Source organism: Luteimonas sp. RC10 (assembly GCF_014192745.1).
Classification (GTDB): domain Bacteria; phylum Pseudomonadota; class Gammaproteobacteria; order Xanthomonadales; family Xanthomonadaceae; genus Luteimonas.
This window is the reverse complement of the sequence record NZ_JACHYJ010000002.1, coordinates 110170-164988: the sequence shown is the minus strand read 5'-3', so window position 1 is coordinate 164988 and position 54819 is coordinate 110170. Positions and strand designations below refer to the sequence as shown.

Below are 54819 nucleotides of genomic sequence, written 5' to 3'. Positions count from 1 at the left end.
GACGGCGCAAATGATCGGCGTGGCGCTCGTCGCCTCCGTGGCCCTTGGTGGCTGCGCCACCTACAAGGAAGACTTCGCACGCATCGACTCGCGCCTGGATTCCCTCGACTCGCGCGTGCAGGGTGCGGCCCAGAGTGCGGAATCCGCCAACCAGTCCGCGATGCAGGCCAACCAGCGGCTGGATCAGATGGAGCGTCGCGTCCAGCAGCTCGAAACGGCGCCGCGCCGCACGCCGCGCGGTTGATCTGATCGGACCGGGACCTGCGGGCCGGCTGGCCACGGGTCCCGGTGTTTCACCCGTCTTATCGAGGAGTTGTCCCATGGCCCAGTCCACTCACGCTGCGAGGCGGGTCTTCCACGGTGCGCTGCTGCTTGCGTTGGTATCCGCGAACGCTGGCGTGGCCATGGCCAAAGACCCCGCGACGCCGCCTGCCGCTTCGGTCGACCAGCTTCCGCCCGGTCAAGAGGTATCCGACACCGTGATCGAGCTCGCGGGCTGGGTCATCGCGGCCAATGACAACCACGGGTATCCCTTCGCGGTGATCGACAAGGCGGCGGCGCAGGTCCTGGTATTCGGCGGCGACGGCCGGCTGCGCGGCGCAGCCCCCGGGTTGTTCGGGTCTGCGATCGGCGACCATGCGGCGCCCGGCATCGCTGGCCTTGCGCTGCGCGAGATTCCGGGCCGCGATCGCACCACGCCTGCCGGTCGCTTCGTGGGCGGCTATGGTCCGTCGATCGACGCCGGGCGCGTGCTCTGGGTGGATTACGATTCGGCGGTCTCGCTGCACCCGACCGCGAGCGGCACCCCGGCCGAGCGACGCGCCGAACGCTTGGCATCGCCGTCACCGGATGACAATCGCGTCACCCACGGGTGCATCAACGTCTCCTCGGACTTCTACGAGCAGGTCGTGCGCTCGACGTTCGAGAAGGGCGGCGTGTTCTATATCCTGCCGGACAAGGATTCGATTGCGGAGACCTTTCCGGAGTTCGCGGCAAGCCGCGCGGCGAAGGGCGCCGACTGATTCGAATCGCCGTGCCGAGGCGCGCGAGCCTGGCTCCCGTCGAGGGCGCGAGTCGGCTACGTGCGCTCGATGACGAACGCATACAGCTCCGCCAGTTGTCCGTCGCGCAGATGCCACGCGTCGCTGTAATCGGACGTGGTGCGCGTGCCGTCGGCAGAGATGATGGTGATCGTGCCGATCGCTACCACATGGTCGGCATCAGCGATCAACTGGTCCACCACCACCTCCGGCGGATTGACGTAGGTCTCGTCCATGAATCGCCGGATTGCTTCTTTGCCGGTGATCGTGCGATCTCCGACGAAGTGCCAGACCACGTCGTCGGTGCAATGGGCAAGGAAGCCGGCATGGTCACCGCGCGAGACGGCTGCATTGGCTTCGGTCAGCACGGCAGCGGGATCAATGGACATGGTGCGTCTCCTGTCAGGTTGTCCGGACCTTAGCGCTGAAAACGGTAAGCCTGCGTGACCTGGATGGAAAGGTCGGTATGGACGCCGCGGACTGCGCCAAACAGGCAGTCGGATCGCAGTCGTCCAGACACGATCGAGCGTCGATCCGCGAACGCGCGCCCGGATGTCCGGTTTGCACCTCCAAGTGTTCGATACCTCAAGCTCGCTGCTTTGGCAGGGCGTTCGCGGACCGTGAACCTGGTGCTGTCACGCGGCGCTAGACTCTGCCCATGCCGACACCCGATCCGTCCAAGCTCGACCGTATCGTCGCCGAGGCTCGCCGCAGCGCCGAGCAGCGCAACAATGGCTATCGCGAGCGGGCGTTGAAGCTGTATCCGTGGATCTGCGGCCGCTGCGCGCGTGAGTTCACGCGCGCCAACCTGCGTGAGTTGACGGTGCACCACCGCAACCACAACCACGACGACAATCCGGCCGATGGCAGCAACTGGGAGTTGCTGTGCGTGTACTGCCACGACAACGAGCACGCCCGCCAACTCGACCACACGGGCGTGAGCGCGCGCAATGCGGAGGACGTGCCCGCCGCAGCCACCTCCAATCCGTTTGCGAATCTGAAGGCGCGGCTCGAGAAGGCGCGGTCCTGAGTGGCATCGCCTAGCTGGACGCCAAATGCCCGGTGCTGGACGGGCGGAGACGTCGGCGCGTCCCTGCTACACGGCCTCAATCGGGGCCAACTCCAGTGGCGAGCGCACCGAGAACCTTATAGAGCCTCACCGTCTTTATAAGCTTTATAGATCTTCCTTATAGTATGATCCGGGCTTCATAAGGTTTCGCGCGGGGGAGAGACCGGCATGCGTCGGGATCAGATCGCCTTGGAGCGGCATCCGTACCTGGTCCCGGTGGCCGGGCATCCGCACGTCCACGCGCTGGTGGCGCCGCCGACGCCTCGCCGCGTGCCGGACGGTGCCCGCAATCACGCGGAGTTCGCCCAGGCGCACGCCGCGTTGGGGCGATTGCAGGGCGTGATGGCGCATCTGCCGAATGCGGATATGGTGACCCGCACACTGGCCCGGCGAGAGGCCGTGGTGAGTTCGCAGATCGAGGGAACGAAGGCGAATCTCTCCCAATTGCTGACCTACGAGGCGACCCAGGGCGCGACGGGCATGCCTGCGGACGTGAAAGTGACCGAGCGTTACGTGGGCGCGCTGCAGCATGGCCTGACGCGCATCCGCCAGACGGGGCGCCGTGCGCTGGATCTTCGGCTCATCCACGAACTGCATGCGGAGCTGATGCAGGACGAGGCGGGTGTGTTCCCCGTGGGCGCGTATAGGACGGAGCAGGTCTGGATCGGCTCCAGTCGCCGGATCGAAGACGCGACCTTCGTGCCGGCGCCGGCCGCACGTGTCCAAGGCTGCATGGAGGAAATGGCCGCCAGCATTCTGCAGTACGCGCCACGGGATGATGAGCAGGGCGCCCTGTCATTGGTGGCGCAGTTGGCGATCGCCCATGCCCAGTTCGAGACCATCCACCCCTACCACGATGGCAATGGCCGCACCGGCCGGTTGCTGATGCCGTTACTGCTAGCGGCGGAAGGCTATCCGCCGCTGTACTTGTCCGGCGCGCTGCTGCGTGCCAAGGCGGCGTACTACGCGGCTCTGGCCGACGTGCAGTTGCAGGGCAATTGGCGGCCATGGATCGAACTGCTGACCGTAAGCGTCGTGGAGGCGTGCGATGAGTCGATCGCCATCGGACAGGATCTGGTCGCGCTTGCCGAGCGGTGGGAACAGCAGCTCGGACGCTACCGCGCGCATTCGGCAACGCGCCGGCTGCCTCGCTTTCTGCTGGGTCATCCCGTGCTGTCGGTACAGCAAGCCGTCGAAGGCCTCGGCGTTTCGCAGCCTGCGGCGAATGCGGCGCTCAACAACCTGCTCGCTGAAGGCATCGTCAGTCTGGTCAACGAGCGGCAATGGGGACGCGTGTTCCAGGCGACCGAGATCATGGCGCGGCTGGATCGACCGCCTCGAGGGGCCGGAGCGGGTTGAACTTGCTGTCATAACTTCTTAGCAACCGCGACCCGCGCCGTGATTACCGGTGCGTCCTGACCTCCAGCAACTCCACCTCGAACACCAGCGACGCGCCCGGCGGAATCACCCGGCCGGCGCCGTTGCTGCCGTAGCCAAGCCAGGCAGGAATGTGCAGCTCCCGCCTGCCGCCGGGCCGCATGCCGGCGACGCCTTCGTCCCAGCCCCGGATCACGCGGCCGGCGCCCAGTTCGAACACGAAGGGCTGGCCGCGATCGCGCGAACTGTCGAACTTGGCGCCGCGCTTGTCGGGTGCGTTCTCGTCGTAGAGCCAGCCGGTGTAGTGCACGGCTACTTCGTCGCCGGCCGCCGCGGGTGCACCGTCACCGATGGTCATGTCGACGCGCTGCAGTTCGGCCACATCGCCACCGGTGTAGGGCGCCGGGCCGCCGCACGCAGCGAGCAGCACAGAGAGCAGGGCGGCATGGCGAACTGCGCGGTTGGACATGACGTGTGGCCGTGCGGGCGAGTTGGAAAGCATAGCGCCAAGCGCCGCTCACCGCGTCGGGTTCACAGCGGCCGTGGCGAACTGTGACCAAGCGCCTGGGGTTGTCCAGTGCGCATCTGGAGAAGAGGACGCATGCGTCGCCAGTTGCTGCCGCGTGATCTCGGCTTCGAGATCAAACCCCATGACGAGTCGGCCCTGTTCAAGTGGTTCCTGGCCAGCTTCCTGTTCGGTAACCGCATCTCGCAGAGCATTGCAGCCGAGACGTGGCGGGTGATCGTGGAGGTGCACGGCCGGGACACGCCCGGCAAGCTCTGCGCCTGCAGCCATGCGCAACTGGTGCGGATACTCGGCGAAGGCGGTTATCGCCGCTACGACGAATCCACCGCGACCCGCCTCGCGCTGCTGTGCCGAACGCTGGTCGACGACTATGACGGACGCATCCTCGGCATCGCCGAGGCCGCCGGCAGCCGCGAAGACTTCGAGCGTCGTCTGCTCGCGTTCAAGGGCGTGGGGCCGGTGACGCTGGGGATCTTCATGCGGGAAGCGGGGGTGGCGGTGTTTGGGGAGGGATAACGCGGCGCTTCGACCAGGTTGGATGATGATTGGCCGCCCGCTGCTACCTTATGAAGTGCCCGACACCGCCACAACCTGCTGCGTGTTGGTCCAATGAGATGGCAACCTCCGCGAGATCTTCAGAACGCTGGCCGATTCCTATCTGCGGGCCACTACTAATCTCGACTTGGCCATTACGATCGGATGAGTGACATGCACAAGAGCGAACGCGATACCGGTCCAGCCGGTTTTACGTTCGAAGACGCCGAGCGAGCCCAGTTGCGGGATTGGATTGGACTAAGCACCGCCGCAAAGATCGATTTCTTTGAGGAGATGGTCCTGCTCGCTTATCGAAGTGGCGCGCTATCGCCCGAGCGCCTCGCGCTTCGCGACTGAGATTCGCCGAGGAATCCAGCGTCGTGAGTTCGTCGCTCAGCGGGTGACGCGACAGCTGCGATCTAACGTGCGGGCTCATGCGCCCATCGGAAGCGGCCGGTGAGCGACGATGTCGGTTGCATCGATCACTGCGGCGCGGTGCTTTCGTGCCTGGCATGCGAAGATGCGCGGTCAAGTCGGGGGGGTGCGAATGCTTGGTTGGCTGTTCGGCAAGAGGAAGGCGCGTGCGCCCGTAGCAGCGGACGTCCACAAGGCGAAACCGAGATTGTCGGTTCACATGATCTGGCGCGATGACGCATCGCTGCCAGTGCCGGACTGGGCCGCTATGCACTCGGAGGCGCCGGTCAGCACCGACGACGCGGGTCTGTTCGCCTATTACGACGCTGCGGCGATGACGTGGCTCGACGCGCTCGCCGAAGCGCTGCCTTCGGACTATCGGACATCTGGTACCGAGAATTTCCTGCTGTTGTCGGCGCAGCCGCCGCGCGAATCGGCACTGGTGTTGCGCACCTGCGAGCAAGCATTGCAGGCCATCAAGGGACGCCTTGGGGCACTCGCCAACGATGAAGGCTATGGCCGTTACATCGTGCTGGTGTTTGCCAGCCTGGACGAGTATGAGGCGTATGTGTCGCAGTATCAGGGCGACACCGATGAAGCGCCGATGTCCAGCGGCGTCTTCATCGATGCGGGTTATGGACACTTCGCGAGCTGGCATGACGGCCTGGACGAGTTGGAAGCGGTCGTAGTGCACGAGCTCACACATGCGCTGTTGGCGCACCTTCCCATGCCGCACTGGCTGCATGAGGGGTTCGCAGTGAACGTGGAGCGGACGCTGTTGCCGCGGCTCGCCGACCCGCGCTTGGCCTTGTATCGGCCCGATGAAATGGCCGCACGGCATGCCGCTTGGTGGAACGCGACCACGATCCAGACCTTCTGGTCGGGCGCGGCCTTTCACACCGCGAACGACGGGGTGGATCTGGCTTACGACCTTGCACGCACGATCACCGCGCTGGCTGCTCGCGACGATGAGGCTGCGTTCCGCGCGTTCGTCACCGCGGCCACGGGCGACGATGGCGGTGCGCGAGCGGCGGGCCATGCCCTGGGTTACCCCCTCGAACACCTGGTCGAGGCTGTACTGGGCGAGGGAGACTGGGCGCCGCGTCCGGCCGAATGGACAGTTGTCGACGCGAGCTGATCTGCCGGTCGTCTCAGTGCCGCCTACTGGGGCGGTTCGCGCTTGCGGTCCGGCGGTTCGCCATCTCCAGCGCCCGCCGCGCTCGCCACCCGCCGCACTCGCGCCCGGTAGTCGCGCAGGTTGTCGCCGCGGATGCGGGTCGCCTGCGTGCCTTTCACCGTGCCGATCTTGGTGTCGCTGCCGGTGACGGGCGCGGCCTCGACGGTGGTCTCGCGCTCGTATGCGTGTGACTTGTCGGTGTTGCGATAGAACCGGTACAGGCCCCAATACAGCGCGGTCGCGCCCAGGGGGCCGGCAGCCAGCAGCCAGAGTCCATTTTCGTCGCTCATACGGTGCTCACCAGAAATGCGATGACGGCCGATTCGATGATCGTGCCGGTGACCAGCGCGGCCAGCAGCAGCTTCCAGTGCTGCACGGGCACGCTGCCCATGGTCTCGCCGGTGCGGCCGTTGACGGCGATGTAGTGCAGCAGGCCGCCGTTTTTGCCGGGCTGGTGGTAGGAGTACAGCCAGACGGGCAGGTACATCGAGACCCAGCGCGTGCCGTGGACCTCGAGCTGTTCCTGCTCCCAGCGCACGCCGCGGTCGTAGCGCCGCGCCGAGCCTTCGACCTGGGCGCGGGCGATCGACAGCAACTGGTCTTCCAGCCGCGGGCGCAGGTGCTCGACGTTGCGGTTGCGCTTCTCGGAAGTGAACCCGCTCAGGTAGGAGGCGTTCCAGCGCACGGCATTCTTGGTGTCGAACGGCAGGATGGTGTTGATGATGTTGTTGGTGTTGGCCTGGATATCCAGGTTGCCGCGCTCGGCCGAGGACTCCAGCGGCAGGTCGTCGACGGTGAAGTCCACTTGTCGTTCGACGCGGTAGACGTCGGCGTCGTAGTAGGTCTTCTTGTTGTTGTCGGTGCCGCGGGTGTAGCGGCGTGTCTCGACCTCGCCTTCGCCAGCCACTGCGGCGCTGGCCCGGGCATCGACGATCATGTAGGGCAGGTACACGCCGACGACGTTCTCGGGCGTGAACTGGTCCTTGAATGCCTTGAGCGCGAGCAGCCGGCGCTTGTCGACGAACTGGCGGATGCGTGCGACCGCGTCGTCTTTCTTGATGTGGAACGGCAGCACGGCGTCGGGCACGGCCCCGTTGGGCACCTGCTCGTTGATGCCGAAGACGTGGCGGCACCAGTGGCACCGCGCGGTCATCGCGTTTTCGGTGTTAACGGTGACCTCGGCGCCGCAGCCGCTGCACTTGAAGCTCATCAGCGCCGCGGCGTCGGCGGCGATGTCGCGGGCGCCGGAGGCGACGACGGTGCCGGTCAGCGTGTCCAGCCCCGCGCCGAAGCCGAAGACCTCCTCCACGCGCTCGCCATGCCATTCGTTGCGGCAGTACTGGCAGACGAGCAGGTCGGTGCCGGGCTTGTGGCGGATATCGGTCGAGCCGCACTTGGGGCAACGGTTGAGGCCGTCGCGCAATTCGGCCGACGCGGTGTCGATGGCGACGGGGTCGGGCGCCTCGAGTTCGTCGCGGATCGCGCCCGGCAGCGTGGCCGGGTCGATCGGATGCGTCCCGGGCAGCGGCGGGACATCGCGTGGCGAGCCCGGGCCGTCGACCGGCCGGGCCGGCAACGGCGGGGGCAGCTTGGAGTCGGACATGGGCGCGGCGCCGGTGGTCTTACAGACCCAGTGCCTTGGCCTTGAGCGCGTCGTAGTCGGCCTGGGTGATCAGGCCGAGGTCGAGCATCTCCTTGGCTTTCGTGAGCTTGGCGACCGGGTCGTCGGACGCGGGCGCCGCAGCTGTGGGCGGTGTGGCGGGTTGCTGCAGGCTGCCGAGCCCACCCGCCATCCCCGAAGCCATGCCCAGGCCCACCAGGCCCGCGGCGCCGCCATTCTCGCCGGCCGACTGCATGCCCTGGGCGACGCTGGCCTGCAGATTGGAATTGCCACGCGATCCGGCCAGCGCATCGGCGCGCTGCACGGTCTTGAGCAGTTCGCGGGTGTTGGCGTCGTACTCGATCGAGACGATCGCGGTCTTGACGATCGCAAGCCCGCGGTCGGACTTCCACTGGTAGCCCTGTTCGACGGCGGCCGACAGGCTCTGGGCAAAGCCCAGCGAATCCTGCTGGAGCTTGGTGATGCGATTGCCCTTGGCCGGATCGTTGGTGTACAGGCTGAAGGCCGGGGCGAGCGAGCCGACGACCTCGTTGAACAACTGGCTGGCCGCGGCGTTGTCGATGTCGGTGAAGTCGAACACCTGGCCCGGCTGCAGGTAGCTGGCGGGCACGAAGTTCTTCACGAACAGGATCGGGTCGACGATCTTGAGCGTGTAGGAGCCGCGCGTGATCGCGCCGACCTGGGTGCCGAGGAAGCCGTCGTCCCAGTAGATCTCCGACTGGGTGCCGAAGCGGTTGTCGGGCAGTTCCTTGAGCGAGACGAAGAACGCCGCCTGCTGGGCGCCGGGCTGGCCGCCGAACTTGAAGCGCTCCCAGCTCTGGCGGATCAGCGGGCTGACGATGCCGTCGCCAGCGAAGATCGACTGCGAGTTGATGTCGTCCGAGCGCCACTCATAGCCGCCGGGTTCGGCGACGAAGCCGGTGATCGCGCCGTCCTGCATCAGCAGCAGGCCATAGCCTTCGGGCACGACGATCTTCGAGCCGTTGCTGATGATGTGGGTCGAGCCGCGGGTGTTGGACCCGCGCCCGGCGTTGGTGCCCTGGGGCACGGCGGCGAACAGGGCGGCGGTCGGGGGCAGGCCCGCCGGCACCGTGAGGAAGTCCTTCCACTGGTCCGCGAACACGCCGCCGACCGCGCCTTTCACTGCCTGCACAAGACCCATGGACACTCCTGCGTTCGATCGGCGGGCACTGCGCCCGCCGTGTCGCCGGACTATACCCGCGCGCGGGGCTGTGGCGCGTCGGGGGCATCCCCAGGTCAGCGTGTCCACAGGTTGGGGTGGCGGGGCGGCCCCGCCGACGGCCTCAGGACTGGCCCGCTCGCCACTGCGTACGGTTTGCGGCGTCATGGAAGGTCCAGGCCACGAAGCGGCTCTGCTTGTTGCCCTGGGCCATGGCGACTTCGCGCACCTCGGCGGCCTCGGCCTGGCGCAGTTGCCGGCGCAGGCCCGACAGGTGCTCGGCGCGCGCGACGAGGCTGGTGAACCACAGCACCTGCCGGCCGATGGCGGCGCTTTCGCGGACCATCTTGCGCAGGAACTCGGCTTCGCCGCCCGGGCACCACAGTTCGTGGTCGTGGCCGCCGAAGTTGGGGGCCAGGGACGAGGCGCGCCCGGCGGGCGACGCCTTGCCGAGTTGGCGGCGCTTGCGCTGGTGCGCACCGGCGGCCTCGGCGGCGGAGGCATGGAACGGGGGATTGCACAGGGTGAGGTCGAACCGCTCGTCCGTGCGCACGACGGTCTGGAAGATGCGGTTGCGTGCCGGCTGGTGGCGCAGCGCGATGACCTTGTCGAGGCGATTGGCGTGGACGATCGCGGTGGCCACCTGCAGCGAGGTCGCGTCCACGTCGCTGCCGACGAAGCGCCAGCCGTATTCGGCGTGGCCGAGCAGCGGGTAGATGCAACTGGCGCCGACGCCGACATCGAGCACGCGCACCGAGGCGCCGCGCGGGATCGTGCCATCGGCGGAGGCGGCGAGCAGGTCGGCCAGGCCATGCAGGTAGTCGGCGCGGCCGGGGATCGGTGGACACAGTGCGCCGTCGGGCAGGTCCCAATGCGCGATGCCGTAGTCGCTGCGCAGAATCGCGCGGTTGAGCGCACGCACCGCGGCGGGGTCGTCGAAGGCGATGCTGGTTTCGCCGCGCGGGGTGGTCAGCAGGTGGGCGGCCAACTCGGGGCTGGCGTTGACCAGTCGCGGGAAATCGTAGCGGCCCTGATGGCGGTTGCGCGGATGCAGGGCGGGCACGCCGCGTGCAGTGGCGCGGGCGGAGCCGGGAGAAGCGGGCATGCGGACACTCGGTGGGACGGACGGCGGGCGTCAGTATGGCGGGCTTGGGGCGCGGACAAAGAAAACCCCGCCGGGGCGGGGTGCTGTCGGGCGGCGCGAGCCTACGGCAGCTCGCACTGCATCTTGGCGTCGATGTAGTAGGGCTTGGGCACGTCGGGGTTCTCGCTGGTGCGCTCGAACACCACTTCGAACGAGTCGGCATTCGGCGTGCCCTTGCGCTCGGTGCAGGCGGCCTGGAGCTTGTCCTTGACGGCGGCGATGCCGGCGTCGCGGTCGGCGCCTTCGGCGCTGTTGGTCAGGTTGACGACCTCGGCAGAAGCCTGGGCGCTGACGGCCAGCAGGCCGGCGAACAGGATGGCGGGCAGGGGCTTCATGGGATCTCCTGGTCATGGTGGCGGTGATGGGGACAGCGCGGCAGCGGTGCGAAGCCGTTGGCGCTGCGGGCCGTCAGCGTAGGGCGGCGAGGTTAAGGCGGCGTGCGCGTGCCCGATGAAAGCCCAGATGCGTCTTCCAGTGCAGCCGTGCGGCCGAAAGCCGCAGACGGCGCATCGTCAGGCCGCGGCGCCATGCGCGGCACGTCGGCGACTGGCGGTGACGAAGAAGGTGCCACAATCGAGGCGTCGACCACTTCGTCACGGAGAATCCGGCCATGCGCCTCGTATCCCTTGCGCCGCTGCTGTTTGCGATCGCCGTACCGTCGGCGGCCCACGCCCAGTCGCAGCCTGCCCCAGGAGATGCCCCCATGTCCCACGCTTCCCAACCGAGTTCGACTGCCGCGATCGAAGGCACGTGGCGGTTGGTGTCCTACGAGGTGGAGGTCAAGGCGACCGGCGAGCTGTTCCCGCCGATGGGCGAGAAGCCCTCGGGCTATACGATCTTCGCGCCCGAGGGGCGGGTGTGGTTCATGCTCACCGCGCAGGGCCGCGAGCCGGGCGAGAGCGAGCGCGAGAAGGCGCGCCTGCTGGAAACGGTGATCGCCTACACCGGCCGGTACCGGATCGAGGGCGATGCCTGGATCACCGCGGTGGACGTGGCCTGGAACCCGGCCTGGGTCGGCACCGAGCAGCGCCGGCAGTTCAAGCTCGAGGGCGACCGGCTGCAGGTGCTCACGCCGTGGCGGGTGATGCCCAACTGGGCCGACAAGGGCGAGACGCGCAGCATCATCACCTTCGAGCGCGCGCACGAAACGCGCTGAGCGAGGGGGCGGCGATATCGCGACTGCGGCACGCCGGTACGCCGGCGTGCCGCCTTGCACGCGCGCGTCAGTTCGTGACCAGGGTGACGCCGTAGGTGCTGAGCATCGGGGTCAGCCGCTGGTACCAGCTGCGGCGCTGGTTCTGCGCGATGCCGCAGTTGGTGCCATCGCTGCCGAGTGCACCCCCCGAGGTGACGCCCTGGGCATGGCCTGCCGAGGAGATCCACGAGCCGCCCGAATCGCCCTGGCCGGCACAGGCGTTGGACTCGCGTAACCCGTTCACGGTGCCCTGGGCGTAGTTCACGCTGACATTGGTGCGGGTGATCGTGCCGCAGCGCCAGCCGGTGCGATAGCCAGAGCGGCACACGGCCGAGCCGACGGCGGCCTCCGCGCTGCCGACGACCGGCGTCGTGCTGCTGCCGCTGTACTGCCACACACGGCCGAACAGCGTGTCCTGCTGGCGCACGGTGGCCCATGCGGCGTCGGAGCCGGGGAACGTGCTGGACTGGAAGCTGCCGACCGTCGTGCCGCCGATGCGGACGGTCGTGCCGGCGCTGCCGCAATGGCCAGCGGTCACGAAGCCCTTGGTGCTGCCGCGGGTCACCGGGAAGCCGATCGAGCAACCGTTGTACTGGATGCCGCCGTAGATGTTGATCAGCGTGGACGGGATCTGCTCGGACACTTCGAAGTGCAGGGCGCCGGTGTCGACATCGCTGCGCGCCAGGAAGTCCATCACCGCTTCGGTGCGGCCGGCGCCGGGCGACAAGGTGACGACGACACGGTTGTTGGGCAGGTCGACGCCCCAGGATTGCACGCCGTCGAGGCGACGCATGATGCGCGAGGTGGCCGACTGGTCGAGCGCGTGCACCGCCTGCTCGAGCTCGTACAGGCTGTAGCGCACCTGGCGCACGTCGGCACCTTCGACCGCCGGCAGTCGCTGGCGGCCCTGGACCGCGGTGCCGACCACCAGGCGCGGATGTCCGTCGGCGTCGTGTTCGATCCAGGTGCCCGCGTAGCTCTCGCCATAGAGTTGGCGCGCCGTGGCTTCGGCCACAGGGACTTGGCGCTCGACATCCACGGTCACACGGTACTGGTCCTGGGTCATGCCCAGGTCGCGTTCCAGCGCGGCGACCATGCCGGGGTCCAGGCTCGGCATGCCGGGTTGCGCGGCCAGAGCACTGCCGCCCGCGGCGGCAGCCGAGAGCAGGGCGAGGGCGAGGGTGCGGCGGACCGCTGCGTGCAGGGTGTGCATGGGTGCTTCCTCCTTGTGCATTCGAAGTGGGCCGTCCCAGCGGTCCGCCTCGGGTCCGACGTCGAGGGCAATGCAGTGCGGTCGTCGGCCGCCTCGTCCATCCGTCGACGCCACAGGACATGATCGTGGTGCGGCATGTGCCTGGTACGACCGCACGGGTCGACATCGACGACCCGGTGGCGACAAAAACGAGGGACTTGGACCACTGCGATTGCCGTCCGGCATCCTGATCCGGAACGAGCTTGCTGACACGACGCGCCGCGATCGCAAGGCCTCTGCCGCGTGTTCCCGGCGCATTCCGACCCTAGGGCGGCCAAGCGATTGCGGTCAAGCGCGAATGCGCTGACTGAATGCCAACCAGCGCTCCTTTTCCGACATTGAGGCGATGCCGATGCACGGGGCGGCGGGAAACTGTGCACTCGGTCCGCAATGAGGTGTCGAGGCGGTCGCGATGCCACGCACGTTGTCATGCGCGCGACACCCGCATTCAATCTCCTGGTCTTGCAGCGCGTGCATGATGCGGGCTCCCCCAAGCGAATGGAGACCAGGATGAAGACGCGGACAATCACCGGGGTTCTGCTGCTGGCGGCCCTGTCGAGCACGGCGGCGTTCGCCGCACGCCATCATTACGACGTCGTCGGCGAAGGCTATGGCCGGACCCAGCAGGAGGCGCTCGAGTATGCCGAGCGCGCGGCTTACGAGCAGTGCTACAACAACTGGGGCCAGGCCGGCCAGGAGCTCACCGTGCTGGCCGAGTGGGTCGATCCGGCCACCGGCTACATCCACATGCGCGTGTCGCTGGGCTGCACCGTCGACGACTGATCGCGGCGCTGCCTCATCGATGCGGGAATCGCCGGCTCGCAGGGGCCGGCGATTCCGTCGCGACGCGGTCGCGAGCGGCGCGCTGTCTTTGAAGCAATGGCGCGCGTCGTCTCCGCTGACGCGCAGGGCGCATGGCCGAAGGCAGATGCGCGGATACGGCCGGCCGCTGCCGGCAGGGGTGCGTTCCTTTACCCTGTGCGCCCCTTCCGGTCCGCAAGTGGTCCACATGAAGCTGCAGCTGTCCCTCGAGTGGTTCCTCAATCCCGACCACCTGCCGTTGATCGCAGGCATCGAACTGGGCTGGTATCGCGATGCCGGGCTCGACCTCGCACTGCAGGTGCCGGACGACCATTACGACGGCTTGGCTGCGGTGGCGGCCGGTGAGATCGCGTTCGCCTGCAACGAGCCGCTGCACATGATCGATGCCGATCGGCCCGGTCTGCGCGCGTTGGGCTGCTTCTTCGAGACCGATGGCGGCATCGTGCTGCAGCGCGCCGCGGGTCGGCGGCTGCTCGAAGGCGGCGAGGTGCGCTTGGCCTCGCCGGTCGCCGGTGGTGTGACCGATGCGATCGCGGTGGAGATCCTGGCGCGCTGGTGCGCGGCCCGGGGCGCCGCATTCGAGCCTGCGCAGGTGCGGATCGAGAGTGCCGGATTCGAGCATCTGGCCAACCTGCGCGCCGGCTTCGACGGGGCCTGGCTGTGCTTCGCCAACTTCGAAGGCGTCGAGGCACGGCAGGCCGGGCTGGACACCGACTTCATCACCACCGATGACGTGGGACTTGCGAACTTCTCGGCGCTGGAACTGTTCACCTCGCAGGGCTTTCTCACCGAACACCCCGAGGTGGTCGCGACCGTGACTCGGCTGATCGGGCAGGGCGCGCGGCTGTGCCGCGACGATCCCGGTCAAGCGGCCGCGCTGTGGTACGCCTACAGCGGCACCACGCCGTCGCCGCTGATGGACGCGATCATTGCCGACACCTGCCCACGACTGATCGACCCGGTGGTCCGCGACGCGACGCGCTGGCACGCCATGTGGGCACAGTTCGACCGCCTGGGCCTGAGCCAGGTCGATCGTGACGGCTACGCAGCGCTGTACGCCTGACACCGCCTCGCGCGCCGTGTCCTGCGCCGCGTCGCGTCGATGAAGCGCTTGCGCGGGCAGGCGTCAATGAAGCCGCGCGCGCGGCGCCGATGAATCCTCCCCGCGCGCAGGGCAGGTCGACGTGCGCCGGCACTTCTAGAGCCGGGCGGGTGCAAACCTCCCCCGCGCGCGGGGGAGGTCGGCACGCTGCGCGTGCCGGGTGAGGGCGCGCTTCGGCTCTGGGTCGTCGAGCCATATGTCCGCATACGCGAGCATCGGCCGCTGACGGCATCGAGCGCCCGGCACGCCGCAGCGTGACCAGGTGTGTACCTCGTCGCAGCTGATGCGCGGTCTACAGCCGGTCGATGGAGCGCGTCGCCAAGTGGGTCCATAGGGGACGGCCACGGGACGCTATACCTCTTTCAATGTATCTTTTGATGATACAAATAAGCGTCCTCCTGAGCCCGTTCCCCCACTGGATGCCCATGGCGCCCGATCGCAAGCTCCACCGCCCGGTACACCAAACATGACACGCGTCGACGCCTCCCCATTCGACGATCCCACGGCCGTCGCGTCTTACGCCGCGACGACGCCGGCCAAGGTGCCGGGCCTGGCCGACCTGCATCGCATGACCACGCTGCTGCTGGCCGAGGGCACGACGGCGAAGGCGCAGGTGCTGGTCGTCGGCGCCGGCGGTGGGCTGGAACTGGCGGCCATGGCCGAGGCGCAACCAGGCTGGCATTTCACCGGCGTCGATCCCTCGCGTCCGATGCTGGATCTCGCACAGCGGGCTGTCGTGCCGTTCGCCGATCGCGTGATGCTGCTGGCAGGCACGGTCGAGCAGGCGCCCGCAGGACCGTTCGATGCCGCGACCTGTCTGTTGACCTTGCATTTTCTCGACCGGGCGTCGCGGTTGCGGACGCTGCGTCAGATCCGTGGCCGCTTGCGGCCCGGCGCGCGACTGGTAGTGGCCCATCATGCGCCGCCGTCCGATGATGCGGCGCGTTGGCTGGCGCGGTCGGCCGCGTTTGCCGACCGTGCAGGCAGGGCGCCTGAGACCACGATCGCGACAGGGCGCACGATGGCGGCGCGTCTGCCGTGGCTGGCGCCTGAGGATGAAGAGGCGTTGCTGCGCGAAGCCGGCTTCGACGCTGTCGCGCTGTTCTACGCAGCGTTCTCGTTTCGCGGCTGGGTCGCCACCGCCTGAGCTCAGTGGGCGCGTCGAGGGGCACGTTTGGCGACGCGACGGGGTCGTGGCTCGGCTGTCACCGGCGGGTCGCCGTACAGCCGCTGGCAGGTGTCGCACCAGAAGGCGCGCCGTTGCGCGGCACCCAGATGCTTGCGGTACTGCAGTGGTGTGCCATCGCGCGGGCAGCTGCGCTTGGTGTGCACCTGGTAGTGCTTGCGCAGTTCGAAGGCCTGCTTCCAGCGGTAGAAGTCAAAGCTGTAGGTGCGCGCTTGGGTTACCAGTTCCGACAGCTTGCGCGCCGGCAGGGCGCCGATCCGGCTTTCGGGGTGCACGCGGATCCGGTGCAGGACTTCGTTCTTGATGATGTTGCCGACGCCTGCGAACACGTCCTGATCGAGCAGCACGTCGGCCGCCAGCGCTTGCGGCCTTGCGCGCAACTTGCGGCGCGCCGCGGCTGCGTCCCAGGCATCGCTCATGACGTCGGCGCTCCAGTCGTACACGGCGTCGAGGTCGTCTTCGATGAAGCGCACCGAGCAGGCATAGAAGTTCAGGCATTGGCCCTTGCTGAAGCCCAGGCCCAGCCTGACCGGTGCGTGCTTGCGGTCGTCGATGCGGTAGCTGCCGAACAGCAGGAAATGGATGCGCACGCTGAAGCCCTGGAATTGCAGCAGCAGTTGCTTGCCCCAGCTGCGCACGGCGATCAGTGTGCGGTTGCGCAGTCGCTGGATGTCCTGTGTGCTGTTGCCTGTCACGTGCAGCACCTTGCGACCGGCGAATTGGGCGGCCGCTTCGCGAAGGATGACGATCGATGGACCCTCGGGCATGCGGCGAGTATCACCTTGCGCCGTGAGTGCCGGGTCAGACGGCCGGGCGGGGGCGTGCAAAATTCGCTGCCCCCCACCCGGCGCGCGGTGCGCGCCGACCTCCCCCGCGATGCGGGGAGGTGTGCAAAGGCGGGCGTTCCGGAGCCGGCCGGCGGCGCCACGATCACCGTGCGTCGGCCCGGAACACGCTAATCTGGCCGCCAATCGACAAGGTGCAAGCCGATGGGGCCCGTTCCGTTTCCGATTCCGTCCGACGAAGCGCTGCGGGCCAGCACGCTGGCGGAGTACCACGTGCTCGAGTCGCCCCCCGAACTGGAGTTCGACCGGCTGGTGCAATTGGCCTCGCGGCTGTTCTCGGTGCCGATTGCACTGATCTCGCTGGTGGCCAGCGACCGCCAGGTGTTCAAGGCGCGCGTCGGCCTGGATGTGTGCGAGACCGATCGCGATGTGTCGTTCTGTGCGCATGCGATCCTCAGCGATGAGGTGATGGTCGTTCCCGATGCACTGGAGGACCCGCGCTTTGCCGCCAACCCCTTGGTGCTCGGGCCGCCGTTCATCCGTTTCTATGCCGGCAAGCCGCTGGTCACGCCCGGGGGGCAGCGCCTGGGGACGGTGTGCCTGATCGACACGCAGCCGCGTGCGACGTTCAGTCAATCGGAACGGGACAACCTGTCCGACCTCGCCGAGTTGGTGATGGATCGCATGGAACTGTTGCGATTGGCGCATGTGCGGACGGTCGGCCAGGCGCGGTTCGAAAACATCGCAGTCACTTCGCCCGATGCCATCATCTGCACGACCGACGTCGGCGCGATCACGTTCTGGAATCATGCCGCCGAGCGGCTGTTCGGCTACACGGCCGAGGAGGTGACCGGCCGCTGCGGCAGTCTGGTCGTGCCCGACAGCTGGCGCGCTGCGTACTTTGAGGATCTTGCCCGGCTGCGCGAGGGTGCGGCGATGTCGGCCGCTGGTCAGACGATCGTGCGTTCGGGCCTGCGCCGGGACGGCAGCGAGTTTCCGGCCGAGATCTCGCTGTCGTCCTGGCGGGAAGGGCGCGCGACGAGCGTGGGCGCGATCGTGCGCGACATCACCGAGCGGCGCCGTAACGAGGATCGGCTCTATCGGCTGGCCTCGCTCGATGCGTTGACCGAGTTACCCAATCGAGCCGCCTGGCGCGCCTGCATCCAGGACACGCTTGAGCAGGGCACGCCGGTGTCGGTGCTGCTGCTGGACCTGGACGGCTTCAAGGAGGTCAACGACACCTTGGGCCATTCGGCCGGCGACCAGGTGCTCAAGATGGTCGCTGCGCGCTTGAAGGCCGAATGCCCGGATGCACGGATGATCGCGCGGCTGGGTGGCGACGAGTTCGTGCTGCTGCTGACCGGCGATGACCGCCGTGGCGCGAGTGCCGTCGCCGGTGCGCTGGTACGTGCATTGTCGCGCCCCTACGACCTGCCGGGGCATGCGTTCGAGATCGGCGCCAGCGTCGGGATCGCACTGTATCCGGCGCATGGTGCCCGCGCCGAGGATCTGCTGGGCGCCGCGGACCTGGCGTTGTATCGGGCCAAGGCCGCAGGCAAGGGGCGTTATGTGGTATTCGAGCGGGCCTTTCGCGAGGTCGCGGTGGCGCGACGCGAATTCGAGCGCGAGTTGCGGCGTGCGTTCGAGCAGGACCAGTTCGCGCTGCTCTATCAACCGCAGATCGATCTGCGCGACGGGCGGATCCGCGGCGCCGAGGCGCTGCTGCGCTGGCAGCATCCCACGCGTGGCCTGCTGTCGCCGGTCTCGTTCATCGACGTGCTGGCGCAGAAGCCGATCGCGCCTGCGGTCGGCGAGTGGATCATGCGCACCGCCTGCGCCCAGGCGCGCGGTTGGCGCGAGCGGGTGCCGGGCTTCCGGATCGGCGTGAATCTGTTCGAGGCGCAGGTGCGATCCGCGCAGTTGCGCAACGTCGTCGAGCGCGTGCTGGGCGAGACCGGCTTGCCGCCTGAGGGGCTGGAGCTGGAACTGCTGGAGAACACGATGATTCGCCACGACAGCGCCTTGCTGCAGGTACTGCAGGCGCTGCGTGCGATGGGGGTGGGCCTGGCGTTCGACGACTACGGCACCGGCTTCGCCTCGCTGAGCCTGCTCAAGCGGTTCCCGGTGAGCAGGCTGAAGATCGACCGCTCGTTCATCCGCGACGTCATCAGCGATCCCGAGGACGCGGCCATTGTCCGCGCAGTGATTTATCTCGGCCGCAGTTTCGGGCTGGAGGTCATCGCCGAGGGCGTGGAGACGAAGGCGCAACTCGATTTTCTCGCCGCCAACCAGTGCACGCAGGCCCAAGGCTATCTGTTCGGGCGGCCGATGACCGCGCAGGCGTTCACGTCGGAGCTGGCGCGCGCGGCGGTCCTGCCCTGAGCGATCGTCGGGGATTGGTGTCGAGCGCCGCGGTTGCTAGTCTGCGGCGACCCCCGAGCGACAGGCGCGACATGCACCGGCGACAGTTCCTCTCCCATGCCGCACTGGCGGCGCTGGCGTCCACGCTGCCGCTGGGCGCGCTCGCCCAGGCGCAGGCCGCCTCGCCCGGCGCGCTGCTTGCCCCGGCGCTGCGGCCCGGCGACACCGTCGGGCTGATCAGTCCATCGTCGCCGGTGGATGAGCCGTTCGATCTCGAACTGGCGCAGGAGGTGATGCGCGCGCTGGGCTTCCAGGTCAAGACCGGTGCGCATTTCGCTGGCCGACGCGGCCATCTGGCCGGCGCCGATGCCGAGCGGGCAGGGGACCTCAACGCGATGTTCGCCGACCCCCAGGTGCGGGCGGTCATCTGTGTGCGGGGCGGTTCGGGCGCCGCGCGGCTGCTGCCGCTGCTCGACTACGACACGATCGCGCGCAACCCCAAGGTGCTGCTGGGCTATTCGGACATCACCGCGCTGCACAGCGCGATCCATGCCCGCACCGGGCTGGTGACCTTCCACGGCCCCAACGGCACGGGCAGTTGGAACCGCTTCAATGCCGACCAGTTCCGCCGGCTGTTCTTCGCGCGCGAGGCGATGGTCTACCGCAATGCGGTGGACGACGCCGACGAACTGGTGCCGCGCCGCAATCGCACCACGACCATCACCGGCGGGCGGGCCCAGGGCGTGCTGGTGGGCGGCAATCTGACCGTGCTCAGCGCGCTCGCCGGCTCGCCGTATCTGCCCGACTTCGACGGCAAGATCCTGTTCCTGGAAGACGTAGAGGAAGCGCCGTACCGGATCGACCGCATGCTCAGCACGCTCAAGCTGATGGGCGCGCTCGGCCGGATCGCGGGCCTGATCTTCGGCCAGTGCACCGACTGCGACCCAGGGCCGGGCTACGGCTCGCTAACGCTGGCGCAGATCCTCGAGGACCATGTCCGGCCGCTGGGCATCCCGGCCTATCGCGGGGCGATGATCGGCCACGTGCGCGAGCAGTTCATCGTGCCGGTGGGCGGCCGGGTCGAGTTGGATGCCGACGAAGGCGTGTTCCGTCTGCTGGGCCCGGTGCTGGCCTGAGCAAGACGCCGGCGCCGCGCGCCGGCACGAACGTCCTGGGGGTTCGGCCCTGCGGATCGGCAGCGCAGGCGTCTACGGTCATCGTCGCGTCGGCCCGATGTTTCGTTGTTCGCTCAATGGCGAAATTTAACGAAAAGGGGCATACTCCGCCGCATTGTGAGAACGTCCATGACAGGAAGCCGGGATACCAGCCAGCGCAGGTTGCGGATCAGCGAACTGGTGCGTCAGCACGGCAGTGTGCAGGTCGCCTCGCTCGCCGAGTTGTTCGGGGTCAGCGTGCAGACGGTCCGCAAGGATCTGCGCTACCTCGCCGAACGCGGGGTCATGGCGCGGGCCTACGGTGGCGCGATCGACAGCAGCGTGGTCGGCGGCCCGGCGGCCGAGCCGGCCTACGAGGTCAAGCGAAGCGAACGTCTGGACGCCAAGCGCCGCATCGGTCGGCTGGCCGCCACGCTGATCAAGGCCGGCGACACGATCGCGATCGACTCTGGCACCACTGCCATCCAGTTGGCCGAAGCGCTGCCCAACATCCAGGTGACCGTGGTCACCAACGACTTTGGCGTGCTGACGGCGTTGACGCCCAAGAACAACGTCGACATCGTCATGCTCGGCGGCGAACTGCGCCGCAAGAACATGGCCTTCTATGGCGGCATGACGGTCGATGCGATCGACGCCCTGCACGTGGATGTGGTGTTCCTTGGGGTCGACGGGTTCGACCTGGAACGCGGGATCACGACCCACTACGAGCCCGAGGCGATGCTCAATCGCAAGATGATCGAGGCCGCGCGCAAGGTGGTGGCGATCACCGACAGTTCGAAGTTCGGGCGCATCTGCCTGCACCGGATCATGCCGGTCGCGGACCTGCACACGCTGATCACCGATTCGGGCGCGCCCGAGGACGTGCGCGAGGCCAGCCGGCAACTCGGCTTCGAGCTGCTGCTGGCCTGACCCGCGCCCCGCGGCTCAGCGCCGGTGCGGGGCGAACACGCGCATCGCGTTGGCGTAGTACACCTTGTCGATCACCTCGCGCGGCAGCGCCAGTCCGCGCACGTCGGCGCGGATGGTCTCGATGCGCTGGGACTGCGCGGTCGCCAGGAACATCCAGTCCGAGCGCCAGGTCGCATGCGCGGCCTGCCGGAACGCGTCGGGGTCGGTGCCCGGCTCCTGGGTGAGATCGGTGCCGTAGAGCAGGCGGTCCTGGTAGGCGATGAAGAACGCGCGCACCTTGTCGTGGTCGCGCACGGCCTGGTACTGCACCTGGGCCATGCGTGCGGCGAGATCGACCGTGGCTTTGGGATAGCGGTCGAGGAAGGCGGCGAGGCGGTCGACATCCCATTCCAGGCTGGCCATGTGCGCGCCGACGAAGCGCAACTGCGGGTGCGCATCCAGGAAGCGGTCGCGGACCGCCATGTGGGTCTCGTAGCCGGGCTGATCGGGATGCAGATACATGTGGTACTCGGGATGGTTGCCGAAGTACTCGCGGTCGTTGTCGGTGGTCATCTGCTCGAGCGGCAGCCAGCAGTTGTGCGGTTCGCCCTGGTGGCCGATCAGCGGAATGTCGAGCGCGCGGATGCGTTCGGCGATCAGCGACAGCGCGGGATGGTCGAGCATGATCGGCCGGCCCTGCGCGTCGGTCTCGACCATGCCGACGTTCTTCCAGATCTTGACCGCGAGCGCGCCGCGCGCGACCTCGGCCGCCAACGCATCGCCGACCGACTCCGACCAACCGGGGGTGTCGAAGCCGGTCATGCGGAAGGTCGCCGCCCAGTGGAACCGCGCGGGATCGGTGGCGGCCTGCTTGAGCGCAATCGCGTGCTGGGTCTCCACCGGCGGGAAGGCGGGATAGTCGACATTGATCGACAGCAGTTCGAAGCCGTCGGCGCGCGCCTGCTCGAGGAACGCCGTCGAGTCGGCATTGGCATGCACATGGGCATCGAACTTGCGGACGGCGGCGAAGTCGTCCATCGCATAGACGGGCGCGGTGGAGGCGGTGTCGGGACGGGGCGCGGCGCAGGCGCCGAGGACGCAGGCGGCGACGAGCGCCGCAAGCCGGGACGGGAAGGGCATGCCGATCTCCAGTTCGATAGCGAAACTTTTTTATCACATAACGAAACAAATGTGTTGCGGTCTTCGGCCGCTTTGACGCAGACTCGGCGACACCGAACGAAAGGGGAGAACCCGGCACATGCTGCCCGTCCGACGTCGTACCGTGCTCAAGCTCGTCTCCGGCACCGCGGCCTATGCCGCGGCATTGCCGTTGGTCCAGGCCGCTTCACCGGCCACCGCCGCCCAGGTCCGCGCACTCGCGCACGACAGCCTGCTGTCGCTCGAATTCGATGCGGCCTTGCGCAGTCGAGTGCTGGCGCGTGGCGAGCCGATCACCGGCTTCGACGCCAGCGAGGCCTTGTTGCTGGCCAATGGCCGCACGATCGAACAGTTCGGATTCGTCGACGAGCGGGTGGAGCGGGTCCGCAGTGGACGTCATGGCCCGGGGCGCCGGCATGTCGTGCGCGGCCGCTCGGCAGAAGGCATCGACAAGACCGTGGAACTGACCTTCCACGAGCGTCATCCGGGGCTGGCGGTGCTGCGCACGCGCTACCGCAATGGCGGCCAGACGCCGCTGGAGATCGCCGGGTGGCGCAACGCGGCCCATGCGATGGCCGACGCCGGCGACGGCTTCTGGAGTTTCTCGGGGGCCACGCATACCGACCGCCGCGACTGGGTGCAGCCGCTGACCGAGGGCTTCGCGCAGCGCAATACGCTGGCGATGGATTCCTCCGACTACGGCGGCGGCACGCCGGTCGCCAACATCTGGCGCCGGGACATCGGCCTGGCCGTGGGCCATGTCGAGCCCAAGCCGCGGCTGCTCGACCTGCCGGTGGCGCGCGAGGCCGACGGCGGCGCGCGCATCGCGATCGAAAGCACGCGCGCCGCCACGCTGGCACCGGGCGAGACGCTGGAGAGCGACCGCTGCTTTGTGGCCGTCCATACCGGCGATTACTTCGGCGTGCTGCAGCACTACAGTCGTTGGATGGCCGACGAGGGCATCGCGGCGCCGGAAGTCCCGGCCTCGGCATTCGCGCCGATCTGGTGCGCCTGGGGCTACGAGCGCGACTTCACCACCGAACAAGTGCTGGGCACCTTGCCGAAGGTGAAAGAGCTGGGCCTGGAGTGGGTGGTGCTCGACGACGGCTGGCAGACCAACGAGGGCGACTGGCAGATCGACACGCGCAAGTTCCCGCGCGGTGAGGCGGACATGATCGCCTTCGTGCAGGCGATCAAGGCCCAGGGCCTGCGTCCGCGGCTGTGGCTGGCGCCGCTGGCCGCCGACCCGGGCAGCGAAGTCCTTTACCGCCACACCGACATGCTGTTGCTCGACCGCGATGGCGCCAGCCAGAACGTGACCTGGTGGAACGCCTTCACCCAGTGCCCGGGCTATCAGCCGACGGTGGATTTCTACGTGGCGCTGGTCACCAAGATCATCGGCGAATGGGGCTTCGAGGGCCTCAAGCTCGACGGCCAGCATCTCAATGCGGTCGCGCCTTGCTACAACCCCGCGCACCACCACGCCGACCCGATGGAATCGTGCGAAGCGGTCGCGACATTCTGGCAGGCGATCTACGACGCCGCGCACGCGGCCAACCCCGATGCCGTGGTCGAGCTGTGCCCCTGCGGCACCGCGTTCGCGTTCCACAACCTGCCGGCGACCGACCAGTACCCCTCGTCCGATCCGCTGTCGTCGTGGCAGGTGCGCCACAAGGGCAAAACGATCAAGGCATTGATCGGCAAGCGCGGCAGCTACGCCGGCGATCACGTCGAACTGGCCGACGGCGGCGCGGATTTCGCGTCCAGCGTCGGCATCGGTGCGGTGATCTCGACCAAGTTCACATGGCCGGCGGACATCCCCGAGCCGAAGCTGGACATGCCGCCGGGTGGGCTGGTGCTGGGCGCCGAGAAGGAAGCCTTGTGGCGCAAGTGGATCGACCTGTATCGCGCGCACATGCTGCCCAAGGGCGACTATCTGGGCACGCTGTACGACATCGGCTTCGACCGGCCGGAGACCCACGTCATCGGCAAGGACGGCGCGCTGTACTACGCGTTCTACACCGAGCGCTGGGACGGTCCGCTGCAACTGCGTGGGCTCGGCCGTGGCCGCTACCGGGTGCGCAACCTGTTCGACGGGACTGACCTTGGCACGGTCGATGCACGCAGCGACACGCTGGCCTCGGTGTCGTTCGAGACCTTCGCGCTGCTGCAGGCCACGCCGGACGGCGCGGCATGAGCGCGGTCGCCGCAGCGGTGCCCGGTGGCCGCGCCTGGCTGGGCTTTGCGATGGCCACGGTGGTGCTGTGGGGCGTGTGGGGCGCGCTGTCGGGCCTGACCGCCAGCCCCGCCTTTCCCGAAACGCTGGTCTACTGCGTGTGGGCGCTGACGATGGTGCCGCCGGCGCTGTTCGTGCTGTGGCGCAACGGCTGGCGCGTGGACCGCAGTCCGCGAGCGATCGTCTACGGGCTGCTGATCGGCCTGCTCGGTGCCGGGGGCCAGATGCTGCTGTTCAAGGCGCTGGCCGGCGGACCGGCGTACTTCATCTTCCCGATCATCTCGCTGTCGCCGGTGATCACGATCGCGCTGTCGTTCACGCTGCTGCGCGAGCGCACCACGCGGGTCGGTGCGGTCGGCGTGGTGCTCGCGCTGTTGGCGCTGCCGCTGCTGGATCTGTCGCTGGGCAGCGCGGAAGGCGAGGGCGTGGGCTGGTTCGTGCTGTCGCTGTTGATCATGCTCGCCTGGGGCGTGCAGGCCTACTTCATGAAGCGCGCCAACACCGTCGTGCGCGCGGAGAGCATCTTCTTCTACATGATGATCGGCGCTCTGGCGCTGGTGCCGGTGGCCTGGCGGATGACCGACTTCGGCCAGCCGATCGCCACCGGCCTGCAGGGGCCGTGGCTGGTCGCCGCGATCCAGGTGCTCAATGCGATCGGCGCGCTGTGTCTGGTCTATGCGTTCCGCTACGGCAAGGCGATCGTCGTCGCGCCGTTGACCAATGCCGGCGGCCCTTTGATCACCGCCGCGCTCTCGCTGCTGCTGGCCGGTGTGGTGCCCGGACCGTTGAAGCTGGTCGGGTTGGCGATGGCGCTGGTCGCCTCGGTGCTGCTGGCGCTCGAGCCCGAACGCCCGACCCCGGCCGACTGACGCCCTCTTTTCAAGACACGACGAGGACCGCGATGCACGCCCTGCTCGAGCTGGTTGCCCGCCATCGGCGTGGCGACGCCGTCGGCATCACCTCCATCTGCTGTGCCCATCCCCTGGTGCTGGAGGCCGCGCTGCGCCATGCCCAGCGTCACGCCCTGCCGCTGGTGCTGGTCGAGGCGACCTGCAACCAGGTCAACCAGGACGGCGGCTACACCGGCATGACCCCGGCCGACTTCGTCGCCTTCGTTGGCGGTATCGCCGAGCGGGTCGGCATGGACCCGGCGCGCATCGCGCTTGGCGGCGATCACCTCGGCCCCAATCCCTGGACCGCGCTCGACGCCGAGGCGGCGATGGCCAAGGCCGAGACGATGGTCGCCGCCTACGTCGCCGCGGGCTTCCGCAAGCTCCACCTCGATTGCTCGATGGCCTGCGCGGACGATCCGGTGCCGCTGCCCGAGGCGACGATCGTCCAACGCGCGGTGCGGCTGTGCCGCGCGGCCGAGGCCGCCCATGCCCAGGCGGGTGGCGAGCCGCCGGTCTATGTGATCGGCACCGAGGTGCCGGTGCCCGGCGGCGCGACCGAGGCCATCGAGGGCCTGGCGGTGACCGCGCCCGAGGCCGCGCTGGCGACGATCGAGGCCCACCGGGATGCATTCGCGGCCGCCGGCCTGCAAGCGGCGTGGACGCGGGTGATCGCCTCGGTGGTGCAGCCGGGTGTGGAGTTCGACCACCATCAGGTCATCGACTATGTGCCGGCGGCCGCACGCGCGCTCAGCGCCGCGATCGAGCAGGTCCCGGGCCTGGTGTTCGAGGCGCATTCGACCGACTACCAGACCCCCGATGCACTGGCCGCGCTGGTGCGCGACCACTTCGCGATCCTCAAGGTCGGCCCCGGCCTGACCTTCGCGCTGCGCGAGGCGCTGTGGGCGCTGGATGCGATCGAACGCGAGTGGATCGCGCCGGACCGGCGTGCGCAGCTGCGCGAGACCGCAGTGGCCCGGATGCGCGCGCAGCCCGGTCACTGGCAGCGCTACTACCACGCCCAGGGCGATGCACTGACCATCGACCTGCAGTACAGCCTCAGCGATCGCATCCGCTACTACTGGCCGGATCCCGCGATCGAGGCGGCCTGCCAGCAGTTGTTCGCCAACCTGCGCCAGAGCCCGCCGCCGATGCCGCTGGTCAGCCAATACCTGCCGCAGGCGCTACGTGCGCTGCGTGCCGACCGCGCCCCGCTCGATCCCGCCGCCCTCGTGATGGCCCACATCGCCATCGCCCTCGACGACTACCGCCATGCCTGCGTCCCCGATGCCCAGCCCTGAACTTCTCGGCCTGCCCGAATCCGACCTGGCCGCCAGCGGCGCGCTGTGGACCGCGCGCGAAATCGAGCAGCAGCCACGCGTGCTCCTGCGCACCCATGCCCTGGTCGCCGAGATGGCCGAATCGCTCGCCGCCTTCATCGCGCCGGTGTCGGGCGACCCGACGGCGCGGGTGATCCTGACCGGCGCCGGCACTTCGGCCTACATTGGCGAATGCCTGGCGCCATGGCTCGACCGCCAGCTCGCTGCGCGCGTCGATGCAGTGCCCACGACCGACCTGGTCAGCGCGCCGCAGCTGTATCTCGATCCGGCTCGCCCCTTGCTGCTGGTCTCGTTCGGGCGCTCGGGCAACAGCCCCGAGAGCGTCGCGGCGGTGGAACTGGCCGAGGCGCTGGTTGGCGACGTGCGCCACCTGGTGGTGACCTGCAATGCCGACGGGGCGCTCGGCCGGGTCGCGGTGCGGCAGTCGATGACGCTGCTGCTGCCGCCCGAAACCCACGATGTCAGCTTCGCGATGACCTCGAGCTTCAGTTGCATGATGCTGGCGACGCTGGCCGCACTGTGCGGACCGCACACCCCGGAGACGCGCGTGCACGCGATCGCCGCCGCCACCGCCACGGTGCTGCAGCAGGCGCGCGGGCTGACCCAGGAATTGGCGCTGTGCGGGTTCGAGCGTGTGGTGTATCTCGGCAGCGCACTGTTCAAGGGCCTGGCGCGCGAGGCCGCGCTCAAGCTGGGTGAGCTGAGCAATGGCGCCATCGCGACCTGCTTCGAATCGCCGATGGGCTTCCGCCACGGCCCCAAGACCTTCGTCACTGCGCGCACGCTGGTGGTGGTGTTCGTGTCCAACGACCCGCTGACCCGGCGCTACGATCTCGACCTGCTCGACGAGTTGCGCGGCGACGGCGTGGCCGCGCGCGTGATCGAAGTCACCGCCGCCGCGCCGCATGGTCCAGTGCGCGATGCGGTGCGCGTGACCGGGCTCGAACGCGCCCACGATCTCGACCTGCTGTGGCCTTACGTCGCCATGGCGCAGCTGTTCGCCTTCCACGCCTCGCGGGCGCTGGGCGTGCGGCCCGACAGCCCGAATGCACAGGGCACGGTGAACCGGGTCGTGCAGGGCGTGCGCCTGTACCCGCTGGTGCCATGAGCGGTGCGTCCTATTACCTGGGCGTCGATGGCGGCGGCACCAAGACCCGCTTCGTGCTGCTCGATGGCGAAGGCGGCGTGCGCGCCGAGGTCCAGCGCGGCACCGCCTATCACCCGCAGATCGGGCTCGACGGCGTGCGTGCATTGCTGGCCGACGGCATCGACGCGGTCACCCGGCAGGCGCAGGCGACACCGGACGGGATCGCCTATGCCTTCTTCGGTCTGCCGGCGCATGGCGAGGACGCCGTGGCCACGCCGCAGCTCGATGCGATGCCCGAGGCACTGCTTGGTCATCGGCGCTATCGCTGCGACAACGACATGGTCTGCGGCTGGGCGGGATCCTTGGCCTGCGCGGACGGCATCAACATCGTCGCGGGCACCGGCTCGATCGCCTACGGCCAGCGGCAGGGGCGCCAGGCGCGGGCCGGCGGCTGGGGTGAGGTGTTCTCCGACGAGGGCTCGGCGTACTGGATCGCGATCCAGGGCCTCAACGCGTTCTCGCGGATGAGCGACGGCCGACTGCCGCGCGGGCCCTTGCATGCAGCCCTGCGTGCGCATTTCGATCTCGCCGACGACCTCGATCTGTGCGCGCGGGTGTACGGCGCGCAGGCGTTGACGCGCGACCGGATCGCGCAGCTGTCGCTGCAGGTCGCCCAAGCGGCTGAGGCGGGCGACGATGCGGCGCGCGCGATCTTCGAGCGGGCGGGGCAAGAACTGGCGGCGATCGTCGATGCGGTGCGCCGCGCGCTCGAATTCGGCGATGACGCCCAGGTGCCCGTGACCTGCTCAGGCGGTGCCTTCGGTGCGGGGGCGCTGCTGCAGGCGCCGCTGGCGGCGGCCTTGCAGGCGACCGGTGTCGGCTTCGAGCTGCGGGCACCGCGCTACGCGCCGCATCACGGTGCGGCGCTGTACGCGATGCGGCTGGCCGGGCATCCGCTGCCCGGCACGATCGCGGCCGCCTGAGGCCGGCGGCCGCGCCGGTCAGCCGCGCAGGCGCAGCAACTGCGCCTGCAGTGTCTCGACCTGGGCGCGCAGTTGCGCGTTCTCGCGTTCGAGCACGTCGACGCGCCGCTGCAATGCGCGCGCGTCGGGGGCGGTGTCGCCCTCGGCGGTCTCGCCGTCCTCACCTTCGCGCGGCGCGCGCGGGCGCTTCTTCGCATCGCGGGCACGCTTGGCGGCCTGCTTGAGTTCGGCCTTGCCGGCCTGCGCCGCACTGCGTTGCTCGTCCTCGGGCAGGCTGGCGACCGCGGCGGCGGCGCTGATCGAGATCTCGCCGGCCTTCAGCGCTTCGACCACCTCGGGTGTCGCCTGGGCGTGGATGCGCTCGATCATCATGACCTGGTTGGCGCTGAGCCTGGCTTCGCGCGCCAGATCGGCGCGGGTGGCGGGCACGGGCGCGTCGTCCCACGGCGGGCGGTCGTCGTCTTCGGGCGCGGCGGTGGCCGCCTCGTCGTTTGCAGATGGCGGCGCTTCGAGCCTGGCCTGCTGGCGCGCCTCCAGGATCGTGCGCTTGCGCAGCGCGAGCACGCCGCGCTGGTAGTCCGACACGCTGCGCCGGCCCAGGTGCTGCTCGATCATCCACAGATGGACATCGTCCATCGACTTGAAACGGGTGTTCTGCACGGTCTCGAAGGGAATGCCGTGCTTCTGGCAGATGCCGTAACGGTTGTGACCGTCGACGAGCACGTTGCCCCACAGCACCAGCGCATCGCGGCAGCCCTCGGCGAGCAGACTGCGCTCGAGCGCCTCGTGCTCGTCGGGCGTCAGCGGATCGATGTAGGCCTTCAGGGCGTCGACGACGACGATGTTCATGCGGCTCCGGGGGCGACGGGGGGCGCGCATTGTAGGCGGCGTGGCCGGCGCCCGGCAGCGGCTGCCTTCGCGCGGGCGGTGCGGGGCCGGCATGACGCACCGCGCCGCGGTGCCTGGGTATGCTCGTGGGCGTGCCGAGCCCAGGATCTGCGCCGCCAATGCCGCCGTCTTCCCGCGACCCGTACCCCGACGCGCTGCGCGCTGGCGCCTTGCTGCTGGTCGTGTTCGGGCACTGGATCGCGACCTTGCCGCGCATGGCCGACGGCATGCTGGTCGACACCGACCACCTGCTCGCGGCCTGGGACGCGGCCGGCTGGCTGACCTGGATCGTGCAGGTCGTGCCGCTGTTCGTGTTCGTCTCGGCGGCGGTCAGTGCCGACAGCGTGGCCCGGCGGGCGGCCCAGGGCGCGCAGGTGCAATGGTGGGCGGGCCGGGCGCTGGGACTGGCGCGGCCGACGCTGACCTACCTGGCGGTGCTCGCCGCGATCGCGGTGCTCGCCTGGCTGTCGGGCGGTCACCTGCTGGCAGTGTTCGACCGCTCGCTGACGATCCACCTGTGGTTCCTGCTGATGCTGCTCAGCGTGCAGGCGCTGCTGCCGTGGTGCCTGCGCCTGGATGCGCGCCTGGGCCTGGGCGCGGTCGCCGGGCTGGTCGTGGTGGCCGGCGTGCTGGATTGGGTGCGCGCAGGCGCCACATCGCTCGAGACTTGGCGCCACCTCGGGCAATGGGCGACCGAGCGGCCGGCCGGCATCGCCTGGCTCAACATGCTGGTGGTGTGGTTGATTCCGCAGCAGCTGGGGATCGCGTGGAAGCGCGGGCGCTTCCGCGGCCCGGCGACCGGCGCCGGCCTGCTGTTGCTCGGCGCGGTCTGGCTGGCGCTGGCGATCGCCGCCGGCTACCCGGTCGCGATGGTCGGCGTGACGCTGGCCGGCAACAACATGCTGCCGCCCACGCTGGCGCTGATCGGGGTGATGTGGCTGCAGGTGGGCCTGGTGCTGCTGTGCGAGCCGCTGGCGCGGCGGGTGCTCAGCGGCCGTGCGCCGGCCAGGGCGATCGCGGTGCTCGGCGCACTCGGCATGCCGCTGTACCTGTGGCACAAGCTCGCCGAACTGCCGGCCGCCTGGCTGGGCGAGCGATTGGGATTGCCGATCGATGCCGGACTGCCCGGCGAGGCGGGCTTCTGGCTCGGACGTGCAGGCTGGATCGCGCTGTGCCTGGCGATGGTCGCACCGCTGATCGCGCTGGTCCTGCGTTTCGAACTGCGGCGCGACCGTGATGTGGCAGCGACTGATCGGCGCGTCGATGTGTTGCTCGGAGGCGTGGCGCTGTACGTCGGTCTGGGCGCTGCGCTGGCATTGGGCGCGTGGCCGGGTGCCGCGATCGGGGCGGTCGCGGTGGCGCTGGCGTCGTGGCGCCTGCGCGCATTGAGGTGACGTGTACTGAGCCGTGCTGCCGGCTTGCCTCCGGGGTTGGAGCACGAGACGCGCGGCATACGGCGAGCGCGTTCCAGTGACGTCCATTGTGCGCCGGTCCCCGCACGCGTCATGGCGCGGTGGCCAGCATGTGAGCGTCGATGGAGGTGGGATCACGATGCGTGCATGCGTGACGCAGCGACACGGTCGAGCGGGTCGGCTTGGGGGGGTGTCGGCATCGCCGACCCTGCAGTTGTTGCGCCGGATCGCGGTAGGCACGCGTGTCGCGTACGCGGCCAGGATCGTCGCGCGACCAGGGTGGGCACCGACCCATCGAAGCGGCGCCGCCGCAGGAGACCCTGATGTTCATGCACAACAAGCGCCTGCAGTACACGGTCCGCGTCGAGCGCGGCGATCCCGTCCTGGCCACGCTCATGCTCGAGCAGTTCGGCGGTCCGCAGGGCGAGCTCGCAGCGGCCATGCGCTACTTCACCCAGGCGCTGGCCGAGGACGATCCGGGGCGCAAGGACATGCTCTACGACATCGCCACCGAGGAACTCAGCCATCTGGAGATCATCGGCTCGATCATCGCCATGCTCAACAAGGGCGCCAAGGGCGAACTGGCCGAAGGCATGGAGGAAATGGCCGAGATGCGCGTGCTCAGCGGCAACAGCACCAGCCAGACGGAGGCGATCCTGTACGGGAACGGTCCGGCGCTGGTCAACTCGAGCGGCGTGCCGTGGACGGCGGCCTACATCGACACCATCGGCGATCCGACCGCCGACCTGCGCTCCAACATCGCGGCCGAGTCGCGCGCCAAACTGGTCTACGAGCGGCTGATCAACGTCACCCAGGATCCGGGTATCAAGGACGCACTGATCTTCCTGATGACGCGCGAGGTGGCGCACCAGAAGAGCTTCGAAAAAGCGCTGTATGCGATCAGCCCGAACTTCCCGCCGGGCAAGCTGCCCGGGCATCCTGCTTTCACGGATGTCTATTACGACATGTCGCAGGGCCCGGGCGATCAGACGGGGCCGTGGAACAGCGGCCCGGCCTGGGACCGCGTCGAGGATCGGCAAGCGCAGGCGGCCGTCGACGGTGGCGATGGCAGTGCATCGGTCGTGCTGAGCGAATCCCAGCAGGCTGCACTGGAGGCGCTCGCCGTGCGCACGCAGTCCGACCCCGCCATCGATCCGCTGACAGGTGGCGAGCTCGGCGCCGGGCCCGGTGCTGGCAAGGTCGGGCAGGGCGACGTGGACGACGCTGCCCCTTGAGTGATGCCGTGGTCCGTGTGTCCGGACACGCCGGTTCAGCCTGCTGCAGGCACCGACGTGGCCGGCGCGCGGTGCGCGGCCAGGCACGTGACCACGCTCAGCGCCACCAGCAAGAACGCGACGGCCTCCAGCAGCGTGGGCAGGCGGCGTTCCCAGACAAAGCCGTAGAGCAGGGCGAACAGCGTCTCGAACAGGATCATCTGACCGACCAAGGTCAGCGGCAGCAGCCGGCTCATGCGGTTCCATAGTGCGTTGCCGACCATCGACGCCAGCAAGGCGACGCCGGCTGATACGCCGATCAGCAAGGCCCAGGCCGAGGGCGGGTGCGGCACGCGGGGCAGGGCCCAGGCCAGTGGCAGCAGTAACGCAGTCAAGCCGCAGGTGACCACGCCGGTGAGCAGGTTCCACTCGTGGACGCTGACGTGCTGCAGCCGCGCCAGCCAGCGCGCATTGTTCACCGCAAAGCACGTCCAGGCGGCCAGCGCGCCCACGCCGCACGCCAGCCCCAGCAACTGCCGACCGACGGTGTCCGCCGCCGGCATCGCCAGCGCCTGCCAGCCGATGCACAGCACGCCGGCCGCAGCCAGCAACAGCGACGGCGCAAGCCGGCGCAATGGTACGGCGCCCCGGTCGCGGCTGCCGACCAGGGTGACTGCGACCGGCAGGAAGCCGATGACCAACGAGGTCATCGCAATGCCACCCAACTGCACTGCGCTTGCCAGTAGCAGGTAGTAGAGGACGTTGCCGGTGAATGCCAGCCAGACAAGACCGCGCCATTCCTTGCGGCCGAGCAGGCCCACCAGCCGCGTCCAGTGCGGTGCGATCAGCAGGATCGAGAACAGGCCATAGAACAGGTAGCGGCCGATGGTCAGGTCCAGCGGCCGGAAGTCGCGTACCAGTGCCGGGGCCAGGAAGACCAGGCCCCACAGCGCGCCTGCGCCGATGCCGCAGGCGACGCCGGCGAGGGTGTCATGTCGGGGACGGGAGTGCGGTGTGTGCATGCGCCGCACGATAGGCGCGACCGGCAACGCCGTCTTGACCGGGTCTCGCGCCGTTTTGGGCCGGGACTCGCGTCTTTCAGCCGCGCGTCTGGCGGCGCAGTTGCGCGGGCGTTTGACCGTCCGCGCGCCGCATCGCGCGGGTCAGCGCGCTCTGGTCGGCGTAACCGCAGCAGTAGGCGACCTCGGCGATCGGCAGCGCGGTGCGCACGAGCAGGTCGCGGGCCCGCCCGAGCCGCAGGGCCGACAGCCAGGCACGTGGCGTGGTGCCCAGTTCCTGCTGGAACAGCGCATGCACACGACTGGCGCTCACGCCGAGCTGGGCGGACATCGTCTGGGCGGTCCAGGCACGCGCCGGCTGTGCCTCGACTCTCGCCAGCAATGGCGCAAGCCGGGCGCGCGGCCGCGGTGGCTCGCCGATCAGGGTGTCGAGCAGCAGTGGGATCCACAGCCGGAGACGATGCGCGGATACGCCGCCGCGCAGGGTCAGCGCTTCCATGTAGGCGACGAGGCTGCGCGCTTCGGGGGCCAGCGCGACATAGGGCCGACGCGCCAGACAATCGGCGATCCGCGGGTCGAGGTCGCCGGCGTGCAGGTCGAGAATGATCGAGCGGTTCGCGGCGTCGCTGATCTGGTCGTGCCGAGTGCCGGCCTCGACGAAGGCGCCGAGACTGCGATCGAGCCGGGCCCCGGCCCCGGCGATGTCCATGTGCAGTTGACCGTCGAGCGGCAGCACCACCTGCGCGAAATCGTGGCGATCGACCTGACTGTCCGCGCCGTAGGAGCGGATGGCGATCGGCAGGGTGGGAGCGGGGAGGGCCATGCGGATGCGGAAGGCGGGACGGGCCGATGCTAGCGCAGGGGCCCGGCACGATGCAGGCTGGACGGCACGCGGGTTCGTGACCCTGCGGGGCGTGACAGGGACCTGTGCACGGCGCGATCGTCGTCCTTGCGGTACGACATGAACGGGGCAGAGGACGGCGGGTGCGCAGAAAGTGCCGTGGCGCCGGCGCGCGGCTTCACCGCCTGCGGCGGGCATGACGCCCAGCATCGCGTTTCCTGTCCTGCTATGGAGTGCGACCATGAATCTTCGTCCGACCCTGCTGGTGGCTTCGCTCGCGTTCGCGCTGTCGGCATGCGGCGACCGCGCCGCCGATGATCACCAGGCTGCCGCCACACCGGGCACCCCGCCTGCTGCCGGGCCGACCACCGACGACAGCGCGGCCATGGGCACCGGCCCGGCCGACACGATGGCCCCAGGCGATGCCCAGACTGGGACCGGTGCCGCGACTGCATTGGCACCGGCGGATCGCAAGGCGCTGCTGGCAGTGATCGAGGTCGATCGGCACGAGATCGCAGCCGCGCAGGATGCGCTGAAGAAGGGCGTCGGCGAGCGCGCGCGTGCGTACGCCGAGCAATTGCGCACCGACCACGAGCGCAGCATGCAGACCACCCAGGCGATGCTCGACGGCAAAAGCGAGAGCGCAAGCGCATCCCCGCAGCCGGCGGCATCCGACGACCCGGCGCTGACCGCCGAGCGTCGTCAGCACGACACCGAGCGCCAGCGTCTGGAGGGACTCGATGGCGAGGCCTTCGAGACTGCGTGGATCGACGCGATGGTCAAGGGCCACCAGGCCGCGCTGGACAAGCTCGATCGCGAGCTGATCCCGCAGGCCAGTGCCGGCGATGTGCGCAGCCACCTGGAGAGCACGCGCAAGACGATCGCCGGCCACCTCGAGCAGGCCCAGGCGCTGCAGAAGCCCGCGTCCTGAGCCGGATTCACAGAGGCGAGTTTGGGTGCGATGCGTGCGTCGCCCCCGCGCTAACCCTCCCCATCTAGGGCGCAATGCCTCTTGGGCGGGGAGGGCGCTTGCGAACACGTCGCTATAGCGCCGATTGCGGGGATAAGGACTGGCAAGCACGGGGATGACCTCCCCCGCCTGCGGGGGAGGTCGGCGCGCCTGGCGCGCCGGGTGGGGGCGAGGCTTTAAGCCTCTGGCGCGAACAAGTCATCTTGCGGCGGTGCAGGCGCGCTGTAGTCCAGTCGTCCGTCGACGATGCGCGCAGCCGCGGTCCAGGGATGCGGCTGCGATTTGCCCGGTCCCATCAGATGCACCACCTCCCAACCGCGGGCCTTGAAGTCGTCGGCGATCAGGCTGCGATGGCAACTCCACCACATCGCCTCGGCGCACATGCAGGCGGTGCGCTGCGCGTGCGCGAGCGCCATCAGCCGCGTGTGTGCCTGCGCATACTCGGCGGTGTCCATGTAATCGGCGTAGCCACGAAAACTCGCGTTGCGCCAGGCCGTGTGTGGCGAATCGGCAAGCGCCTGCCGACGGCCACCCAGTTCGGGCATCGGCACGAAGACGATGCCGGCCTCGGGCAGGCTATGCGCGAGCGATTGCGCGGAAAAATGCGGATGGCGGCGCGAGCCGGGATGGCGACGGACGTCGACCAGCGCGGTGATGCCGTCGGCGCGCAACATGTCGATGAAGACCTCGATCGGCCGTGTCGAATGGCCGATCGTCCACAACTGAGGTGTGTGCATGCAGGCAGGCTAGCGCGTGTCGTGTGGAGCCGTGCTCAAGCCGTCGGCCCGTCGGCCGCTAACGACAGGCAACCCGCAGGTTTTTTTCGGAGGGCCGGATGGACATCCGCCGCTACCACCACGACCACGGCGAGATCGCCGCCCAGATCGATGCGCTGCGTGCGCTCGCCCATGCCGGCGTCGCCGACAACGCCGAAGCGATCTCCAGCCACATCATCGCCTTCGCCAGTCGCGTCAAGTTCCATCTCGCGGCCGAGGATCAGGTGCTCTATCCCACGCTCGCGCGCGCCGGCGATCCGGCGGTCGCGGCGATGGGCGCGCATTACCAGCAGGAGATGCAGGGGATCGCCGCCGAATTTGCCGAGTTCGTCGGCCAGTGGCGCGTGCCGTCCCGGGTCAAGGCCGACCCGGAGGGCTTCCGTGCCGGCGCCAACACGGTGCTGCGCGGCCTGTTCGAGCGGCTGCAGCGCGAGAACCGCGAGCTCTACCCGGCCGCCGAGCGGGTCTAAGGTCGGCGGTCGTCCGCGCCTTGCGTCGGCCCGTCCTGACGCCCCCGGTCCGCCTGCAGATAACCCGATAGCAGCCGTGTGAGTTCCGCGTCCAGGGTGATCGCGAACGCCGGGGGCGCATGTCCTTCGAGCAGTGCCCGGATCGGCCCGAGCAGGACGTTCAGGACGAAGACGGCAGTGGCCGTCGGATCGGCAATGCGGGCGTCGGGCGCGGTCGCGAGCATCTGCGCGATCGCCGCCACACTCCGTGCCTGCGTGCGCGCAACGAGTTCGATACCGCCGTGTTCGGCGGCGACGGCATACAGCGCCCTGGACTCAGCGGGATTGCGTAGTTTCGCGGCAACGATCGCGGTCACCAGCGCGCCGGCCATGTCCGCGACGGGCGAACCGCGTTTCGCATCGCATGCGCGCTGCACCGCGTCCGCGACGCCGTCAAGATGACGGGCGAGCACATCGGCGAGCAGCGCATCGCGATTGGGGTAGTACTGGTAGAGGCTGCCGACAGACATGCCGGCCCGTTCGGCGACGCGGGTCGTGGTGCAACGCGCCAGCCCCTCGCGCGTCAAAACCTGAATCGTGGCGACGTGCAGCGCATCGACGGTCGCCGTCGACCGGCGCTGGACCGGGCGTTTGCGAGGGGCGAGCGGGTCAGCGGCGGTCGCCATCGAATGCGAATTCCAAAGCTGAAGAAGTCTTCAGATACTACCGCGGTCCCCACACGCGAGGTTCGTCATGTCCCAGTCCCATACCGCCGGCACATTCCGCCTGGGGGATCGATCTGTGAAGCGGCTGGGCTACGGCGCGATGCAACTCGCCGGCCCCGGCGTGTTCGGTCCGCCCAAGGACCCCGCCGCGGCAGTGGCCGTGCTGCGCGAGGCGGTCGCCCTGGGCGTCGACCATATCGACACCAGCGATTTCTACGGCCCGCATGTCACCAACCGGATCATCCGCGAGGCACTGCACCCGTATCCCGACGACCTGACGATCGTGACCAAGATCGGCGCCCGCCGCGGCGACGACGCCTCCTGGCTGCCCGCGTTCTCGGCCGATGCGCTGACCCAGGCGGTGCACGACAACTTGCGCAACCTCGGCCTCGACGTGCTCGACGTGGTCAACCTCAGGATCATGCTGTCCGCGCACGGCCCGGCGGAAGGCTCGATCGAGGCACCGCTCGCGGTGCTGGCCGATCTGCAGCGGCAAGGGCTGGTGCGGCACATCGGCCTGAGCAACGTCACCGCGACCCAGGTGGCGCAGGCGCGCGGAATGGTCGAGGTGGTGTGCGTGCAGAACCTCTACAACATCGCGCACCGTGACGACGATGCGCTGATCGACGCGCTGGCCGCCGACGGTATCGCCTACGTGCCGTTCTTCCCACTGGGCGGATTCACGCCGCTGCAGTCCTCGACCCTGTCGGCGGTCGCCGATACGCTGGGCGCGACGCCGATGCAGGTCGCGCTGGCCTGGTTGCTGCGCCGCGCGCCGAATCTGCTGTTGATTCCCGGCACCTCATCGGTCGCGCACCTGCGCGAAAACCTGGCTGCCGCGGACCTGGTGCTGCCGGCCGCTGCGGTCGCGACCCTCGACGGCATCGCCGCCGGTTCGGCGTAGCGCATCAGGTCGGGCGGGCCGGTCAGCGTCGCCTGGCCAGCCAGCGGTCGAGCTGCCCGGCGAACGCCTGGCGGTCGCGGGCGTGAAAGGCGGCCGGCCCGCCGGTCTGTACGCCGGCGCCGCGCAGTTCGTCCATGAAGTCGCGGATCGACAGGCGCTCGGGGATGCTGTCGGATGTGAACGGCTGGCCGCGCGGGTCGATGGCCTGGGCGCCCAGCGCGAGCACACGGGCGGCCAGCGGGATGTCCTGGGTCACCACCAGATCGCCGGCCCTCACGCGGGCGACGATGGCATCGTCAGCGGCATCGGGGCCGCCTTCGACCTGAAGCGCGCGCACGTGGCGCGAGGGTGGGGTGCGCAGCCACTGGTTGGCGACCAGCGTGACCGCGACCTGCGCGCGTTCGGCGGCGCGAAACAGGATGTCCTTGACCGGGCCCGGACAGGCGTCGGCATCGACCCAGATCCGCACGGGATCCGCGGCCGGCGCGGTCACTCGGCGGCGTCGGGCGTGGCCGGCGTGTCGCTGCGGGTCGCGTCGCGCTCGGCGCGCTTCTTGGCGTCCTTCTCGTCTTTCTTCTTCTTCTTGGCGAGTTCGCGCTGGCGTTTTTCGAACGAATAGTTGGGCTTTGCCATGGGGCCTTCGTGGTTGGACGAGCCCCCAGTGTACCGCCCCGCCCAGAACCGGGCCCAGAAACCGGGGTCAGAGTGCACTTCTCGCTCAACGAAAAAATGCACTCTGACCCCGGTTCTGGGTGGGTGCGCTGATCGGTCGCAGCTGGGGCGCAGGGCCGGGCCGGCAAATGAATGGGCGACTGTCTATGATGGGCGCGTTCATGTCCCCCGGCTGCCGGGGCATGGACAGGGCACACCGCTCGCAGGGGCACCTTGATCGAGATCAAGGTAGAGCGACATCACGGGCGCCTAACATTCTTCTATCCAAGAAAGGGGGCGGCGAATGCACGCCATGACTGAAACCTATAATGACAAAGTAGTCCGCCAGTTCGCGGTGATGACCGTGGTCTGGGGCATCGTGGGCATGCTGGTGGGGGTGATCATCGCCGCCCAGCTTTACGCGCCTGCGCTGAATCTCGACATCCCGTGGCTGAGCTACGGCCGTCTGCGTCCGCTGCACACCAATGCGGTGATCTTCGCGTTCGGTGGCTGTGCGCTGTTTGCGACCAGCCTGCATGTGGTCCAGCGCACCTGCCATGTGCGCTTGCTGTCCGACAAGCTGGCCGCCTTCGTGTTCTGGGGCTGGCAGGCGGTCATCGTCGCTGCGGCGATCACCCTGCCGCTGGGTCTGACCCAGGGCAAGGAGTACGCCGAGCTCGAGTGGCCGATCGACCTGCTGATCACCGTGGTCTGGGTCGCCTACGCGGTGCTCTACCTGGGCACGATCGCCAAGCGCCGGGTCAAGCACATCTATGTGGCCAACTGGTTCTTCGCGGCGTTCATCATCGCCGTGGCGCTGTTGCACATCGTCAACAACATCGCGATCCCGGTCGGCCCGCTGAAGTCCTATCCGGTCTACAGCGGCGCGGTCGATGCGATGGTGCAGTGGTGGTACGGCCACAACGCGGTCGGCTTTTTCCTGACCGCCGGCTTCCTGGGCATGATGTACTACTACGTGCCCAAGCAGGCCGGCCGGCCGATCTACTCCTACCGGTTGTCGATCGTGCACTTCTGGGCGCTGATCGCGGTCTATATGTGGGCCGGCCCGCACCATCTGCAGTACACCGCGCTGCCCGACTGGGCGCAGTCACTGGGCATGGTGTTCTCGCTGATCCTGCTGGCGCCCAGTTGGGGCGGTGCGATCAACGGCGTGATGACGCTCTCGGGCGTGTGGCACAAGCTGCGCACCGATCCGATCCTCAAGTTCCTGATCGTCGCGATCTCGTTCTACATGATCGCCACGTTCGAGGGGCCGATGATGTCGATCAAGACCGTCAACTCGCTCTCGCACTACACCGACTGGACCGTGGGCCATGTGCACGCCGGTGCGCTGGGCTGGGTGGCGATGATCTCGATCGGCTCGATCTACGCGCTGATGCCGCGCCTGCTGGGCCTCAAGGAGATGTACTCGACCAAGTGGATCGACCTGCATTTCTGGCTGCACACCGTGGGCGTGGTGCTCTACATCGCCTCGATGTGGATCGCCGGCGTCATGCAGGGCCTGATGTGGCGCGCCACCAATGAGGACGGCACGCTGACCTACAGCTTCGTCGAGGGTCTCAGTGCGACCTACCCGTACTACCTGGTGCGCCTGCTGGGCGGCATCGTGGTCCTGTCGGGCATGTTGCTGATGGCCTTCAACTTCTGGAAGACCTACCGGCAGAGCCAGGTCGTCACGGCCGACCAGCCGGTGCTTCCTCCCGACGTCTCCCACAACCCCGCCCCGGTGGCCGCGCAGGTCTCCGCAGGAGGCCAGGCATGAGCGGCGAAAACAAGAACGCGCACGAAAAAGTCGAGAAGAACGTCGGCTTGATGGCGGTGCTGATTGCGGTGGCGGTGTCGTTCGGCGGTCTGGCCGAGATCGTGCCGCTGATGTACCAGGCCGAGGCGATTGAGCCGCTGCCGGGAGTGGAACCGTACCCCGCGCTGGAGTTGGCTGGACGTGACGTGTACGTCCGCGAGGGTTGCTACAACTGCCACTCGCAGATGGTGCGCACGCTGCGCTTCGAGTCCGAGCGTTACGGCCATTACTCGCTGGCCGGCGAGTCGGTCTACGACCGGCCGTTCCAGTGGGGCAGCAAGCGCACCGGGCCGGATCTGGCCCGCGTCGGTGGCCGCTACTCCGACGACTGGCACCGCGTGCATCTGAACAACCCACGCGACGTGGTGCCCGAGTCGAACATGCCCGCCTACTCGTGGCTGGCCAAGGCCACGCTCGACGGCGAGCAGGTCAGCCGCCGCATGCAGGCCCTGCAGCGCCTGGGCGATCCCTACTCCGACGAGCAGGTGGCGCAGGCTGCCGAGGACGTCTCGGGCAAGACCGAACTCGATGCCGTGGTCGCTTACCTGCAGGGCCTCGGTCGCCACGCCCCCAAGGGAGGGGACAGCCAATGATTTCCGGAATCGTCACCGCGATCCTGCTGCTGTGCTTCATCAGCGGCTGGGTCTGGGCGTGGAGCCCGAAGCGCAAAACCGAATTCGAGGCAGCCGCGCAACTGCCGCTGGACGATGACGAGGAGCAGGGGTCATGAGCAACGCTTGGTCGTGGTATGTCATCGCCATCGTGGCGTTGAACATCGTCGGCTGCGTCTGGTTGTTGATCTGGACATCGCGGCGCCGCCCCGGCGACCCGAAGCCCGATGACACCAGCCATGTCTGGGACGGCGATATCACCGAGTACAACAAGCCGCTGCCCAAGTGGTGGATCAACCTGTTCTACCTGACGGTGGTGTTCGCGATCGGCTACCTGATCTGGTATCCGGGCCTGGGCAACTTCGCAGGCACCAGCGGCTGGACCTCGGCGCGCGAGCACGATGCCGACAAGGCCCGTCGCGACGCACAACTCGAGGAGACCTTCGGTGCATTCGCCGGCAAGCCCCTCGAGCAGTTGGCCGGCGACCCACGGGCGATGGACCTGGGCCGTTCGATCTTCGTCAACACCTGTGCGGCCTGCCATGGCTCGACTGCGCAGGGCGCACCCGGCTACCCGAACCTGACCGACGATGTCTGGAACTGGGGCGGTGAGCCGGAGCGGATCCTGGAGACGGTGCTCGATGGCCGCCAGGGCATCATGCCGCCGCTGGGGTCGGTGCTGGCCGGGATCGGCGGCGATGTCGCGGTGACCCAGACGGCCGCCTACGTGCGCGCACTGCGTTCGCCGGACCTGGAGCAGACGCTGAGCACCGACTACATGGCGGCGCGCGGCGAGCAGCACTTCCAGGGCCTGTGCGTGGCTTGCCACGGTGTCGACGGCAAGGGTAACCAGGCGTTGGGCGCTCCAAACCTGACGGCGCGCAACACCCTGTATCCGAACACGCTCGAGAGCATCCGCCAGACGATCAACGAAGGCCGGCACGGGGTCATGCCCGCGCATCGCGAGCTGCTGGGCGAGACCCGTTCGCGCCTGGTTGCAGCCTACGTCTGGTCGTTGTCCAATAAGCCGGCAGCGGACACCACGGCACGCCAATGACGGATTTCACGGAACCGCGCTTCGACCACCCGCCACGTCCGCTGGCGCAGCGGGTGGGCGCGATTCTGTGGCCGAGCTTCTTCGCGGCGGGCGTGTGCACCATGGTGTTCTTCGCCTTCGTCGATCCCCTCGCGCTTCGCGACATGACCTTCCCGGATCTGTCGATGTCGCGCGAGCTGGGATACACCCTCGGGTTCTTCATGTTCTGGCTGGCGACTGCGGCCTCCAGCCTGTTCACATGGATCCTTCTGCGGCCTGCGAGCCGCTTCAACCGACCGTTGTCGCCGGACTGAGCCGGCGGCAACCCTCGGCGTGGCGCGGCCCGTTGCGCGCTGCGACAACGGGTCGCATTCCGACGCCCTGAACGGGGCGGACAATAGCGTTCATCACCGAACGCTCACGTCGGTCGCACCCCTATCGGTAGCCAGATGAATCGCATCCAGCCCAAGTTCCCCTCGTCCTTCGTCCCGCTGCCGGGAGCGACGACGTGAAGGGGTCGATTCCGCTCGAAGTCGTCGATGACGGCGGTTCTGTCTACCAGAGCGAGCGCAAGGTCTACCCGCGCGATGTATCGGGTCGGCTCAACCGGCTGCGCGTGGCGGCGGTGGTCTGGCTGCTGGGCATGTTCTATGTGTTCCCCTGGCTGCGCTGGGACGGGCGCCAGGCGGTGCTGTTCGATCTGCCGGCGCGCAAGTTCCATGTCTTCGGCCTGACTTTCTGGCCACAGGATTTCCTGTTCCTGGCGTTGCTGCTGATCATCGCGGCGCTGGCGCTGTTTTTCTTCACCGCGCTCGCCGGGCGCCTGTTCTGCGGCTACGCCTGCCCGCAGACGGTGTGGACCGAAGTGTTCCTGTGGATGGAGCGCTGGACCGAAGGCGATCGCTCCAAGCGCATGAAGCTCGACGCCGGCCCCTGGACCGGCGAGAAGGTGATGCGCAAGGGCGGCAAGCACCTGATCTGGGCGGTGTTCGCGCTGTGGACCGGCTTCACCTTCGTCGGCTTCTTCACCCCGATCACCGACCTGGGCGCGCGCGCGATGACGCTGTCGTGGGGCGGCTGGGAAACGTTCTGGGTGCTGTTCTACGCTTTGGCCACCTGGGGCAATGCCGGCTTCCTGCGCGAGCAGGTCTGCAAGTACATGTGCCCCTATGCGCGCTTCCAGAGCGCGATGTTCGACCGCAATACCCTGATCATCGCCTACGACCCGATGCGCGGCGAACCGCGCGGTCCGCGCAAGCGTGGTCTGGGCAGTGTGCTTGAGCGCGGCCGAGGCCTGCTCGACAAGCTGGTCGCCTATGACTACGTATTCCGCGCCGGGCGCCACCCGTCGGCTGCCAGCCAGAACGCGCAGGCGCGCGGCACCATCACCTGGGACGGCGACCTGGGCGCGATCGAACCGTTGCCCAAGTTCGCCCCCGAGGCGCTGGGCGACTGCATCGACTGCACGATCTGCGTGCAGGTCTGTCCGACCGGCATCGACATCCGCAACGGGCTGCAGTACGAGTGCATCGCTTGCGGCGCCTGCATCGACGCCTGCGACAGCGTCATGGACAAGATGGGCTATCCGCGTGGGCTGATCCGCTACTCCACGCAGAATGCGATCGACGGCAAGGCCACCAAGGTGCTGCGCCCGCGCATCTTCGTCTACGGCGCGCTGCTGGTCGCGCTGTGCGTGGCCTGGGCGGTCGGCGTGGGCACCCGCAGCGACCTGATCGTGGAAGTGCTGCGCGACCGCAATGCGCTCTACCGCGAAGCCGGCGACGGCAGCACCGAAAACGCCTACACGCTCAAGCTGGTCAACAAGTCCGACGCGGCGCGCGAGTTCCGCATCCTGGTCGAATCCGCGACGCCGGGCATCGAACTGCGCGACAATGCCCAGGCCGTGCCGGCGCGTGCGGAAGAGGTGGTCTCGTTCCCGCTGGTGCTGGTGGCACCTGAGGGTGTGCGGGGGCGCCACGAGGTGCGATTCGTCGTCGAGGACGACGACGGCACGCGCAAGACAGTCGACAGCAGCTTCTTTGGACCGATGTGATGAATGACAACAAGCGCCCGCTGTGGCGGATCCCGGTGATGTGGCTGGTCATCGGCCTGCCGCTGGCCTCCATCGTCGCCGGCGTGGGGCTGTTGATCGTCGCCACCCGCACCGGCGGCGACGATGTCGTCAACGACGAGGTCCGCCGCGTCTCGCAGATCCAGACCACCAATCTGGGCCCGGACGCGAAGGCGCGGCAACTGGGGCTGAGCGCGATCGTGCGGATCGACGAGACGATGGTCGAGGCGATCCCGGCAACGGGCGAGTTCCCGCGCGAGGCGAACTTGCGGCTGCTCCTGCAGCATCCGACCCAGTCGGAGGACGACCTGACGCTGGAGTTGGCACCGACGGAGACCGGGTGGCGCTCGACCACGCCGATCGACGACGGTCACGACTGGATCGTGCAGCTGGCACCCGCCGACGGCACCTGGCGCCTGCAAGGACGCCTGCCCAAGCAACAGCACGCCGCCCGCCTGGCGCCGTCGCTGCAGCCCTGATGCAGACGTGAACGCCGCTGCGCATCCCGCGCCCGCGGGCTGCTTCCATTGTGGCGAACCGCTGACCGCGCATGCGGTGCAGGCGCCGATCGACGGCGCCACGCAGGCGTTCTGTTGCGATGGCTGCGCGGCCGCGGCGCAGTGGATCCGCCACGCCGATCTCGGCGATTACTACCGCCTGCGCAGTGCGATGCCGGCACCGGTCGGCAACGAGGCGATCGACTTCGGAATCTGGGATCGCGAGGATCTGCTGCGCGAGCACGCCAACCCGGTGCCCGGTGGACGCGCGCTCACGCTGCTGACCGACGGCATGCGCTGCGCCGCATGCGCGTGGCTGATCGACCGGGCATTGCGCCGCGAGGATGGCGTGCTCGACGTCACCGCCAACGCGGTGACCGGCCGCATCCGCATCGCCTGGGACCCGGCGCGCACCGCGCCGTCGCAAGTGCTGCAGCGGCTGGCCGCGCTCGGTTATCGCCCGTACCTGGCCGGCGGCGAGGCGCGCGAGCGCGCTCGGGTACGCGAGCGTCGGCGCTGGCTGCTGCGTCTGGGCATTGCCGGGCTGGGCACGTTGCAGGCGATGATGTTCGCCGAGGCGCTGTACCTGGACTTCGACCAGCAGATGCCGCTGGCCACGCGCGACTTCTTCCGCTGGATCACCTTCCTGGTGTCGACCCCGGTGGTGTTCTATGCCGGCTGGCCGTTCCTGGCGGGCATGGCGCGCGAGCTGCGCCAACGTCATGTCGGGATGGACACGCTGATCGCGACCTCGACCCTGCTGGCCTACCTGGCCAGCCTGTGGGAGACGATCCGCGGCGGCACCCACGTCTGGTACGACGCGGCGGTGATGTTCGTGTTCCTGCTGCTGGCCGCGCGCATGCTCGAACAACGCGCGCGCAACGTCGCCACCGCCCAGGTCGATGCGCTGGCGCGCGCGCGGCCGTCGCTGGCGGTGCGCGAGCGCGCCGACGGCGCACGCGAGTCGGTGCCGGCTGCCGAGCTCGTCGCCGGCGACATCGTCTGTGTCGCGGCCGGCGATGTCCTGCCCGCCGACGGCGTGCTGCTCGATGGCGAGGCGGTGTTCGAGGAATCGCTGCTGACCGGCGAGTCGGCGCCGGTGCGCCGCGTCGCCGGCGAGCCGCTGTACGCCGGCACGGTCTGCCGCGAATGGCCGGTGCGGGTGCGCGTGACTTGCACCGGCACCGACACGCGGCTGTCGCAGCTGACCCGGCTGGTCGAACAGGCGCAGTCGCACCGGCCGCGTCTGGCGCGTCTGGCCGATGGGATCGGCAGCCGCTTCGTCGCCGGCCTGCTGCTGACCGCGCTGGCGGTGTACGTGGGCTGGCGCATCCACGATCCGGCGCGCGCGTTCGAGGTCACGCTGGCGCTGCTGGTGGTCAGCTGCCCCTGTGCGCTGTCGCTGGCGGTGCCCACGGCGCTGGCCACGGCGCATGGCGCACTGGCCCGGCTCGGCGTGCTGGCGACCCGCGCCGACGCGCTGGAGACGCTCGCGAGCGCGACCGATATGGTCTTCGACAAGACCGGCACCTTGACCGATACGCGCCCCGAGCTCGACGAGGCGACCGGCTTCGACGGTTTCGACCCGGCCCATGCGCTGCGGATCGCGGCCGCGCTCGAACGCGACGCCAATCATCCGATCGCGCAGGCTTTCGCGCATGTCGCTGCCGATGCCGCCGCCGACGCGATGATGGTGGTGCCGGGGCAGGGTGTGGAAGGGACCGTCGAGGGCGTGCGCTGGCGGCTGGGCCAGGCGGCGTTCGCCGCCGGACGCGCAGACGATGGCGCGCTGTGGCTCGGCGACGGCCAGCGCGCGCTGGCCCGGTTCACGCTGCGCGAGCACGTGCGCGAGGACGCGGCCGCCGCGCTGCAGGGCCTGCGCGAACTGGGGCTGGCGCTGCATCTGGCCAGTGGCGATGCGCAGGCGCCGGTCACGGCGCTGGCCGCGCGACTGGGCATCGACGACGCGCATGCGCGCCAGACCCCGGAGGACAAGCTGGCGCGGGTCCGGGCGCTGCAGGCCGAGGGCCGCACCGTGGCAATGATTGGCGACGGCCTCAACGATGCGCCAGTGCTGGCCGGCGCCGACGTCTCGATCGCGATGGGCGAGGGCGCCTCCTTGGCCCAGCGCGCCGCTGATCTGGTCACCACCGGGCCGACCTTGCGGCGTATTCCGGCGACGATCGCCGTGGCGCGGCGCGCCAGGCGGGTGATCCGGCAGAACCTGGGCTGGGCACTCGCCTACAACCTGCTGGCGATCCCGGTGGCGGCGGCCGGGCTGGTGACACCGTGGCTGGCGGCGCTGGGCATGGCATTGTCGTCGCTGCTCGTCACCGCCAATGCGCTGCGCCTGACGCGGGTGCCGGCGACCGGAGAACCGAGATGAGAAGTCTGCTGCTGCTGGTCCCGATCAGCCTGGTCCTGCTTGGCATCGCGATCGCTGCCTTCGTCTGGGCGGTCAGGCGCGGCCAGTTCGACGACATGGACACCCCGGCGCTCGACATCCTGGTCGACGACGACGGCCGCGACGAGGCCGGGCACCTGCTGGGCGCGCGGTCCACGGATGCACCGCCGGCGACACCGCCGCAGGACCGGCCGCGTGCCGATTGACTGGCTGGTGGTACTGGCCGCGCTGACCAGCGGCCTGCTCGGCGGTCTGCACTGCGCGGCCATGTGCGGCGGCATCGCGACCGGGTTCTCGGCCGCCTCACCGGGCGGTGGCTGGCCGCATGCACTGCAGGTCAATCTGGGCCGCGTGGGCGGCTATGTGCTGGCCGGGGCGATCGTCGGCGGTTTCGGCCACGGGCTGGTCGGCGTGTTCGGCAACCCGTGGATCGGCTTCGGGCTGCGCATGTTGCTGGGCGCGGCGCTGGTGCTGGTGGCGTTGCGGCTGTTCGGACGCGGCGGCTTCGACCTGCTGCGTCGGCCGGGCGCTCGCCTGTGGGCCTGGTTGCAGCCGCTGCAGCGGCGCCTGTTGCCGGCCGAGACGGCGCCGCGCCGGATCGCGTTGGGAATGCTGTGGGGCTGGTTGCCCTGCGGGCTCAGCCTGAGCCTGCTGACGGTGGCCTGGATGCAGGCCAGCGTGCCGGGCGGCGCGCTGACAATGGCCGCCTTCGGCCTGGGCACACTGCCGGTGATGCTGCCACTGACCTGGTCGGGCCAGCGCGTGGGCCGCTGGCTGCAGCGCCCGCGGCTGCGCGCGCTGGCGGCCTCGCTGGTGCTGGCGGCCGGCCTGTTGACGCTGGCCGGTCCGTGGTTGATGCAGGTGCCGGCCTTGCATGGGCCGCTGTCGGCGATGGGCTGCGTGCCGCCGCCGCTGTAACGGCACGGCGACGCGCTGGCAACGTCAGCGTCCGAACGGCGGCACCGGCCCGGCGGGCACGATGCCGGTCGGATTGATCTGCCGGTGGCTCTGGTAGTAGTGCCGCTTGATATGGTCGAAGTCGACCGTCGGCGCGACCGCCGGGTGGCGATACAGCCGCTGGGTGTAGGCGAGCAGGGCGGGGTAGTCGATCAGCCGCCGCAGGTTGCACTTGAAGTGGCCGTGGTAGACCGCGTCGAAGCGCAGCAGCGTGGTGAACAGTCGCCAGTCGGCCTCGGTCAGCTGCTGTCCGCACAGGAACTGATCGCCCGACAGCCGCAGCTCCAGCCAGTCGAGGGTCGCGAACACCGCCTCGACGGCCTCATCGTAGGCCGCCTGTTGCGTTGCGAAGCCCGCCTTGTAGACGCCGTTGTTGAGCCCGTCGTAGATGCGCGCATTGACCGCGTCGATCTCCTCGCGCAGGTCGCGCGGATAGTAGTCGCCCTCGGCCGCGCCGACCTCGTCGAAGGCGCTGTTGAACATGCGGATGATGTCGGCCGACTCGTTGCTGACGATCGTCGCGCGCTGGGTATCCCACAGTACCGGCACACTGACCCGCCCGGTGTAGCGCGGGTCGGCGGCGGTGTAGAGCTGCCACACCGTGTCCACACCATTGACCCGGTCGGGCACGACACCCGGCCCCTGCGCGAAGGTCCAGCCGTCGTCGGCCATCAACCAGTGGGTAACCGACAGCCCGATCATGTCCTGCAGGCCCTTGAGCTCGCGGAACAGGGTGGTGCGGTGCGCCCACGGGCAGGCGCGCGCCACGTAGAGGTGGTAGCGCCCAGGCTGCGCGACGAATCCGCCTTCGCCGGTGGGGCCGGCGCGGCCGTCGGCGGTGATCCAGTTGCGGAACTGCGTCTGCGGCCGGGCCAGGCGTCCGTCGCCATCGACCAGTCCGTCGTCGTCGCGATGCCAGCGGCCTTCGATCAGCATGCCCATCGTGCGGCGTCTCCAAGCGGTGAGGCCTGCAGTGTGCCGGCTGCGGCATCAAGCGCGTGTGCCTGAAGCGCGGCGACCCGCGCTTGACGCCTCCATGCGCAGACTGCCTGTCCGCCACCACGAGCCCAGCGATGCACAGCCCGCCGCAGAACCCGCACGACCTCTCGCGTCACGACCTCCCCGGCATTCTGGCGACGATCGATGCAGAGGTGCGCGCGCGCTTCGACGCATGCGAGGGCAAGGTCGCCGATTACATTCCGGCGCTGGCCTCGGTGCCGCGCGAGCGCTTCGGCATGGCGGTGGCCACGCTCGATGGCGACGTTTACAGCGTCGGCGATGCCCAGGAGCCATTCTCGATCCAGAGCATCTCCAAGGTGCACACGCTGACCCTCGCGCTCGACGCGGCCGGCGATGCATTGTGGAAGCGCGTCGGGCGCGAACCGTCGGGCGACCCGTTCAACTCGCTGGTCCAGCTCGAACACGAATGCGGCATCCCGCGCAATCCGTTCATCAATGCCGGTGCGCTGGTGGTGGCCGATGTGCTGTTGTCGAATTACGACGATCCTGAGGCCGCGCTGCTGGCCTTCATGCGCGAGCGTTCGGGCAATGCCGAGGTCGGCCGCGACGAGGAGATCTGGAGCTCGGAGCGGCGCAGCGGCTATCGCAACATCGCACTGGCGAACTTCATCCGCAGCTTCGGCAACATCGAGAACGAAGTCGACGCCGTGCTCGACCTGTACTTCTTCCAGTGCGCGCTGCGCATGAACTGTGTGGATCTGGCGCGCAGCGTGCGCTACCTGGCCGGCCGCGGCGTGTGTCCGGGCACCGGCACGCGCGTGACCAGCGTCGAGCGCAGCACGCGGATCAATGCGGTGATGATGACCTGCGGCACCTACGACGCGGCGGGCGAGTTCGCCTTCCACGTCGGCCTGCCGGCCAAGAGCGGCGTCGGCGGCGGCATCGTCGCGGTGGTGCCCAACGTACTCAGCCTGTGCGTGTGGTCGCCACCGCTCGACGACAAGGGCAATTCGCTGCTCGGCGCCTACGCGCTGCACCGCTTCACGCGGATGACCGGGCTGTCGGTGTTCTAGGGCATCGCGCGCACCGCCCGTGGACGGTGCGCGCGATGCGGTCATGGGCTCTGGTAATACACGTCGTCGATGAACAGGTCGACCGGCTGGCCGGGCGCATCGCCGGCGAGCATGAAGAACTGCTTGACCGCGTGCAGGTCGAGGTCGTGGAACGCGGAGAACGGAATGCTGACTTCGTGCCAGGCGCCGTCGCGGACCAGGCCGTACTGCTGGCCGCCCGGCGCGAAGGGGATCCAGCTGTCGCCGAACGAGGTGTTGATACCGACGCGGAACGGTGCCTGGCTGGCGGTGCGCATGCGGAACTTCAGACTGCCGCCGGCGTAGGCGCCCATGTTGCGCACGTCGGTGATGATGCCCAATCCGAACCAGTTGCCGGGATTGGCGCGGAAGGCCATCAGCTCGTTGCCCTCGAACGGCGCGGCGGCGATCGGGGTCAGGTTGTTCCACAGGAACAGGTCGGTGTTGCTGCCGAAGTCCAGAGCGCCGGCCAGGCCGCTGCGCTCGGTGTACACGCCGAACTGGCCGGCCGGCGTCGCGCTGTTGCTGCCCAGGTACAACTCGCTGTCGGGATGGTCCTGGTAGAGCCGGATCCAGTCGACTTCCATGCGGCCGGGCAGCGGCGCGGTGACATCCTGCGGGGTGTGCACACCGGTGTAGGTGCCGCCGACGGCGATATTGAGCAGCAGGAAGTGCGGGGCGTGGAACTCGTGCACCTGCGGCCCTTCGACATCGGAGATGTCGAATTCGAAGTACTGCTGGCCGTCGATCGAGACACGGATGAAGTTCGGGTCCCAGGTCAGCTTGTAGATATGGAAGTCGTCATGCAGCGCGACCGGGCTGTTGTAGACCGTCGCGTGTGAGGCGTACGAGCCGTTGTAGTCCCAGTGCACGGCGGCGCCGATCCGGCGATTGGCCATGCCGTCGGCGATGGCCTGGGCGGAGCCTGCTTCCATCATGTCGATCTCGCCGCGCGCCGGCCACACGCCGACCGCGCCGAGCATCCAGTATGCCGGCCACACCCCATTGCCGGCCTCGGGGATCTTGATCCGCGCCTCGAGCGTGCCGTACTTGAACTGCACGCGTCCCTCGGTCTTCAGTCGCGCGGACGTGAACGGGCTGCCATCGAAGTTCTCGCGGCGCGCCTCGATGATCAGGCGACCGTTCTCGATGCGCGCGTTCTCCGCGCGGCTGGTGTAGTACTGCATCTCGGCATTGCCCCAGCCACACAGGCCGATCTGGCACCCCGTGCCCACGTCGTAGGTCCAGGTGTTGCCGTCGATCGATGGGCCGTCGAAGTTCTCCTGCCAGACAGGCGTCTGGGCATGCGCGGCGGGGGCGAATGTGGCGGCCGCGCCGAGGCAGGCGACGAGCGGCAGGGCGAACAGGCGTACGCAATCCATGACGGACTCCTTGCATTCGAAAGGGAAGCGGCGCGGCGGGGGACGGCCGGCTTCGAGCCTGCGTGCGCTTGACAGCGCTGTCAGCCATCTCGGGCCCGCGATGTCGCGTTCCGCGAACCGGATCACGGATTGGCGTCTGCGCCGGGTGAAATCGCGGTTGTGCCTGGGGCGAGCATGTTGCGCGGCAGCACACAGATGCGCAGATGCGCACGTTTCCAGGGCCGGTGTGCCGCGCGCAGTCGTGCGCTCGCTGCACGTCCGGCACGCAGCCAGCTAAGCTGGGCGATCCGCCTTTCACCCGTTGCCCAATGCCGATTCGCTTACTCGTGCTGTGTTGCGGACTGCTCGCCGGATGCGCCGGCGGCAGTGCATCGCGCGACCTGCGTCCGGCGCAGGAGACCGCCTTGCCGACGACACCCGCCATCTCCGAGACCGCCTTCGCCGTGCCCAGCGGCTACCCAGCCGCGCTCGCCGCTGCGGCGACGGCGACCGCGCCGCCCGCATTGCCAGAGGTCGAGGGCCTGCGGCTGGGGCGGCATGCCGGCATCGAGGCACTGTTGGTGGAGACCCCGCTGGCAACGGCGGCGATCGCGCTGCACGGCGGGCATCTGCTGTCGTATGTGCCGGCCGGGCAGGAGGACGCGTTGTGGCTGTCGCCGTCGGCCAAGCCGCCGCCGGATGCGATCCGCGGCGGCACGCCGGTGGTCTGGCCATACTTCGGCCGGCAGGGCCAGACCGGCGAGGTGCCGGCGCATGGCTTCGTGCGCACCGTGCGCTGGCAGGTGCTCGCGGCCTCGCGTGCCGACGACGGCAGCGTCGCCATCGAACTGGCACCGCCCGATTTCCCGGAGCTGGGCCTGCAACTGCGGATGACGTTGCGCATCGGCCAAGCGCTGGAGCAGACGCTGGCGACCACCAACACCGGTGTGCGTCCGGTCGCGATCACTCAGGCGCTGCACACCTACTTCCGTGTCTCCGACGTCGCCCAGGTCCGCGTCCGCGGCCTCGACGGCCTGAGCTATCTCGACAAGAACGACGGCTATGCCGCGCATGCGCAGGCCGGGGACTGGACGCTCGACGACCCACGCGACCCCGGTCGCAGCGACTACATCTACACCGATGCGCCCGGGCGCTACGTCCTCGACGATCCGGGCCTGGGCCGCCGGATCGCGCTCGACGTCGCCGGCAGTCGGTCGCTGGTGGTCTGGAATCCCGGTGCAACGGCCGCGGCGCGCATGGACGACATCGGTCAGGCCTGGCGCGGCTTCCTGTGTCTGGAGGCGGCCAATGCCGGGCCCGATGTCGTCGCGCTGGCGCCCGGTGCCACGCACCGGCTGACCCAGACCGTGCGCGTGCTCGCGGGCGGCTGAGCGCGCGGGTGACCAATGGCCGGGGCACGGCTGCAGCGTGCCCGGTATGCTTGGCAGTCGGCCGCCCGGCACTCGCCGTTGACGGCTTTCCGACCGTGTTTCGATGGAGATCGCGCTTGAAGAAGACCCTGCTGTCCGCGGCGACCGCCGTGGCGATGACGATGGCGGCCACCGCCGCTGCCCACGACCACCGCTGTCTCGAGGAGACCTGCACGCTGCAGGCGTTGTTCGCGAGCGAGCCCGGCGCCGGCGGCGCCTCCACTTCGGGCGATCCCGTCGCCGCGCAGCGCATGGGCAGCTGGGGCATCGACACCGCCGGCATGGACACCTCGGTGCGGCCGGGTGAGGACTTCTTCGGCTACGTGAGCGGCAACTGGGCCAAGACCACACAGATCCCGTCCGACAAGTCGAGCTACGGTGCGTTCCTGGTCCTGCGCGATCTGTCGGAGGCGCGCGTGCGTCAGTTGGTCGAGGGCTACGATGTGGCCGACGCTGCGCATCCCGATCGCGCCAAGGTCGCCACGCTCTATGCCGGCTTCATGGACCAGGCCGCGATCGAGGCGCTGGGCGCCCAGCCGCTCGCCCCCAAGCTCGCTGCGATCCGCGCTGCCGGCGACAAGGATGCGCTGGCCCGGCTGATGGGTCAGAGCCAGGGCGACTTCGGTCGCAGCTTCTTCGGCCTGGGCGTGTCCGACGACCAGCGCGACCCCGACCGCTACACGCTGTACATGAGCCAGTCGGGCCTGGGCCTGGGCGATCGCGAAATGTACCTGCGTGAGACCTTCGCGCCGCAGCGCGAGCGGTATCAGGCCTACATCGCGCAGATGCTCGAACTGGGCGGTTGGGAGAACCCGCAGCGCAATGCCGAAGCGATCCTTGCGCTGGAGACCAAGATCGCCGAAGCGCACTGGACCCGCGCCGAAAGCCGCGACCGCGACAAGACCTACAACCCGGTCGAGCTGTCGGCGTTCGCGACCACCGCGCCGGGCTTCCCGTGGGCCACGTACTTCGCCGCCGCCGGCGTGCCGCAGGCGCCGCGTGCGGTGGTGCGCCAGAGCACCGCGATTCCGAAGCTGGCCGCGATCTTCGGCCAGACCGACGTCGCCACGCTGCAGGCCTGGCAGGCCTTCCACACCATCGACAATGCCGCGCCGCTGCTGTCGAAGGCGTTCTCCGATGCGCGCTTCGAGTTCCGCAACAAGTTCCTGTCCGGTCAGCCCGAGGAGCAGGAGCGCTGGAAGCGCGGCGTGGCGTTCGCCGAGAACACGATGGGCGAGGCGATCGGCCGCGACTACGTCGCGCTGTACTTCCCGGCCGATGCCAAGGCCAAGATGGACGCGCTGGTCGCCAACGTGAAGGTGGCGATGGGCGCGCGGCTCGAGCAGCTCGACTGGATGGGCCCGGCGACCAAGGCCGAGGCGCGCAGGAAGCTCGACGGGTTCGGCCTGAAGATCGGCCACCCCGACCAATGGCGCGACTACAGCGGCCTGGTGGTCGAGCCCGGCGATGTGTTCGGCAATGCCGAGCGCTCGATGGCGTTTGAGTGGGACTACCGCCGCAACCGTCTGGGCAAGGAGGTCGACAAGGGTGAGTGGGGCATGACCCCGCAGACGGTCAACGCCTACTACAACTCGGTCAAGAACGAGATCGTGTTCCCGGCCGCGATCCTGCAGCCGCCGTTCTTCGATCCCGACGCCGACCCGGCGGTCAACTATGGCGCGATCGGCGGCGTGATCGGCCACGAGATCATCCACGGCTTCGACGACCAGGGCCGCAAGTCCGACGGCGAGGGTGTGCTGCGCGACTGGTGGACGGCCGAGGATGCGGCCAAGTTCGAGGCCCAGGCGGCCAAGCTCGGCGCGCAGTACGAGGCCTATACGTTCCCGCAGCTGCCGGGCATGCACATCAACGGCAAGGTCGCGATGGGCGAGAACATCGGCGACCTGGGCGGCATCACCATCGCGCTGGAGGCCTACCGCCGTTCGCTCGACGGCAAGCCGGCGCCTGAGATCGACGGCTTCAGCGGCGAGCAGCGGCTGTTCATGGGTTGGGCGCAGGTGTGGCGCACGCTGTGGCGCGACGATGCACTGCGCCAGCAACTGGTCAACGGTACCCATTCGCCGGGACACATCCGCGCGTTCGCGCCGCTGCGCAATGTCGATGCATGGTACGACGCGTTCGACGTGCGCGAGGGCGATGCGCTGTGGATCGCACCCGAGGACCGTGT

55 protein-coding genes and 1 pseudogene (2 of these 56 cut by a window edge) are annotated in these 54819 nt (G+C 68.9%); 37 read left to right on the top strand and 19 right to left on the bottom strand.

Annotated elements, in window-relative coordinates; all coding sequences use genetic code 11:
- A protein-coding gene (locus tag FHW73_RS04565) for a hypothetical protein (RefSeq protein ID WP_183425537.1) crosses the window boundary here: on the top strand, positions 1-244 show its 3' portion. Its footprint begins 26 nt before the window's first position; only the last 244 of its 270 coding nucleotides appear in the window; the start codon falls outside the window, past its left edge; the stop codon is at positions 242-244.
- Positions 245-404: 160 nt separating this feature from the next.
- On the top strand, positions 405-1022 hold the full coding sequence (locus tag FHW73_RS04560; protein ID WP_255492756.1) for a hypothetical protein: 618 nt from the start codon (positions 405-407) through the stop codon (positions 1020-1022).
- 56 nt (positions 1023-1078) lie between these two features.
- Here the strand turns inward: FHW73_RS04560 and FHW73_RS04555 are convergent, their stop codons facing one another.
- Entirely contained in the window at positions 1079-1429 is a 351-nt protein-coding gene (locus tag FHW73_RS04555) for a nuclear transport factor 2 family protein (RefSeq protein ID WP_183425535.1), read from the bottom strand.
- Between the two features lie 269 nt (positions 1430-1698).
- On the opposite strand from FHW73_RS04555, the gene FHW73_RS04550 reads away from it, so the two are divergent.
- Together FHW73_RS04550 and FHW73_RS04545 are read left to right on the top strand one after the other, a co-directional pair.
- Entirely contained in the window at positions 1699-2070 is a 372-nt protein-coding gene (locus FHW73_RS04550; RefSeq protein WP_183425534.1) for a YajD family HNH nuclease, read from the top strand.
- Between the two features lie 207 nt (positions 2071-2277).
- On the top strand, positions 2278-3468 hold the full coding sequence (locus tag FHW73_RS04545; RefSeq protein ID WP_183425533.1) for a Fic/DOC family N-terminal domain-containing protein: 1191 nt from the start codon (positions 2278-2280) through the stop codon (positions 3466-3468).
- Between the two features lie 43 nt (positions 3469-3511).
- Here FHW73_RS04545 and FHW73_RS04540 read toward each other — a convergent pair whose 3' ends face one another.
- A complete protein-coding gene (locus tag FHW73_RS04540; RefSeq protein ID WP_183425532.1) occupies positions 3512-3955 on the bottom strand; it encodes an FKBP-type peptidyl-prolyl cis-trans isomerase in 444 nt (147 codons plus the stop codon).
- A 132-nt stretch (positions 3956-4087) separates the two neighbouring features.
- Between FHW73_RS04540 and FHW73_RS04535 the strand changes: the two genes are divergently transcribed.
- The 3 genes from FHW73_RS04535 (at position 4088) to FHW73_RS04525 (ending at position 6098) form a co-directional block, all read left to right on the top strand.
- Positions 4088-4528 carry a DNA methylase gene (locus FHW73_RS04535; RefSeq protein WP_183425531.1) on the top strand — a complete coding sequence of 147 codons (441 nt, stop codon included), beginning with the start codon at positions 4088-4090 and terminating at the stop codon, positions 4526-4528.
- A gap of 192 nt (positions 4529-4720) precedes the next feature.
- Complete coding sequence (locus FHW73_RS04530; RefSeq protein ID WP_183425530.1) at positions 4721-4903, top strand: hypothetical protein; 183 nt, start codon at positions 4721-4723, stop codon at positions 4901-4903.
- Positions 4904-5180: 277 nt separating this feature from the next.
- Complete coding sequence (locus tag FHW73_RS04525) at positions 5181-6098, top strand: hypothetical protein (RefSeq protein ID WP_183425529.1); 918 nt, start codon at positions 5181-5183, stop codon at positions 6096-6098.
- 23 nt (positions 6099-6121) lie between these two features.
- On the opposite strand, the gene FHW73_RS04520 is transcribed toward FHW73_RS04525, so the two are convergent.
- From FHW73_RS04520 to FHW73_RS04500, 5 genes are all read right to left on the bottom strand, one after another.
- Positions 6122-6427: a hypothetical protein gene (locus tag FHW73_RS04520; protein ID WP_183425528.1), complete on the bottom strand. Its 306-nt coding sequence runs from the start codon at positions 6425-6427 to the stop codon at positions 6122-6124.
- A complete protein-coding gene (locus FHW73_RS04515; RefSeq protein WP_183425527.1) occupies positions 6424-7740 on the bottom strand; it encodes a TFIIB-type zinc ribbon-containing protein in 1317 nt (438 codons plus the stop codon). The genes FHW73_RS04520 and FHW73_RS04515 overlap by 4 nt, the downstream gene beginning before the upstream one ends.
- Positions 7741-7759: 19 nt before the next feature.
- Positions 7760-8920, bottom strand: a complete 1161-nt coding sequence (locus tag FHW73_RS04510) for an SPFH domain-containing protein (protein WP_183425526.1) — start codon at positions 8918-8920, stop codon at positions 7760-7762.
- A gap of 142 nt (positions 8921-9062) precedes the next feature.
- Positions 9063-10043: a 23S rRNA (adenine(1618)-N(6))-methyltransferase RlmF gene (gene rlmF, locus FHW73_RS04505; protein WP_183425525.1), complete on the bottom strand. Its 981-nt coding sequence runs from the start codon at positions 10041-10043 to the stop codon at positions 9063-9065.
- Positions 10044-10144: 101 nt separating this feature from the next.
- Complete coding sequence (locus tag FHW73_RS04500) at positions 10145-10417, bottom strand: hypothetical protein (RefSeq protein WP_183425524.1); 273 nt, start codon at positions 10415-10417, stop codon at positions 10145-10147.
- Between the two features lie 368 nt (positions 10418-10785).
- On the opposite strand from FHW73_RS04500, the gene FHW73_RS04495 reads away from it, so the two are divergent.
- A complete protein-coding gene (locus FHW73_RS04495; protein WP_183425523.1) occupies positions 10786-11238 on the top strand; it encodes a lipocalin-like domain-containing protein in 453 nt (150 codons plus the stop codon).
- A gap of 67 nt (positions 11239-11305) precedes the next feature.
- On the opposite strand, the gene FHW73_RS04490 is transcribed toward FHW73_RS04495, so the two are convergent.
- Complete coding sequence (locus FHW73_RS04490; RefSeq protein ID WP_183425522.1) at positions 11306-12490, bottom strand: S1 family peptidase; 1185 nt, start codon at positions 12488-12490, stop codon at positions 11306-11308.
- A 549-nt stretch (positions 12491-13039) separates the two neighbouring features.
- Between FHW73_RS04490 and FHW73_RS04485 the strand changes: the two genes are divergently transcribed.
- The 3 genes from FHW73_RS04485 to FHW73_RS04475 all read left to right on the top strand — a co-directional run bounded on the left by FHW73_RS04485 (position 13040) and on the right by FHW73_RS04475 (position 15600).
- Entirely contained in the window at positions 13040-13312 is a 273-nt protein-coding gene (locus FHW73_RS04485) for a hypothetical protein (protein ID WP_183425521.1), read from the top strand.
- 226 nt (positions 13313-13538) lie between these two features.
- Positions 13539-14414, top strand: coding sequence for an ABC transporter substrate-binding protein (locus FHW73_RS04480; protein ID WP_183425520.1), 876 nt, complete (start codon positions 13539-13541; stop codon positions 14412-14414).
- Between the two features lie 505 nt (positions 14415-14919).
- Positions 14920-15600, top strand: coding sequence for a class I SAM-dependent methyltransferase (locus FHW73_RS04475; RefSeq protein ID WP_183425519.1), 681 nt, complete (start codon positions 14920-14922; stop codon positions 15598-15600).
- A gap of 2 nt (positions 15601-15602) precedes the next feature.
- Here FHW73_RS04475 and FHW73_RS04470 read toward each other — a convergent pair whose 3' ends face one another.
- On the bottom strand, positions 15603-16406 hold the full coding sequence (locus FHW73_RS04470) for a DNA-formamidopyrimidine glycosylase family protein (RefSeq protein WP_183425518.1): 804 nt from the start codon (positions 16404-16406) through the stop codon (positions 15603-15605).
- Positions 16407-16628: 222 nt separating this feature from the next.
- Here FHW73_RS04470 and FHW73_RS04465 point away from each other — a divergent pair, with 222 nt between their 5' ends.
- The 3 genes from FHW73_RS04465 (at position 16629) to agaR (ending at position 20869) form a co-directional block, all read left to right on the top strand.
- The gene (locus tag FHW73_RS04465) at positions 16629-18806 is read left to right on the top strand and encodes an EAL domain-containing protein (protein ID WP_183425517.1); all 2178 of its coding nucleotides are present in this window, start codon (positions 16629-16631) and stop codon (positions 18804-18806) included.
- A 71-nt stretch (positions 18807-18877) separates the two neighbouring features.
- Positions 18878-19921 carry an LD-carboxypeptidase gene (locus tag FHW73_RS04460; protein WP_183425516.1) on the top strand — a complete coding sequence of 348 codons (1044 nt, stop codon included), beginning with the start codon at positions 18878-18880 and terminating at the stop codon, positions 19919-19921.
- A 168-nt stretch (positions 19922-20089) separates the two neighbouring features.
- Positions 20090-20869, top strand: a complete 780-nt coding sequence (agaR, locus tag FHW73_RS04455; protein WP_183425515.1) for a transcriptional repressor AgaR — start codon at positions 20090-20092, stop codon at positions 20867-20869.
- Between the two features lie 15 nt (positions 20870-20884).
- Here agaR and FHW73_RS04450 read toward each other — a convergent pair whose 3' ends face one another.
- On the bottom strand, positions 20885-21988 hold the full coding sequence (locus FHW73_RS04450; protein WP_183425514.1) for an amidohydrolase family protein: 1104 nt from the start codon (positions 21986-21988) through the stop codon (positions 20885-20887).
- A gap of 118 nt (positions 21989-22106) precedes the next feature.
- Here FHW73_RS04450 and FHW73_RS04445 point away from each other — a divergent pair, with 118 nt between their 5' ends.
- Genes FHW73_RS04445 through FHW73_RS04425 form a run of 5 tightly spaced genes read left to right on the top strand, consistent with a single transcriptional unit; the run spans position 22107 to position 28542 of the window.
- Positions 22107-24203, top strand: a complete 2097-nt coding sequence (locus FHW73_RS04445) for a glycoside hydrolase family 36 protein (RefSeq protein WP_183425513.1) — start codon at positions 22107-22109, stop codon at positions 24201-24203.
- The gene (locus tag FHW73_RS04440) at positions 24200-25111 is read left to right on the top strand and encodes a DMT family transporter (protein ID WP_183425512.1); all 912 of its coding nucleotides are present in this window, start codon (positions 24200-24202) and stop codon (positions 25109-25111) included. Before FHW73_RS04445 ends, FHW73_RS04440 begins: the two co-directional genes overlap by 4 nt.
- A gap of 32 nt (positions 25112-25143) precedes the next feature.
- The gene (locus FHW73_RS04435; protein WP_183425511.1) at positions 25144-26433 is read left to right on the top strand and encodes a D-tagatose-bisphosphate aldolase, class II, non-catalytic subunit; all 1290 of its coding nucleotides are present in this window, start codon (positions 25144-25146) and stop codon (positions 26431-26433) included.
- Entirely contained in the window at positions 26405-27580 is a 1176-nt protein-coding gene (locus FHW73_RS04430) for an SIS domain-containing protein (RefSeq protein ID WP_255492652.1), read from the top strand. Before FHW73_RS04435 ends, FHW73_RS04430 begins: the two co-directional genes overlap by 29 nt.
- Positions 27577-28542 carry a BadF/BadG/BcrA/BcrD ATPase family protein gene (locus tag FHW73_RS04425; RefSeq protein WP_183425510.1) on the top strand — a complete coding sequence of 322 codons (966 nt, stop codon included), beginning with the start codon at positions 27577-27579 and terminating at the stop codon, positions 28540-28542. The genes FHW73_RS04430 and FHW73_RS04425 overlap by 4 nt, the downstream gene beginning before the upstream one ends.
- A gap of 18 nt (positions 28543-28560) precedes the next feature.
- Here the strand turns inward: FHW73_RS04425 and FHW73_RS04420 are convergent, their stop codons facing one another.
- Complete coding sequence (locus FHW73_RS04420) at positions 28561-29391, bottom strand: plasmid replication/partition related protein (RefSeq protein ID WP_183425509.1); 831 nt, start codon at positions 29389-29391, stop codon at positions 28561-28563.
- A 158-nt stretch (positions 29392-29549) separates the two neighbouring features.
- Between FHW73_RS04420 and FHW73_RS04415 the strand changes: the two genes are divergently transcribed.
- A complete protein-coding gene (locus tag FHW73_RS04415) occupies positions 29550-30824 on the top strand; it encodes an acyltransferase family protein (RefSeq protein ID WP_183425508.1) in 1275 nt (424 codons plus the stop codon).
- 341 nt (positions 30825-31165) lie between these two features.
- Positions 31166-32077, top strand: a complete 912-nt coding sequence (locus FHW73_RS04410; RefSeq protein WP_183425507.1) for a manganese catalase family protein — start codon at positions 31166-31168, stop codon at positions 32075-32077.
- A gap of 35 nt (positions 32078-32112) precedes the next feature.
- Here the strand turns inward: FHW73_RS04410 and FHW73_RS04405 are convergent, their stop codons facing one another.
- Together FHW73_RS04405 and FHW73_RS04400 are read right to left on the bottom strand one after the other, a co-directional pair.
- Positions 32113-33078 (bottom strand): DMT family transporter, encoded by a 966-nt coding sequence (locus FHW73_RS04405; protein ID WP_183425506.1) that lies wholly within the window; start codon positions 33076-33078, stop codon positions 32113-32115.
- 76 nt (positions 33079-33154) lie between these two features.
- Positions 33155-33898, bottom strand: a complete 744-nt coding sequence (locus FHW73_RS04400; protein ID WP_183425505.1) for an AraC family transcriptional regulator — start codon at positions 33896-33898, stop codon at positions 33155-33157.
- A 259-nt stretch (positions 33899-34157) separates the two neighbouring features.
- On the opposite strand from FHW73_RS04400, the gene FHW73_RS04395 reads away from it, so the two are divergent.
- Positions 34158-34847: a DUF4142 domain-containing protein gene (locus FHW73_RS04395; RefSeq protein WP_183425504.1), complete on the top strand. Its 690-nt coding sequence runs from the start codon at positions 34158-34160 to the stop codon at positions 34845-34847.
- Positions 34848-35062: 215 nt separating this feature from the next.
- On the opposite strand, the gene FHW73_RS04390 is transcribed toward FHW73_RS04395, so the two are convergent.
- A complete protein-coding gene (locus FHW73_RS04390; protein WP_183425503.1) occupies positions 35063-35623 on the bottom strand; it encodes a DUF488 domain-containing protein in 561 nt (186 codons plus the stop codon).
- 98 nt (positions 35624-35721) lie between these two features.
- On the opposite strand from FHW73_RS04390, the gene FHW73_RS04385 reads away from it, so the two are divergent.
- Entirely contained in the window at positions 35722-36132 is a 411-nt protein-coding gene (locus FHW73_RS04385; RefSeq protein WP_183425502.1) for a hemerythrin domain-containing protein, read from the top strand.
- Here the strand turns inward: FHW73_RS04385 and FHW73_RS04380 are convergent.
- On the bottom strand, positions 36129-36797 hold the full coding sequence (locus FHW73_RS04380; RefSeq protein WP_183425501.1) for a TetR family transcriptional regulator: 669 nt from the start codon (positions 36795-36797) through the stop codon (positions 36129-36131). The genes FHW73_RS04385 and FHW73_RS04380 overlap by 4 nt on opposite strands.
- A 67-nt stretch (positions 36798-36864) precedes the next feature.
- Here FHW73_RS04380 and FHW73_RS04375 point away from each other — a divergent pair, with 67 nt between their 5' ends.
- A complete protein-coding gene (locus FHW73_RS04375) occupies positions 36865-37740 on the top strand; it encodes an aldo/keto reductase family oxidoreductase (protein WP_183425500.1) in 876 nt (291 codons plus the stop codon).
- Positions 37741-37762: 22 nt separating this feature from the next.
- Here FHW73_RS04375 and FHW73_RS04370 read toward each other — a convergent pair whose 3' ends face one another.
- Together FHW73_RS04370 and FHW73_RS04365 are read right to left on the bottom strand one after the other, a co-directional pair.
- Positions 37763-38233 (bottom strand): YaiI/YqxD family protein, encoded by a 471-nt coding sequence (locus FHW73_RS04370; RefSeq protein ID WP_183425499.1) that lies wholly within the window; start codon positions 38231-38233, stop codon positions 37763-37765.
- Positions 38230-38373, bottom strand: a complete 144-nt coding sequence (locus FHW73_RS04365; protein ID WP_183425498.1) for a hypothetical protein — start codon at positions 38371-38373, stop codon at positions 38230-38232. The genes FHW73_RS04370 and FHW73_RS04365 overlap by 4 nt, the downstream gene beginning before the upstream one ends.
- 322 nt (positions 38374-38695) lie before the next feature.
- Between FHW73_RS04365 and ccoN the strand changes: the two genes are divergently transcribed.
- The 10 genes from ccoN to FHW73_RS04315 all read left to right on the top strand — a co-directional run bounded on the left by ccoN (position 38696) and on the right by FHW73_RS04315 (position 47750).
- Positions 38696-40174 carry a cytochrome-c oxidase, cbb3-type subunit I gene (gene ccoN, locus FHW73_RS04360; protein WP_183425497.1) on the top strand — a complete coding sequence of 493 codons (1479 nt, stop codon included), beginning with the start codon at positions 38696-38698 and terminating at the stop codon, positions 40172-40174.
- Positions 40171-40806 (top strand): cytochrome-c oxidase, cbb3-type subunit II, encoded by a 636-nt coding sequence (gene ccoO, locus FHW73_RS04355; protein WP_183425496.1) that lies wholly within the window; start codon positions 40171-40173, stop codon positions 40804-40806. Before ccoN ends, ccoO begins: the two co-directional genes overlap by 4 nt.
- Positions 40803-40943, top strand: coding sequence for a CcoQ/FixQ family Cbb3-type cytochrome c oxidase assembly chaperone (locus FHW73_RS04350; RefSeq protein WP_183425495.1), 141 nt, complete (start codon positions 40803-40805; stop codon positions 40941-40943). Before ccoO ends, FHW73_RS04350 begins: the two co-directional genes overlap by 4 nt.
- Positions 40940-41881 (top strand): cytochrome-c oxidase, cbb3-type subunit III, encoded by a 942-nt coding sequence (ccoP, locus tag FHW73_RS04345; RefSeq protein ID WP_183425494.1) that lies wholly within the window; start codon positions 40940-40942, stop codon positions 41879-41881. The genes FHW73_RS04350 and ccoP overlap by 4 nt, the downstream gene beginning before the upstream one ends.
- Entirely contained in the window at positions 41878-42174 is a 297-nt protein-coding gene (locus FHW73_RS04340) for a hypothetical protein (RefSeq protein WP_183425493.1), read from the top strand. The genes ccoP and FHW73_RS04340 overlap by 4 nt, the downstream gene beginning before the upstream one ends.
- Positions 42175-42368: 194 nt before the next feature.
- On the top strand, positions 42369-43913 hold the full coding sequence (locus FHW73_RS04335) for a 4Fe-4S dicluster domain-containing protein (RefSeq protein WP_183425492.1): 1545 nt from the start codon (positions 42369-42371) through the stop codon (positions 43911-43913).
- On the top strand, positions 43913-44410 hold the full coding sequence (locus FHW73_RS04330) for a FixH family protein (RefSeq protein WP_183425491.1): 498 nt from the start codon (positions 43913-43915) through the stop codon (positions 44408-44410). Before FHW73_RS04335 ends, FHW73_RS04330 begins: the two co-directional genes overlap by 1 nt.
- A 7-nt stretch (positions 44411-44417) precedes the next feature.
- Positions 44418-46814 (top strand): heavy metal translocating P-type ATPase, encoded by a 2397-nt coding sequence (locus tag FHW73_RS04325; protein WP_183425490.1) that lies wholly within the window; start codon positions 44418-44420, stop codon positions 46812-46814.
- Positions 46811-47038 carry a cbb3-type cytochrome oxidase assembly protein CcoS gene (gene ccoS / locus FHW73_RS04320; protein ID WP_183425489.1) on the top strand — a complete coding sequence of 76 codons (228 nt, stop codon included), beginning with the start codon at positions 46811-46813 and terminating at the stop codon, positions 47036-47038. Before FHW73_RS04325 ends, ccoS begins: the two co-directional genes overlap by 4 nt.
- Positions 47028-47750: a sulfite exporter TauE/SafE family protein gene (locus tag FHW73_RS04315; protein ID WP_183425488.1), complete on the top strand. Its 723-nt coding sequence runs from the start codon at positions 47028-47030 to the stop codon at positions 47748-47750. Before ccoS ends, FHW73_RS04315 begins: the two co-directional genes overlap by 11 nt.
- Before the next feature lie 24 nt (positions 47751-47774).
- Here the strand turns inward: FHW73_RS04315 and FHW73_RS04310 are convergent, their stop codons facing one another.
- Positions 47775-48731: a glutathione S-transferase family protein gene (locus FHW73_RS04310; RefSeq protein WP_183425487.1), complete on the bottom strand. Its 957-nt coding sequence runs from the start codon at positions 48729-48731 to the stop codon at positions 47775-47777.
- A 131-nt stretch (positions 48732-48862) separates the two neighbouring features.
- Here FHW73_RS04310 and FHW73_RS04305 point away from each other — a divergent pair, with 131 nt between their 5' ends.
- Positions 48863-49822: a glutaminase gene (locus FHW73_RS04305; protein ID WP_183425486.1), complete on the top strand. Its 960-nt coding sequence runs from the start codon at positions 48863-48865 to the stop codon at positions 49820-49822.
- A 41-nt stretch (positions 49823-49863) separates the two neighbouring features.
- On the opposite strand, the gene FHW73_RS04300 is transcribed toward FHW73_RS04305, so the two are convergent.
- Positions 49864-51222, bottom strand: a complete 1359-nt coding sequence (locus FHW73_RS04300; RefSeq protein ID WP_183425485.1) for a glycoside hydrolase family 16 protein — start codon at positions 51220-51222, stop codon at positions 49864-49866.
- A 419-nt stretch (positions 51223-51641) separates the two neighbouring features.
- Between FHW73_RS04300 and FHW73_RS04295 the strand changes: the two are divergent.
- Both FHW73_RS04295 and FHW73_RS04290 read left to right on the top strand, forming a co-directional pair.
- Positions 51642-52592, top strand: a pseudogene (locus FHW73_RS04295) (D-hexose-6-phosphate mutarotase); the annotation flags it as partial.
- 116 nt (positions 52593-52708) lie between these two features.
- Positions 52709-54819, top strand: partial view of a M13-type metalloendopeptidase gene (locus FHW73_RS04290; protein WP_255492647.1) — the 5' portion only. 13 nt of this gene lie beyond the right edge of the window; the window shows 2111 of its 2124 coding nt (coding positions 1-2111); the start codon lies at positions 52709-52711; its stop codon lies off the right edge, out of view.

Excerpts from the sequence above, each read along its gene's own strand:
- FHW73_RS04375 (WP_183425500.1), top strand. The coding sequence starts at position 36,865 with ATGTCCCAGTCCCATACCGCCGGCACATTCCGCCTGGGGGATCGATCT.
- FHW73_RS04420 (WP_183425509.1), bottom strand. The coding sequence starts at position 29,391 with ATGAACATCGTCGTCGTCGACGCCCTGAAGGCCTACATCGATCCGCTG.
- FHW73_RS04350 (WP_183425495.1), top strand. The coding sequence starts at position 40,803 with ATGATTTCCGGAATCGTCACCGCGATCCTGCTGCTGTGCTTCATCAGC.
- FHW73_RS04440 (WP_183425512.1), top strand. The coding sequence starts at position 24,200 with ATGAGCGCGGTCGCCGCAGCGGTGCCCGGTGGCCGCGCCTGGCTGGGC.
- FHW73_RS04300 (WP_183425485.1), bottom strand. The coding sequence starts at position 51,222 with ATGGATTGCGTACGCCTGTTCGCCCTGCCGCTCGTCGCCTGCCTCGGC.
- FHW73_RS04510 (WP_183425526.1), bottom strand. The coding sequence starts at position 8,920 with ATGGGTCTTGTGCAGGCAGTGAAAGGCGCGGTCGGCGGCGTGTTCGCG.
- FHW73_RS04415 (WP_183425508.1), top strand. The coding sequence starts at position 29,550 with ATGCCGCCGTCTTCCCGCGACCCGTACCCCGACGCGCTGCGCGCTGGC.
- FHW73_RS04430 (WP_255492652.1), top strand. The coding sequence starts at position 26,405 with ATGCCTGCGTCCCCGATGCCCAGCCCTGAACTTCTCGGCCTGCCCGAA.
- FHW73_RS04380 (WP_183425501.1), bottom strand. The coding sequence starts at position 36,797 with ATGGCGACCGCCGCTGACCCGCTCGCCCCTCGCAAACGCCCGGTCCAG.
- FHW73_RS04460 (WP_183425516.1), top strand. The coding sequence starts at position 18,878 with ATGCACCGGCGACAGTTCCTCTCCCATGCCGCACTGGCGGCGCTGGCG.
- FHW73_RS04560 (WP_255492756.1), top strand. The coding sequence starts at position 405 with ATGGCCAAAGACCCCGCGACGCCGCCTGCCGCTTCGGTCGACCAGCTT.
- FHW73_RS04530 (WP_183425530.1), top strand. The coding sequence starts at position 4,721 with ATGCACAAGAGCGAACGCGATACCGGTCCAGCCGGTTTTACGTTCGAA.
- FHW73_RS04550 (WP_183425534.1), top strand. The coding sequence starts at position 1,699 with ATGCCGACACCCGATCCGTCCAAGCTCGACCGTATCGTCGCCGAGGCT.
- FHW73_RS04395 (WP_183425504.1), top strand. The coding sequence starts at position 34,158 with ATGAATCTTCGTCCGACCCTGCTGGTGGCTTCGCTCGCGTTCGCGCTG.
- FHW73_RS04495 (WP_183425523.1), top strand. The coding sequence starts at position 10,786 with ATGTCCCACGCTTCCCAACCGAGTTCGACTGCCGCGATCGAAGGCACG.
- FHW73_RS04475 (WP_183425519.1), top strand. The coding sequence starts at position 14,920 with ATGACACGCGTCGACGCCTCCCCATTCGACGATCCCACGGCCGTCGCG.
- FHW73_RS04385 (WP_183425502.1), top strand. The coding sequence starts at position 35,722 with ATGGACATCCGCCGCTACCACCACGACCACGGCGAGATCGCCGCCCAG.
- FHW73_RS04310 (WP_183425487.1), bottom strand. The coding sequence starts at position 48,731 with ATGGGCATGCTGATCGAAGGCCGCTGGCATCGCGACGACGACGGACTG.
- FHW73_RS04515 (WP_183425527.1), bottom strand. The coding sequence starts at position 7,740 with ATGTCCGACTCCAAGCTGCCCCCGCCGTTGCCGGCCCGGCCGGTCGAC.
- FHW73_RS04410 (WP_183425507.1), top strand. The coding sequence starts at position 31,166 with ATGTTCATGCACAACAAGCGCCTGCAGTACACGGTCCGCGTCGAGCGC.
- FHW73_RS04450 (WP_183425514.1), bottom strand. The coding sequence starts at position 21,988 with ATGCCCTTCCCGTCCCGGCTTGCGGCGCTCGTCGCCGCCTGCGTCCTC.
- FHW73_RS04545 (WP_183425533.1), top strand. The coding sequence starts at position 2,278 with ATGCGTCGGGATCAGATCGCCTTGGAGCGGCATCCGTACCTGGTCCCG.
- rlmF (WP_183425525.1), bottom strand. The coding sequence starts at position 10,043 with ATGCCCGCTTCTCCCGGCTCCGCCCGCGCCACTGCACGCGGCGTGCCC.
- FHW73_RS04330 (WP_183425491.1), top strand. The coding sequence starts at position 43,913 with ATGAATGACAACAAGCGCCCGCTGTGGCGGATCCCGGTGATGTGGCTG.
- FHW73_RS04365 (WP_183425498.1), bottom strand. The coding sequence starts at position 38,373 with ATGGCAAAGCCCAACTATTCGTTCGAAAAACGCCAGCGCGAACTCGCC.
- FHW73_RS04480 (WP_183425520.1), top strand. The coding sequence starts at position 13,539 with ATGAAGCTGCAGCTGTCCCTCGAGTGGTTCCTCAATCCCGACCACCTG.
- FHW73_RS04525 (WP_183425529.1), top strand. The coding sequence starts at position 5,181 with ATGATCTGGCGCGATGACGCATCGCTGCCAGTGCCGGACTGGGCCGCT.
- agaR (WP_183425515.1), top strand. The coding sequence starts at position 20,090 with ATGACAGGAAGCCGGGATACCAGCCAGCGCAGGTTGCGGATCAGCGAA.
- FHW73_RS04500 (WP_183425524.1), bottom strand. The coding sequence starts at position 10,417 with ATGAAGCCCCTGCCCGCCATCCTGTTCGCCGGCCTGCTGGCCGTCAGC.
- FHW73_RS04405 (WP_183425506.1), bottom strand. The coding sequence starts at position 33,078 with ATGCACACACCGCACTCCCGTCCCCGACATGACACCCTCGCCGGCGTC.
- ccoN (WP_183425497.1), top strand. The coding sequence starts at position 38,696 with ATGCACGCCATGACTGAAACCTATAATGACAAAGTAGTCCGCCAGTTC.
- FHW73_RS04485 (WP_183425521.1), top strand. The coding sequence starts at position 13,040 with ATGAAGACGCGGACAATCACCGGGGTTCTGCTGCTGGCGGCCCTGTCG.
- FHW73_RS04520 (WP_183425528.1), bottom strand. The coding sequence starts at position 6,427 with ATGAGCGACGAAAATGGACTCTGGCTGCTGGCTGCCGGCCCCCTGGGC.
- FHW73_RS04555 (WP_183425535.1), bottom strand. The coding sequence starts at position 1,429 with ATGTCCATTGATCCCGCTGCCGTGCTGACCGAAGCCAATGCAGCCGTC.
- ccoP (WP_183425494.1), top strand. The coding sequence starts at position 40,940 with ATGAGCAACGCTTGGTCGTGGTATGTCATCGCCATCGTGGCGTTGAAC.
- FHW73_RS04445 (WP_183425513.1), top strand. The coding sequence starts at position 22,107 with ATGCTGCCCGTCCGACGTCGTACCGTGCTCAAGCTCGTCTCCGGCACC.
- FHW73_RS04470 (WP_183425518.1), bottom strand. The coding sequence starts at position 16,406 with ATGCCCGAGGGTCCATCGATCGTCATCCTTCGCGAAGCGGCCGCCCAA.
- ccoO (WP_183425496.1), top strand. The coding sequence starts at position 40,171 with ATGAGCGGCGAAAACAAGAACGCGCACGAAAAAGTCGAGAAGAACGTC.
- FHW73_RS04390 (WP_183425503.1), bottom strand. The coding sequence starts at position 35,623 with ATGCACACACCTCAGTTGTGGACGATCGGCCATTCGACACGGCCGATC.
- ccoS (WP_183425489.1), top strand. The coding sequence starts at position 46,811 with ATGAGAAGTCTGCTGCTGCTGGTCCCGATCAGCCTGGTCCTGCTTGGC.
- FHW73_RS04465 (WP_183425517.1), top strand. The coding sequence starts at position 16,629 with ATGGGGCCCGTTCCGTTTCCGATTCCGTCCGACGAAGCGCTGCGGGCC.
- FHW73_RS04540 (WP_183425532.1), bottom strand. The coding sequence starts at position 3,955 with ATGTCCAACCGCGCAGTTCGCCATGCCGCCCTGCTCTCTGTGCTGCTC.
- FHW73_RS04435 (WP_183425511.1), top strand. The coding sequence starts at position 25,144 with ATGCACGCCCTGCTCGAGCTGGTTGCCCGCCATCGGCGTGGCGACGCC.
- FHW73_RS04535 (WP_183425531.1), top strand. The coding sequence starts at position 4,088 with ATGCGTCGCCAGTTGCTGCCGCGTGATCTCGGCTTCGAGATCAAACCC.
- FHW73_RS04305 (WP_183425486.1), top strand. The coding sequence starts at position 48,863 with ATGCACAGCCCGCCGCAGAACCCGCACGACCTCTCGCGTCACGACCTC.
- FHW73_RS04490 (WP_183425522.1), bottom strand. The coding sequence starts at position 12,490 with ATGCACACCCTGCACGCAGCGGTCCGCCGCACCCTCGCCCTCGCCCTG.
- FHW73_RS04400 (WP_183425505.1), bottom strand. The coding sequence starts at position 33,898 with ATGGCCCTCCCCGCTCCCACCCTGCCGATCGCCATCCGCTCCTACGGC.
- FHW73_RS04425 (WP_183425510.1), top strand. The coding sequence starts at position 27,577 with ATGAGCGGTGCGTCCTATTACCTGGGCGTCGATGGCGGCGGCACCAAG.
- FHW73_RS04340 (WP_183425493.1), top strand. The coding sequence starts at position 41,878 with ATGACGGATTTCACGGAACCGCGCTTCGACCACCCGCCACGTCCGCTG.